Annotated in this window: 56 protein-coding genes (1 of these 56 only partly in view); 30 read left to right on the top strand and 26 right to left on the bottom strand. The window is 67.5% G+C overall.

Annotation, left to right across the window (positions count from 1 at the left end; genetic code table 11):
* A protein-coding gene (gene argB / locus ACESLR_RS03335; protein ID WP_373023690.1) for an acetylglutamate kinase crosses the window boundary here: on the bottom strand, positions 1–142 show its beginning. Its footprint begins 737 nt before the window's first position; the window shows 142 of its 879 coding nt (coding positions 1–142); it begins with the start codon at positions 140–142; its stop codon lies off the left edge, out of view.
* A gap of 158 nt (positions 143–300) precedes the next feature.
* On the opposite strand from argB, the gene hmpA reads away from it, so the two are divergent.
* Positions 301–1482 (top strand): NO-inducible flavohemoprotein, encoded by a 1182-nt coding sequence (gene hmpA / locus ACESLR_RS03330; RefSeq protein ID WP_373023688.1) that lies wholly within the window; start codon positions 301–303, stop codon positions 1480–1482.
* 25 nt (positions 1483–1507) lie between these two features.
* On the opposite strand, the gene dut is transcribed toward hmpA, so the two are convergent.
* The 3 genes from dut to ACESLR_RS03315 all read right to left on the bottom strand — a co-directional run bounded on the left by dut (position 1508) and on the right by ACESLR_RS03315 (position 4127).
* Positions 1508–1969, bottom strand: a complete 462-nt coding sequence (gene dut, locus ACESLR_RS03325) for a dUTP diphosphatase (protein ID WP_373023687.1) — start codon at positions 1967–1969, stop codon at positions 1508–1510.
* Between the two features lie 20 nt (positions 1970–1989).
* Positions 1990–3216 carry a bifunctional phosphopantothenoylcysteine decarboxylase/phosphopantothenate--cysteine ligase CoaBC gene (gene coaBC / locus ACESLR_RS03320; RefSeq protein WP_373023686.1) on the bottom strand — a complete coding sequence of 409 codons (1227 nt, stop codon included), beginning with the start codon at positions 3214–3216 and terminating at the stop codon, positions 1990–1992.
* Between the two features lie 314 nt (positions 3217–3530).
* Entirely contained in the window at positions 3531–4127 is a 597-nt protein-coding gene (locus tag ACESLR_RS03315; protein ID WP_373023685.1) for a DUF502 domain-containing protein, read from the bottom strand.
* Positions 4128–4332: 205 nt separating this feature from the next.
* On the opposite strand from ACESLR_RS03315, the gene ACESLR_RS03310 reads away from it, so the two are divergent.
* A complete protein-coding gene (locus ACESLR_RS03310; RefSeq protein ID WP_373023748.1) occupies positions 4333–5262 on the top strand; it encodes an MBL fold metallo-hydrolase in 930 nt (309 codons plus the stop codon).
* A gap of 10 nt (positions 5263–5272) precedes the next feature.
* On the opposite strand, the gene ACESLR_RS03305 is transcribed toward ACESLR_RS03310, so the two are convergent.
* Positions 5273–6265 (bottom strand): lipid A deacylase LpxR family protein, encoded by a 993-nt coding sequence (locus ACESLR_RS03305; protein ID WP_373023747.1) that lies wholly within the window; start codon positions 6263–6265, stop codon positions 5273–5275.
* A gap of 55 nt (positions 6266–6320) precedes the next feature.
* On the opposite strand from ACESLR_RS03305, the gene ACESLR_RS03300 reads away from it, so the two are divergent.
* Positions 6321–8042 (top strand): potassium/proton antiporter, encoded by a 1722-nt coding sequence (locus tag ACESLR_RS03300; RefSeq protein ID WP_373023684.1) that lies wholly within the window; start codon positions 6321–6323, stop codon positions 8040–8042.
* Between the two features lie 16 nt (positions 8043–8058).
* Here the strand turns inward: ACESLR_RS03300 and ACESLR_RS03295 are convergent, their stop codons facing one another.
* The gene (locus tag ACESLR_RS03295) at positions 8059–10110 is read right to left on the bottom strand and encodes a UvrD-helicase domain-containing protein (RefSeq protein ID WP_373023683.1); all 2052 of its coding nucleotides are present in this window, start codon (positions 10108–10110) and stop codon (positions 8059–8061) included.
* Positions 10111–10253: 143 nt separating this feature from the next.
* Here ACESLR_RS03295 and ACESLR_RS03290 point away from each other — a divergent pair, with 143 nt between their 5' ends.
* From ACESLR_RS03290 to ACESLR_RS03280, 3 genes are read left to right on the top strand one after another with little or no spacing between them, the layout of a single operon-like run.
* On the top strand, positions 10254–10580 hold the full coding sequence (locus ACESLR_RS03290; RefSeq protein ID WP_373023746.1) for a thioredoxin family protein: 327 nt from the start codon (positions 10254–10256) through the stop codon (positions 10578–10580).
* Positions 10577–11140 carry a 1,6-anhydro-N-acetylmuramyl-L-alanine amidase AmpD gene (ampD, locus tag ACESLR_RS03285; protein ID WP_373023682.1) on the top strand — a complete coding sequence of 188 codons (564 nt, stop codon included), beginning with the start codon at positions 10577–10579 and terminating at the stop codon, positions 11138–11140. Before ACESLR_RS03290 ends, ampD begins: the two co-directional genes overlap by 4 nt.
* Complete coding sequence (locus ACESLR_RS03280; protein ID WP_373023681.1) at positions 11137–11721, top strand: histidine phosphatase family protein; 585 nt, start codon at positions 11137–11139, stop codon at positions 11719–11721. Before ampD ends, ACESLR_RS03280 begins: the two co-directional genes overlap by 4 nt.
* Before the next feature lie 7 nt (positions 11722–11728).
* Here ACESLR_RS03280 and ACESLR_RS03275 read toward each other — a convergent pair whose 3' ends face one another.
* On the bottom strand, positions 11729–12046 hold the full coding sequence (locus ACESLR_RS03275) for a DUF2322 family protein (RefSeq protein WP_373023680.1): 318 nt from the start codon (positions 12044–12046) through the stop codon (positions 11729–11731).
* A gap of 160 nt (positions 12047–12206) precedes the next feature.
* Between ACESLR_RS03275 and ACESLR_RS03270 the strand changes: the two genes are divergently transcribed.
* Positions 12207–12968 (top strand): inositol monophosphatase family protein, encoded by a 762-nt coding sequence (locus ACESLR_RS03270; RefSeq protein WP_373023745.1) that lies wholly within the window; start codon positions 12207–12209, stop codon positions 12966–12968.
* Between the two features lie 250 nt (positions 12969–13218).
* Here the strand turns inward: ACESLR_RS03270 and ACESLR_RS03265 are convergent, their stop codons facing one another.
* The 16 genes from ACESLR_RS03265 to ACESLR_RS03190 form a co-directional block, all read right to left on the bottom strand.
* A complete protein-coding gene (locus ACESLR_RS03265) occupies positions 13219–13551 on the bottom strand; it encodes a helix-turn-helix domain-containing protein (RefSeq protein WP_373023679.1) in 333 nt (110 codons plus the stop codon).
* Positions 13548–14540, bottom strand: a complete 993-nt coding sequence (dusB, locus tag ACESLR_RS03260; protein ID WP_373023678.1) for a tRNA dihydrouridine synthase DusB — start codon at positions 14538–14540, stop codon at positions 13548–13550. Before dusB ends, ACESLR_RS03265 begins: the two co-directional genes overlap by 4 nt.
* Positions 14541–14628: 88 nt before the next feature.
* Positions 14629–15348, bottom strand: a complete 720-nt coding sequence (locus ACESLR_RS03255; RefSeq protein WP_373054168.1) for a DUF3426 domain-containing protein — start codon at positions 15346–15348, stop codon at positions 14629–14631.
* An 84-nt stretch (positions 15349–15432) separates the two neighbouring features.
* Positions 15433–16314: a 50S ribosomal protein L11 methyltransferase gene (gene prmA / locus ACESLR_RS03250; RefSeq protein ID WP_373023676.1), complete on the bottom strand. Its 882-nt coding sequence runs from the start codon at positions 16312–16314 to the stop codon at positions 15433–15435.
* A 31-nt stretch (positions 16315–16345) separates the two neighbouring features.
* Complete coding sequence (gene accC, locus ACESLR_RS03245) at positions 16346–17692, bottom strand: acetyl-CoA carboxylase biotin carboxylase subunit (RefSeq protein WP_373023675.1); 1347 nt, start codon at positions 17690–17692, stop codon at positions 16346–16348.
* Between the two features lie 29 nt (positions 17693–17721).
* On the bottom strand, positions 17722–18183 hold the full coding sequence (gene accB / locus ACESLR_RS03240) for an acetyl-CoA carboxylase biotin carboxyl carrier protein (protein WP_373023674.1): 462 nt from the start codon (positions 18181–18183) through the stop codon (positions 17722–17724).
* Between the two features lie 9 nt (positions 18184–18192).
* Positions 18193–18633 carry a type II 3-dehydroquinate dehydratase gene (gene aroQ / locus ACESLR_RS03235; protein WP_373023673.1) on the bottom strand — a complete coding sequence of 147 codons (441 nt, stop codon included), beginning with the start codon at positions 18631–18633 and terminating at the stop codon, positions 18193–18195.
* Positions 18634–18811: 178 nt separating this feature from the next.
* The gene (locus ACESLR_RS03230; protein ID WP_373023672.1) at positions 18812–19474 is read right to left on the bottom strand and encodes an OmpA family protein; all 663 of its coding nucleotides are present in this window, start codon (positions 19472–19474) and stop codon (positions 18812–18814) included.
* Between the two features lie 105 nt (positions 19475–19579).
* Entirely contained in the window at positions 19580–20428 is an 849-nt protein-coding gene (gene aroE, locus ACESLR_RS03225; protein ID WP_373023671.1) for a shikimate dehydrogenase, read from the bottom strand.
* Positions 20428–21441: a porphobilinogen synthase gene (gene hemB, locus ACESLR_RS03220; protein ID WP_373023670.1), complete on the bottom strand. Its 1014-nt coding sequence runs from the start codon at positions 21439–21441 to the stop codon at positions 20428–20430. The genes aroE and hemB overlap by 1 nt, the downstream gene beginning before the upstream one ends.
* A gap of 23 nt (positions 21442–21464) precedes the next feature.
* Positions 21465–22394, bottom strand: a complete 930-nt coding sequence (gene hemF / locus ACESLR_RS03215) for an oxygen-dependent coproporphyrinogen oxidase (protein WP_373023669.1) — start codon at positions 22392–22394, stop codon at positions 21465–21467.
* A gap of 16 nt (positions 22395–22410) precedes the next feature.
* A complete protein-coding gene (locus ACESLR_RS03210) occupies positions 22411–23016 on the bottom strand; it encodes an L-threonylcarbamoyladenylate synthase (RefSeq protein WP_373066640.1) in 606 nt (201 codons plus the stop codon).
* The gene (locus ACESLR_RS03205) at positions 23003–25558 is read right to left on the bottom strand and encodes a DNA topoisomerase I (protein WP_373023667.1); all 2556 of its coding nucleotides are present in this window, start codon (positions 25556–25558) and stop codon (positions 23003–23005) included. Before ACESLR_RS03205 ends, ACESLR_RS03210 begins: the two co-directional genes overlap by 14 nt.
* Before the next feature lie 141 nt (positions 25559–25699).
* Positions 25700–26185, bottom strand: a complete 486-nt coding sequence (locus ACESLR_RS03200; RefSeq protein WP_373023666.1) for a DUF494 family protein — start codon at positions 26183–26185, stop codon at positions 25700–25702.
* Positions 26182–27321, bottom strand: a complete 1140-nt coding sequence (gene dprA / locus ACESLR_RS03195) for a DNA-processing protein DprA (RefSeq protein WP_373023665.1) — start codon at positions 27319–27321, stop codon at positions 26182–26184. The genes ACESLR_RS03200 and dprA overlap by 4 nt, the downstream gene beginning before the upstream one ends.
* Positions 27322–27641: 320 nt before the next feature.
* Positions 27642–28796 (bottom strand): LysM peptidoglycan-binding domain-containing protein, encoded by a 1155-nt coding sequence (locus ACESLR_RS03190; protein WP_373023664.1) that lies wholly within the window; start codon positions 28794–28796, stop codon positions 27642–27644.
* A gap of 142 nt (positions 28797–28938) precedes the next feature.
* Here ACESLR_RS03190 and def point away from each other — a divergent pair, with 142 nt between their 5' ends.
* The 13 genes from def (at position 28939) to msrA (ending at position 43227) form a co-directional block, all read left to right on the top strand.
* Complete coding sequence (gene def / locus ACESLR_RS03185; protein ID WP_373023663.1) at positions 28939–29472, top strand: peptide deformylase; 534 nt, start codon at positions 28939–28941, stop codon at positions 29470–29472.
* The gene (gene fmt / locus ACESLR_RS03180; RefSeq protein WP_373023662.1) at positions 29472–30437 is read left to right on the top strand and encodes a methionyl-tRNA formyltransferase; all 966 of its coding nucleotides are present in this window, start codon (positions 29472–29474) and stop codon (positions 30435–30437) included. Before def ends, fmt begins: the two co-directional genes overlap by 1 nt.
* The gene (gene rsmB / locus ACESLR_RS03175; protein WP_373023661.1) at positions 30437–31795 is read left to right on the top strand and encodes a 16S rRNA (cytosine(967)-C(5))-methyltransferase RsmB; all 1359 of its coding nucleotides are present in this window, start codon (positions 30437–30439) and stop codon (positions 31793–31795) included. Before fmt ends, rsmB begins: the two co-directional genes overlap by 1 nt.
* Positions 31795–32373: a DUF4390 domain-containing protein gene (locus tag ACESLR_RS03170; protein ID WP_373023660.1), complete on the top strand. Its 579-nt coding sequence runs from the start codon at positions 31795–31797 to the stop codon at positions 32371–32373. Before rsmB ends, ACESLR_RS03170 begins: the two co-directional genes overlap by 1 nt.
* Positions 32374–32653: 280 nt before the next feature.
* Entirely contained in the window at positions 32654–34858 is a 2205-nt protein-coding gene (locus ACESLR_RS03165; RefSeq protein ID WP_373023659.1) for an ATP-binding protein, read from the top strand.
* A complete protein-coding gene (locus ACESLR_RS03160; protein ID WP_373023658.1) occupies positions 34855–36234 on the top strand; it encodes a sigma-54-dependent transcriptional regulator in 1380 nt (459 codons plus the stop codon). Before ACESLR_RS03165 ends, ACESLR_RS03160 begins: the two co-directional genes overlap by 4 nt.
* 23 nt (positions 36235–36257) lie before the next feature.
* Entirely contained in the window at positions 36258–37637 is a 1380-nt protein-coding gene (gene trkA, locus ACESLR_RS03155; RefSeq protein ID WP_373023657.1) for a Trk system potassium transporter TrkA, read from the top strand.
* Between the two features lie 13 nt (positions 37638–37650).
* On the top strand, positions 37651–39105 hold the full coding sequence (locus ACESLR_RS03150; RefSeq protein ID WP_373023656.1) for a TrkH family potassium uptake protein: 1455 nt from the start codon (positions 37651–37653) through the stop codon (positions 39103–39105).
* Positions 39106–39147: 42 nt separating this feature from the next.
* Complete coding sequence (locus tag ACESLR_RS03145; protein ID WP_373023655.1) at positions 39148–39507, top strand: tetratricopeptide repeat protein; 360 nt, start codon at positions 39148–39150, stop codon at positions 39505–39507.
* Entirely contained in the window at positions 39504–40481 is a 978-nt protein-coding gene (locus ACESLR_RS03140; RefSeq protein WP_373023654.1) for a lipid A biosynthesis acyltransferase, read from the top strand. Before ACESLR_RS03145 ends, ACESLR_RS03140 begins: the two co-directional genes overlap by 4 nt.
* A gap of 9 nt (positions 40482–40490) precedes the next feature.
* Positions 40491–41312 carry a DNA-formamidopyrimidine glycosylase family protein gene (locus ACESLR_RS03135; RefSeq protein ID WP_373023653.1) on the top strand — a complete coding sequence of 274 codons (822 nt, stop codon included), beginning with the start codon at positions 40491–40493 and terminating at the stop codon, positions 41310–41312.
* A gap of 110 nt (positions 41313–41422) precedes the next feature.
* Complete coding sequence (locus ACESLR_RS03130) at positions 41423–42583, top strand: PQQ-dependent sugar dehydrogenase (protein ID WP_373023652.1); 1161 nt, start codon at positions 41423–41425, stop codon at positions 42581–42583.
* 11 nt (positions 42584–42594) lie between these two features.
* Complete coding sequence (gene msrA, locus ACESLR_RS03125; RefSeq protein WP_373023651.1) at positions 42595–43227, top strand: peptide-methionine (S)-S-oxide reductase MsrA; 633 nt, start codon at positions 42595–42597, stop codon at positions 43225–43227.
* Between the two features lie 223 nt (positions 43228–43450).
* On the opposite strand, the gene ACESLR_RS03120 is transcribed toward msrA, so the two are convergent.
* Together ACESLR_RS03120 and ACESLR_RS03115 are read right to left on the bottom strand one after the other, a co-directional pair.
* Positions 43451–44281 (bottom strand): gamma-glutamyl-gamma-aminobutyrate hydrolase family protein, encoded by an 831-nt coding sequence (locus ACESLR_RS03120; protein ID WP_373025801.1) that lies wholly within the window; start codon positions 44279–44281, stop codon positions 43451–43453.
* Positions 44268–45260 (bottom strand): amidoligase family protein, encoded by a 993-nt coding sequence (locus ACESLR_RS03115; protein WP_373025799.1) that lies wholly within the window; start codon positions 45258–45260, stop codon positions 44268–44270. Before ACESLR_RS03115 ends, ACESLR_RS03120 begins: the two co-directional genes overlap by 14 nt.
* Before the next feature lie 105 nt (positions 45261–45365).
* On the opposite strand from ACESLR_RS03115, the gene folB reads away from it, so the two are divergent.
* The 6 genes from folB (at position 45366) to ACESLR_RS03085 (ending at position 50326) form a co-directional block, all read left to right on the top strand.
* On the top strand, positions 45366–45725 hold the full coding sequence (gene folB / locus ACESLR_RS03110; RefSeq protein ID WP_373054783.1) for a dihydroneopterin aldolase: 360 nt from the start codon (positions 45366–45368) through the stop codon (positions 45723–45725).
* 416 nt (positions 45726–46141) lie between these two features.
* Positions 46142–46882 carry a TorF family putative porin gene (locus ACESLR_RS03105; RefSeq protein WP_373025795.1) on the top strand — a complete coding sequence of 247 codons (741 nt, stop codon included), beginning with the start codon at positions 46142–46144 and terminating at the stop codon, positions 46880–46882.
* A 68-nt stretch (positions 46883–46950) separates the two neighbouring features.
* Positions 46951–47289, top strand: a complete 339-nt coding sequence (locus ACESLR_RS03100) for a P-II family nitrogen regulator (RefSeq protein ID WP_024325935.1) — start codon at positions 46951–46953, stop codon at positions 47287–47289.
* Between the two features lie 34 nt (positions 47290–47323).
* On the top strand, positions 47324–48577 hold the full coding sequence (locus ACESLR_RS03095) for an ammonium transporter (RefSeq protein ID WP_373025793.1): 1254 nt from the start codon (positions 47324–47326) through the stop codon (positions 48575–48577).
* Between the two features lie 331 nt (positions 48578–48908).
* Positions 48909–49529: an ATP-binding cassette domain-containing protein gene (locus ACESLR_RS03090; protein WP_373025792.1), complete on the top strand. Its 621-nt coding sequence runs from the start codon at positions 48909–48911 to the stop codon at positions 49527–49529.
* A complete protein-coding gene (locus ACESLR_RS03085) occupies positions 49520–50326 on the top strand; it encodes an ABC transporter permease (protein WP_373025790.1) in 807 nt (268 codons plus the stop codon). Before ACESLR_RS03090 ends, ACESLR_RS03085 begins: the two co-directional genes overlap by 10 nt.
* Positions 50327–50482: 156 nt before the next feature.
* Here ACESLR_RS03085 and speE read toward each other — a convergent pair whose 3' ends face one another.
* Entirely contained in the window at positions 50483–51334 is an 852-nt protein-coding gene (gene speE / locus ACESLR_RS03080; RefSeq protein ID WP_373025789.1) for a polyamine aminopropyltransferase, read from the bottom strand.
* Between the two features lie 130 nt (positions 51335–51464).
* On the opposite strand from speE, the gene speA reads away from it, so the two are divergent.
* The 4 genes from speA to ACESLR_RS03060 all read left to right on the top strand — a co-directional run bounded on the left by speA (position 51465) and on the right by ACESLR_RS03060 (position 54761).
* The gene (speA, locus tag ACESLR_RS03075) at positions 51465–53369 is read left to right on the top strand and encodes a biosynthetic arginine decarboxylase (protein WP_373025787.1); all 1905 of its coding nucleotides are present in this window, start codon (positions 51465–51467) and stop codon (positions 53367–53369) included.
* A 3-nt stretch (positions 53370–53372) separates the two neighbouring features.
* Positions 53373–53621: a YcgL domain-containing protein gene (locus ACESLR_RS03070; RefSeq protein WP_373025786.1), complete on the top strand. Its 249-nt coding sequence runs from the start codon at positions 53373–53375 to the stop codon at positions 53619–53621.
* A gap of 580 nt (positions 53622–54201) precedes the next feature.
* Positions 54202–54441, top strand: a complete 240-nt coding sequence (locus ACESLR_RS03065) for a hypothetical protein (RefSeq protein WP_373025784.1) — start codon at positions 54202–54204, stop codon at positions 54439–54441.
* Complete coding sequence (locus tag ACESLR_RS03060) at positions 54435–54761, top strand: type II toxin-antitoxin system PemK/MazF family toxin (RefSeq protein ID WP_373025783.1); 327 nt, start codon at positions 54435–54437, stop codon at positions 54759–54761. The genes ACESLR_RS03065 and ACESLR_RS03060 overlap by 7 nt, the downstream gene beginning before the upstream one ends.
* Positions 54762–54979 lie beyond the last annotated feature (218 nt).

The raw sequence follows: 54979 nt of genomic DNA, 5'->3' as shown, positions 1-54979 counted from the left end.
GCGCGAACGAGGCCTTCAGGTGGTCCTCGGTCATGGCGTTGCCACCGTACTTGATCACGATGGTCTTGCCCGCGAAGCGCTGGATATAGGGCAGCGCCTCGATCAGTACATGGGCAACGGAGTGGGCCGTCTGGGTATCCATGGCGGGTCCGGTCGTCAGGTTTCGCAGCCGCGCAGTTTAGCACCCCACCCGGCGGGCGCGCCCCCCGTTTTTCGGTGCAAGCAGGACGCATCATTTGACTCGTCTCCCCTCAGGCCCTTATAAAGCTGCATAACAAATCAATCAATAAGGGATGCAAGATGCTTTCAAGCGAACAAAAGGCCGTCATCCAGCAAACCGTGCCGCTGCTGGAGTCCGGTGGCGAAGCCCTCACTCGCCACTTCTACGAGATCATGTTGCGCGACTACCCGGAGGTGCAGCCGCTGTTCAATCAGGCGCACCAGGCCAGTGGCGAACAGGCACGGGCACTTGCGAATGCGGTCCTGAACTACGCACGGCACATCGACCAACTGGAGGCCCTGGGCCCGCTGGTGGGTCAGATTGTCAACAAGCACGTCTCGTTCCAGGTGCAGCCCGAGCATTACCCGATTGTCGGCACCTGCCTGTTGCAGGCCATGCGCGAGGTGCTGGGCGAGGACGTCGCGACCGACGCGGTCCTGGAGGCCTGGGGCGCGGCCTACCAGCAGTTGGCGGATATCCTGATCGAGGCGGAAGAGGGGGTGTATGCGGCGCACGAACAGCAGCCCGGTGGCTGGCGGGGTGCGCGTCCGTTCCGCGTTCAGTGCAAGGTTCCGGAGAGCGAGGAGATTACCTCGTTCTACCTGAAGCCGGTGGACGGGCAGCCGCTGCCGCAGCACCAGCCGGGGCAGTATCTCGGCCTGCGCCTGATCATCGACGGCAAGGAGGTGCGGCGGAACTATTCGTTGTCCGCTGCCGCGAACGGCGAGACCCTGCGCATCAGCGTCAAGTGCGAGTCGGGCGGTGTCGCCTCGACGTTCCTGCATGATCGAGTGGATGAGGGCGACACCCTTGATGTGTTCCCGCCCGCTGGAGATTTCGTGCTGCGGCCCGCGGATCGTCCGGTGGCTTTCGTGACCGCGGGGGTGGGTATTACCCCGGCGGTTGCGATGACCGAGGCGGCGCTGGCGGACGGGCGCAAAGTGCACTTTGTCCACTGTGCGCGACACGGTGGCGTGCACGCGTTCCACGACTGGGTGGAGGGGCAGGCGGAGCGCTCGCCGGGCCTGACCCGGCGCTATTGCTACAGCGAACCGCGTGCCGGCGACCAGCCGCATGCGGAAGGCTTCCTGACCCGTCAGCAGCTCGCCGACTGGCTGCCCGACAGCCGCGAGGTGGATGTCTATTTCCTCGGGCCGAAGCCCTTCATGCAGCAGGTGCGCGGCCACCTGCGCGGTCTGGGCATCCCGGACGACCGGGTGAACTACGAGTTCTTCGGGCCCGCCTCCGCGCTGGAGACCTGATGAGATTCGGGGGCCGGGCCGGAAGTCAGCCCCGGCCCGAAGACCCGAAGCCGCCTGTGCCTCGGGCGGTTTCCTCGAAGTCCTCGACGACGCGGAACTTCGGCTGGACGACCGGGACGATGACGAGCTGCGCCAGGCGCTCGCCGATCTCGAGCGTGTAGGCGCTCGCGCCCCGGTTCCAGCAGGAGACCATCAGCGGGCCCTGGTAGTCGGCGTCGATCAGGCCCACGAGATTCCCCAGCACCAGGCCGTGCTTGTGCCCGAGCCCGGAGCGCGGAAGGATCATCCCGGCATAGCCCGGGTCCTCGATGTGGATCGACAGCCCGGTCGGGATCAGCTCGGCCGCGCCCGGCTCCAGTGTCAGCGGGGACTCGATCATGGCGCGCAGGTCCACGCCGGCGGAGCCATCGGTGGCCGGGGCGGGCAGCGGGAAGTCCGTGCCCATGCGCGGGTCGAGGATCTTCAGGTCAATCTCGGGGACGGGCATTCATTCTTCCTTGGCATTGATCAATGTTTCCCTCGGGGTTCGTGATCCGCCAGGCGCTCGATGATCAGGTCGATCAGCGCCCGGGCCAGCTGCGCCTTGGGCTGGTTCGGCAGGCTCCGTTCGCCATCCTCCCACAGGCACAGCAGTTCGTTGTCGGCGGTGCCGAAGGCCAGGCCCTCGCCGACGCGATTGGCCGCGATCAGGTCAATACCCTTCGCGCGACGTTTTGCGTCGGCATGTTCGTGCAGGTGTTCGGTCTCGGCGGCGAAGCCGACCAGGAACGGACGCCGGGGGAGCGTAGCCGCCTGGCCTGCGGCGTCCGCGAGGATGTCCTCGGTGCGTTCCAGGGCCAGATTCATCGTTGGGTCGGATTTCTTGATCTTCTGGGCGTGTGGTGCGGCCGGGCGGTAGTCGGCCACGGCCGCCGCTGCGATCAGGATGTCGGTCGCGGGGAACCGTTCCATCACCGCCGAATGCATGGCGGCGGCGGTTTCGGTGGCAACGCCCTCGACGCCGGCGGGCACGGCCTGTGCGGAGGGGCCGTGCACCAGCGTCACCCGGGCGCCGGCGTCGCGCGCCGCCGCGGCCAGGGCGAAGCCCATGCGCCCGGAGCTGCGGTTGCCGATGAAGCGCACGGGGTCGATGGGTTCGAACGTGGGGCCGGCCGTGATCAGCACGTGGCGGCTGGCCAGCGGGCCGTCGGCCGGCTGCAGCAGCTCGTGTGCGATCGCGGCCGGCTCGCGCAGGCGGCCTTCGCCCTGCTCGCCGCAGGCCTGCTCCCCGCTGTCGGGTCCGATCAGGGTGACGCCGCGTTCGACCAGGGTCGCAATGTTCGCCTGCGTGGCCGGATGCGCCCACATGCGATGGTTCATCGCTGGCGCCAGGGTGACCGGCGCGCTGGTGGCCAGCAGCAGGGTGCTCAGCAGGTCGTCCGCCAGGCCCTGGGCATAGCGGGCGACCAGATTGGCGCTCGCGGGGGCGACCACGATGCGCTCGGCCCAGCGCGCCAGGGCGATATGGTCCATGCCGGATTCGGCCTCGGCATCCAGCAGTTCGGTGCGCACCGGCGCGCCGGACAGGGCCTGGAAGGTCAGCGGGGTCACGAAGGCGCGGGCGCCCGCGGTCATCACCACACGCACCTCGCAGCCGGCGCGCTTGAGCTCGCGCACCAGCTCGCAGGCCTTGTAGGCGGCGATGCCGCCGCTGACACCGACCAGTATCCGGGGCTGGTTGTCGTGATCCGTCATGCGCCGGATTCTACCCCTTAAGGAGACGCTGATTAATTCGCACGTTCGCGCTCGAGTCGATTTTGCTCGATGACAAGGCGCGGTGAACGACGTGTAGCCGCGCTACATAAGTGAGCCGCAATGCGGTCAGCGGGCCCATTTTTGTCAAGTACGGGCGGCCGAGCCCCTTCGGGGTTGGGCCCCCTTTCCTCGATCCTGCGTTGCGCCCCGATGATCGACACGGGACCGTAGAGTGACTACGGCACTGCGCACCGCGCCATGTCTCGGGAAAAAATGGGGCACCAACGCGGACGTGCGAATGGATCAGCATCTCCTTACCCCTTGTCCTGGCGCGCGGAGACGCCGGCGGTCAGGGCGTAGCGCATCGCATCCTCCAGCGGCAGGTCCAGCGGCTCGACCCGCTCGCGTGGCAGCATCAGGGTGTAGCCGCCAATCTGGTAGCTCATGGGCATGTAGACCGCGAGCGTCTCCGGCCCGCCCAGGTTGTCCGGCAGACCCTCGAAATCCTCGCGGGTGACAAAGCCGACCAGTTTGAAATCGGTTCCGGGGAACGTGACGAGCACGGCCTTCCCGAAGCGCTGATGGATGTCGCCGGAGAGCAGGTTGGTGACGTCGCGCACGGTGCCGTGGATCGTCTTGATCACGGGGATGCGCTGCATCAGGCCCTCCAGCCAGTCGAACAGCCAGCGCACGACATAGGCCTGAAGCAACACCCCGAGGCCGAAGATCAGGCCGATACCGGCCAGGATCCCCATGCCCGGGAAGTACAGGAGATCCGGCAGGATGGCCTGCAGCAGTCCCCCGAGGACCTGTTCGGCGGTGCTGCCCAGCCACCACAGCAGGGCCAGTGTGATCGCGGCCGGCAGGATCGCGGCCAGGCCGGTCAGAAAGGTGCGGGAGATTTGGCGCACAGCAGGCTCCGTGCAGGGGGTATGCTCTGGATGCTAACGCATTCGGGTCATACGCACGGCGCGTCGGTGCAAGGATTGGGGCCGGCCTGGCACTTCGGGGAACCGGGCCAGTCTATGGATCGAGACAGGCGGCGATATGGCTGGCCAAATGGAGTACATGATGAAGAGATGGACGGGAGCGGGCCTGTGGGCCCTGGTGTTTGCCATGATCGTGTTGCCACAGGCGGCGCCGGCGGAGCCATCCAGCGCCGCCGCGCCGGCGGACTACGCGATGACGCCGGAGGAAGTCGCGCCGGGCGTCTATGCGGTAATGACGCCGGCACGGGATTTTCCCAGCCGCGAAAACCTCGGCTGGAACGCCAACATGGCGTTCGTGGTGACCGACGACGGGGTACTGGTATTCGACACGGGCGCGTCCGAGGCCATGGGCATGGCGCTGCGCGAGGCGATTGGCGAGGTTACCGACCAGCCAGTGCGCTGGATCGTCAACAGCCACGGCCATGGCGACCACTGGCTGGGCAACCGTGCCTTCGCGGGCTCCGATCCGGAGATCGTGGCCGGTTCCGACGCGCTCGCGCGCATGGAGGCAGAGGGGGAAGGCTGGGTCGAGAACTTCCGCGAGATGACCGAGGGCGCGACTGGCGACACCACGCCGCTGCTTCCAAATGGTGCCGTGGATGAGCGCACCACCCGTGACCTCGGCGGCACCGAGGTCGTGATCTTCCCCTCCGCGGGCGCGCATTCGCCGGGCGATCTGAGCGTCTGGTTGCCGCAGACGCGGGTCCTGCTGGCCGGCGACGTGGTCTACAGCGATCGTGCGCCGTCGGTCTGGGATGGCGATGTCGCGCAATGGATCGATCTGCTGGACGAGCTCATTGCGCTGGAGCCGGCGGTGGTCGTACCCGGCCACGGCCGGCTGGAGGATGCGCAGACGCTGGATCGGCTGCAGCGTTATCTGGTCACCCTGTGGGAGGGGATCGAGGAAGGCGTGGAACAGGGGCTGGCCGATTTCGAGACGGTGCCCCTGGTGCGCGAGCGCATGGGTGACCTGATCGAGGATTATCCGGGCTTCGAGGACAAGATCGACCGCTCGGTGGCCACCACCTACCCGGATGTCGAGGCCGCGATCTTCTGAATGTCCGCACTCAGAACTGCCAGGTCGCGTGCAGCGAGCCAAACTCGGCCGCGCCCTTGGCCTGCCCGCTGAACTCGCGGGAGCGCCAGACGTGGGTGTAGCCCAGGCGCACCCCGCCGACGTGGAACACGAAGCCGGCGGTCAACTCGCCCACCACGGGGTGCTTGTCCACCGAGGGCCCGTCGCGAAAGACCGGGCCGTCCAGGAACAGGTCGTAGAGCATCAGTCGCGTGTCGATGCCTGCAAACGCATAGCCGCCGGCCGGAGCGCGGGCCTCGAACGTGTGGGAGCCGGACAGGGCCGGTCGGATCCGAGGCGGACCGTAATCGCCGGGCAGGTGGCGACCCGCCCGCAGGATTGCCCCGGCATTCGCGAATGTGAAGGGCGTCCCGGCTGCCGCGCCCCAGTGCGGGGTCAAATCCCAGCCCCATCCGTCAGTGGCGCGCTGCGCATAACCGCGTAGCTGACGCTCGTATGCCACCATCAGCGTGGGTTCATTGCCAATCTGGTGATCCCACCCCTGCGGTTGCGCCGTGCTGGACCAGCTGTGAACCTCCCGCTGCGTACGGTCCGCGAGGGAGGCCGGCCCGACCGCGCCGAGGCTGACCTGCAGTCGGTCCAGGCGGTCGTCGTGTTCCTCGGCCATGCTGAAATTCAGGTACAGCCAGCCGGCGTAGGGGCGGTCGTCCGGGTCCGGCGTCGCTCGCTCGATGTCCTCCGGGGTATACATGTTCTGCCCAAGATGGACGGCGGCCTTCAGGCGCCCAGGCTCTTCCCGGTCCACGAAAAGGGGGAGGAAATCCGCCACGTCTCGCAGCCAGGACGGGACTCGCTCGTCGCTGCGGGTCCAGCCGATACGGAAGCCGTTGGTGTAGTGGCGGTCCTCGCCGGCAAACAGGTCGTTCTCGAACTCGAAGTGTAGGGCATCGACACCGGGCTCGGCTGCAACGTTCGGGCTCGCGGCCGCCACGCAGAGGGCCGTCCCGGCCAGCAACGCCTGCATGGCGCGGTGGGGCCACCGTCCGCGGGGCGCGGGGGCGTTCCGGTATGATGGGCGCATGGACCTCTCCAACCAGATCATCTTCCTGGGCGCGATCGTGTTGCTGGGGAGCATCCTTTCGAGCGTGATCACCTCGCGACTGGGAGTGCCCCTGTTGCTGGTGTTCCTGGTCATCGGGATGCTGCTGGGCCCGGAAGGTCCGGGCGGTCTGGTGTTCGAGAATATCACCCTAGCCTACCTGATCGGCTCGGCGGCGCTGGCGATCATCCTGTTCGACGGCGGGATGCGAACACCGGCGCGTAATTTCCGCATCGGGCTGAAGCCGGCGCTGGGGCTTGCGACCATCGGGGTCCTCGTGACCTCCGGGCTGACCGGTGTCTTTGCCGTCTGGTGGCTCGAGTTATCCTGGCTGGAGGGGTTGCTGCTGGGGGCCATCGTCGGCTCCACCGACGCCGCCGCCGTGTTCTCGCTGTTGCGCTCGCGCGGGCTGGAGCTGAAAAGCCGTGTGGGTGCGACCCTGGAGATCGAATCCGGGTCCAACGATCCGATGGCGATCTTCCTCACCATCGTGCTGATCGAGCTGCTGCTGGTGCCCGATCAGCAGTTCGGCCTGGTGGTGCTGGTCGAATTCATCCAGCAGATGGGCCTGGGTGCCGTTCTCGGGGTTGGCGGTGGCCTGGCATTGCTGGCGCTGATCAACCGGGTGCCCATGGCCGCGGGCCTTTATCCGTTGTTTGCGATGGCGGGGGCGCTGGCGATTTTCGGGCTGACCGGTCTGGTCGGCGGTTCCGGGTTCCTGGCGGTGTATCTGGCCGGGCTGCTGCTGGGCAACCGGCCGCTGGAGGCCTCGCAGAATATCAAGCGCTTCCACGACGGCATCGCCTCGCTGGCGCAGATCGGCATGTTCCTGATGCTCGGCATGCTGGTGGCGCCCTCCGGGCTGCCACCGGTGGCGCTGGACGCGGGACTGGTCGCCGCCGTGCTGATCCTGTTCGCGCGGCCGCTGGCCGTCTGGATCTGCCTGTATCCGTTCCGCTTCCCCTGGCGCGAGCAGGTGTTCATCGCCTGGGTGGGCCTGCGCGGGGCGGTGCCGATCATCCTGGCATTATTCCCGCTGCTGGCCGGGCTGGAGCTGGCCGGCCACTTCTTCCACGTGGTGTTCTTCGTGGTGCTGATCTCGCTGCTGGTACAGGGATGGACGGTTGCGCCCTCGGCACGCTGGCTGGGGCTGGAGCTGCCCCCCACCACCGCGCGCGTACAGCGCACCGAGCTGGACATCCCGGGGCAGCAGGAGATGGAACTGGTCGGCTATCGTCTGGCCGAGACCACGCCGGTGGTGCGCGAGGCCTGGTCGAATTTCCGCTTGCCGGGGAGCGCGCGGGTGGTGGCCCACCTGCGCGGCGGCAAGCTGCTGGAGACACTGGAGCTACTGGACCTGCACGCCGGTGATCACCTCTACATCATGGTCACGCCCGCGGATCTGCATGACCTCGACCGCCTGTTCGTGCCCAAGGACGAGGTGCCTGAACGGCTCACCGAGCGCAGCGTGTTCGGCGAATTTGCCCTCAATGGCGATGCCCAGCTGGGCGCGGTTGGCATGGCCTACGGCGCTCCGGTCCCGCCGGAGCGCCAGGGCGAGACCCTCGAAATCTACCTGCGTCGCGAGCTCCAGGCCGAACCGGTCGTCGGTGACGCCGTCGATCTCGGCCCCATGCGCCTGGTCATCCGGGAAATGGAAGGTCCCCGAATCACCCGGGTTGGCCTGAAGCTCGTGAAATGACCCCCGGCCGGTGAGTCTACTTCTCGAGCATGGCCTTGAGGCCGGCCAGGTGGGCGCGGGCGGTGAGCTGCTGGGTCTCGGGGTCTGGCGGCTTGGCGTCCGGCCAGTCGAGGTGATCCCCGGGGAGTTCGTCGAGAAAGCGGGATGGCTCGCAGTCGATGGTCTCGCCGTAGCGGCTGCGTTGCTGGGCGTAGGTGATCAGCAGGGTCTGCTGGGCGCGGGTCAGGCCGACATAGGCCAGCCGGCGCTCCTCCTCGATGGAGTCGTCCTCGACGCTGACCCGGTGCGGCAGCAGCTCCTCCTCGAAGCCGACCAGGCAGACATGCGGGAACTCCAGGCCCTTGGCCGTGTGCAGGGTGAGTAGCTGCACGGCTTCCTCGCCTTCCTGGGACTCGCGGTTGCGGTCGAGGATGTCCATCAGGCTGATGCGGTTGACGATGTCGGCCAGCCCCATGCCCCGGTCATCCTCGGCCTCCTCGTCGCCGTATTCGGCGGTGGTGTTGCCCCCGCCCATGCGGCCGACCCAGTCGATGAACTCGCGCACGTTGTCCATGCGCCGGGTGGCGGCACGCGGGTTGGGGCTGTTCTCGAGCAGCCAGGATTCGTAGTCGATGTCCTCGACCAGGGCCTGCAACAGTGCGTTGGGGTCCTCCTCCGCGCCGTGGCGCTGGAAGCCGTCGACCCAGTCGGTAAAGCGTTCCAGCCGTGCCTGCGCGCGGGCATCCATGTATTCGGACAGGCCGGCGCCGCGCGCGGCCTGCAACAGGGAAGCCCCGCGCTGGTTGGCGTAGTGGCCGAGCTTTTCCAGGGTCGCCGGCCCGATTTCGCGGCGCGGCACGTTGACCACGCGCAGGAAGGCGGTGTTGTCGTCCGGGTTGGCGAGCAGGCGCAGGTAGGCGACCAGGTCCTTGATCTCGGCCTTCTCGAAGAACGACTGCCCGCCGCTCAGGCGATAGGGGATGCCCTGCTCGCGCAGTAACTTCTCGAACAGTCGGGACTGGTGGTTGCTGCGGTAGAGGATCGCGAAGTCGCCCCAGCCGGCATTGAAGCGGAAACGCCGGCGCATCAGCTCGGAGACCACCCGCGCGGCCTCGGTGTCGGCGTCGGAGCAGCCGATCACCTCGATCTTCTCGCCCTCGCCGAGCGCACTCCACAGCCGCTTCTCGAACACGTGGGGGTTGTTGCCGATCAGGGCGTTCGCGGTGTGCAGGATGCGGTTGGTGGAGCGGTAATTCTGCTCCAGCTTGATCACCTCCATGCGCGGGAAGTCCTGCTGCAGACGCGCGAGGTTCTCCGGGCGCGCACCGCGCCAGGCGTAGATCGACTGGTCGTCGTCCCCGACCACGGTGAGGCCGCCGCTTACGCCGACCAGCAGGCGCACGAGCTGGTACTGGGCAGAGTTGGTGTCCTGGTATTCGTCCACCAGCAGGTGGCGGATGCGGTCCTGCCAGCGGTTGCGCAGCTCCGGGTCGTCGCGCAGGCAGTCCACCGGGCGCTTGATCAGGTCGTCGAAGTCCACCGCGTTGTAGGCGCGCAGGGCGTCCTGGTAGCGCGGGTACAGGTTGGCCGCGGCGATCGCCTCCGGCGAATCGCTCATCTGGCCCGCCTCGTGCAGCGCTTCATCCGGCGTCCTCAGGTCATTTTTCCAGCGGCTGATGTGCCCGATCAGGGCGTCCACCTCGGAGCCGGTGTCGTCGCGGTAGGTGATCTCGCGCAGCAGCTGTCGGCAATCGCCGGGGTCGAGGATGGAGAAGCCGGGGCGCAGCCCGGCCGCCTGCAATTCCCGACGCAGGAAATTGAGCCCGAAGGTGTGGAAGGTGGAGACGTTCAGCCCGCGGGCCTGTTCGCGCGACAGGCGGCCCTGGACGCGTTCGCGCATCTCGCGCGCGGCCTTGTTGGTGAAGGTGATCGCGACGATCTGGCGCGCGGCCAGGCCGCGTTGCTCGATCAGGTACGCGATCTTCTCCGTGATCACCCGCGTCTTGCCCGAACCGGCTCCGGCCAGGACCAGCAGGGGGCGGTCCGTGGTGGTCACGGCAGCTTGTTGTTGGGGATTGAGTTCGGACACCGGGGCGGTCGATTCCTTCGCAGCGGGGCGCGTAAACTAACCCACGATCCAGGATTCATAAAGACAACAGCGGTGAGGATAAGCCATTGACCCAGGCCCCGGGTGCCCCCACGTCGGCCGCGGCGGATGTGCCGCTCGCGCGTCTGACCCAGTTCGATTTCCACCAGCGCCTGATGGATGTGCCGGGGGCAGCGGTGATCCTGTTCACGCGCCGTGGCTGCGGGGCCTGCAAGGTGATGGGACGCGTGCTGGCGGACTGGCAGGCGGAGCCGGGTGCGCCGGCGTTGTTCGTGGTGGATGCGGAGACGGATACCGCCCTGGTGCGGGAGTTCGAGGTGTTCCATCTCCCGGCGTTGTTCGTGTTCCAGTCGGGCAGCTACCACGGCCGACTGGAGGCCCCGCCCCGCCTGCCCCTGCTGCGCGAGGCCCTCGCGGCCTGCCTGGCGCGCCCACCCGAGGAGGCCCCATGACCGCGCGTGACAACGACCGCGACTGGTGGCCGCCGGCGCGAATGGTGCAGAGTCCGAATCAGGACGACCGCCCGCCAGGCGAGGCCCCGGAACTGCTAGTGGTGCATGCCATCAGCCTGCCCCCGGGAGAGTTCGGTGGCGGGCATGTGGCCGATCTCTTCCAGAACCGGCTGGACCCGAAGGGACACCCCTATTTCGCCGGGATCGCGGACTTGCGCGTCTCGGCCCATGTGCTGATCGACCGCGAGGGCCATGCCACCCAGTTCGTTCCGTTCTCCCGGCGTGCCTGGCATGCCGGGCCCTCCCGGTGGCAGGGACGCGAGCGCTGTAACGATTTCTCCATCGGGATCGAGCTGGAGGGAACCGACGAGGACCCCTTCACCCCGGTGCAGTACGCCGAGTTGGCACGCTTGATTGGCTGGCTCCGGGAACGCTGGCCGGGTATCGCGCCGGATGCGCTCGCCGGCCACAGTGATATCGCCCCCGGGCGCAAGACGGATCCCGGCCCCTGTTTTGACTGGGCGCGCCTGCAGCGGGAACTGCACGAGGCCATGGCATGATCGTGGATCTGCTGCGTCATGGCGAGCCGGAGGGCGGCCAGCGCTATCGCGGCCACGGCTGCGACGACCCGCTGAGCGCGCGTGGCTGGACCCAGATGGAGCGGGCGGTGCAGGGAGAGGACGGCTGGCAGTACGTGGTCAGCTCGCCGATGCAGCGCTGCCGCGCCTTCGCCGAGCGTTTCGGGTCCGAGCGGGGGCTTCCGGTGACGCTGGCGCCGGACCTGCGCGAGGTCGGTTTCGGTGACTGGGAGGGTCGCACCCGGGTCGAACTGCAGCGGGAACGGCCGGAGGAATACCGTGCCTTCTATGCCGACCCGGTGCATGCACGGCCGGCGGGGGCCGAGCCGCTGGCGGTCTTCCGGCGCCGGGTCGAGGCCGGCTTCGATGCGGCGTTACAGCCGTTGGAGGCGGAACGGGTGCTGATGGTGGTGCACGCCGGCGTCATCCGGGCCCTGGTGGGCTGGGTGATGGGCGTGCCGGACGATCGGCTGTTCCAGCTCGAATGCGAGTACGCCAGTCGCACCCGCCTGCACCGGCATCCAACCCGGGACTGGCGCCTGATCCACGCCAACCGGGTCTGAGCCGGACTCAACCGGCCTTGCTGTCGCGCTTCGGGACGGCCTTGACCGACAGGTAGTAGTCGTTATTGAGCACGTCGATCAGGCGGTCGATGTTCGGGTGCTTGCCCGGATTGGCGCGGGCGTCATCGGCGTGGCTGCCGTACAGTAGTAGCCCCGAATTGGCTGCCTTGGGGCCGATCCCGCCGTAATCCAGCGCCAGCTGATAGTAGATCTGCAGCGACAGGTTCTGGCCGTCCACGTTTTCGATGGTGGCGGTGGGGTTGTAGTCCTCGCCAAACAACTCCAGGCGTTCGATATTGCTGACGTCGGGCAGCTTCTTGGACATGTCGGGCTCCTCGAAATGATCGCGGCATTATCGGGGCACGACCCGGTCGCGACAACCAAACCGCGAAGGCCGCAGGGTCGAGCCAGAACGGCGGCCGGGGCCTTGCATGCTAAGATACCGCCTTTTGCCGAAGGGAGAGAGCATGTCGCGAAGCGCGTTCATGGAGGCCGCCCAGGCCGCTGCCGATGCCGCCGAGAAGGTGATCCGCCATTACTACGAGGCGGGCGTCGATGTCGAAACCAAACCCGACGATACCCCGGTCACCCGGGCCGACGTGGAGAGCGAACAGGCCATCCGTCAGGTGATCCGCGAGCACTTCCCGGACCACGGTTTCTATGGCGAGGAGACCGGGCAGTCGGACATGGATTCCGACTACGTCTGGCTGATCGATCCGATCGACGGCACCAAGAGCTTCGTGCGCCGCTATCCGTTCTTCTCCACCCAGATCGCGCTGATGCACAAGGGTGAACTGATCCTGGGCCTGTCCAACGGTATTCAGTTCGGCGAGCGGGCCTGGGCCGAGAAGGGCCAGGGCGCCTTCCTGAACGGCGATCCGATCGCGGTCGAGAAGACCACCGATCTGGGGCGTGCGTCCCTGTCCACCGGCAACCTCAAGTCCCTGGCACAGAGCCCCGAGGGCTGGACAGCGCTGGGCGGCATCATGGCCGAGGTGAACCGCACCCGCGGCTATGGTGATTTCTACCACTATCACCTGTTGGCGCGCGGCAGCATCGACCTGATCGTCGAGTCCGACGTGAACATCCTCGACATCGCCGCCCTGGCGGTGATCGTGCGCGAGGCGGGAGGCGTGTTCACCAACCTCTCCGGTGGCGAGCTGGACCTGAAGACGGCGGACGTCCTGGCCGCGGCTACCCCGGAACTGCACCGGACGGCCCTGAACCGCCTCGCCTGGAAGGGCTGACCGCTTTTCCGGGCCACCGAGGCGCCAGCGGTCCCGGAGAAGGCTGGTCTACAGGAAGACGGGAAGATTGGAAGGGGGATGCAGTGGGCGGCTGCAGGATGGCGAGTGATGCCGTGCATGTCGGAGCGGTCATCGGCCAGGCCCTGCACCAAGAACCTATTGGTTTTCCAACTGGCTGGAAATGGCATCCGGCTCAGAGACCGAGGTAATTCTTCTCACCTTCCGGTCTTCCTGTGACCAGAGCTGAGCCTCAGGTCGCGGCGCCGTTGCCGTTTCCGTTGGCGCCCACCAACCCGTGGGTGCGCAGCTTCTTGCGCAGGGTGGCGCGGTTGAGCCCGAGCAGGGCGGCCGCGCGGCTCTGGTTGCCTCCGCAGCGCTCCAGCACGCTGGCCAGGAGGGGGCGCTCCACCTCGTTCATCACCAGCGCGTAGAGGTCGTGGCTGCTCTGTCCGTCGAGGGTCTCGAAATACTGGTCCAGCGCCCGCCGGACGGAGTTTGCCAGCACGCAGTCGGATGGAAGCGTGCCCGCAACCTGGACTTCGTGGACGTCCGTGTCCTGTTCGAGTGGCATGTTCGTGCTCATGCAGCCTCGCTTGCGGTTCCCGTCAGATGGGCGCTAAGGCGCCGCAGTTGCTCGCTGGCCGTGGGGGCGGCGAGAAGGTCAGCCCGGGCCGCCCGGCTGTGGGTCTCGTCGAGACCCAGGCCCTGAAGATACCAGCCCAGGTGCTTGCGCGCGATACGCACGCCCTGTGGCTCGCCGTACTGGGCATGCAAACCGGCAATGTGCTCCTTGATGAGCGCGAGACGCGTGACCGGGTCGGGTGGTGGCGGGACCGGTTCGCCGGCCAGCGCGGCCCGGATCTGTCCCGGAAGCCATGGCTGCCCCTGGGCCGCACGACCGATCATCACGCCCGTCGCCCCGGTGGTATCGAGTACCTGCAGGGCCTTGTCGGGCCCGGTGATATCGCCATTGGCGAGCACCGGAATGGAAACGGACCGCACGATCCGCGCGACGGCGGCATGGTCCGCCTGCCCGCGATAGGCGTCGGCCCGCGTGCGGCCGTGCACGGTCAGCATCGCGATGCCGCAGTCCTCGGCGATGGCCGCGATGGTCTCGCCGTTCATCCGCTCGCGGTCCAGCCCCAGGCGCATCTTCAGGGTGACCGGAACCGTAACCGCCTCGGTAAGTGCCTGCAGCAGTTCGCGCACCTGCTCCGGTTCGCCCAGCAGGGCCGAGCCCGCGGCCTTGCGGCAGACCTTCTTGGCCGGGCAGCCCAGGTTCAGGTCGATCACGTCGGCGCCCCGGCGCACGTTCTCGCGTGCCGCCTCGGCCAGCGCGCCGGGTTCGTTGCCCAGCAACTGGACGATGCGCGGGTGCGGCTCTTGTCGGTGGTCCAGCCGGTGACGGCTCTTGTCGCTGGACCACAGACGGGTATCCGAGGTCACCATCTCGGATACGGCCGCGCTGGCACCCAGGCGGCGGGCCAGCAACCGGAACGGACGGTCGCTCACCCCGGCCATGGGGGCCAGGAACACGACGGGGTCCGGGAAATGGTGGCTTCCGAGTTGCATCCGGGGCGGGCTAACGAGCGGCGAAAGGGCCTGCGAGTCTAGCAGTTAAGCCGGGTACCTGCCGGCGGCGTACCCGGAGGGTGACGAATCAGCGGGGATGGATCTGGACGCCGGTGATATGGGTGTGGGGGCTCGCGAGCACCAGGCGCACGGTCACGGGTTTGTGGGGATTCATCGGCGTGTCCGTGTCGGCGTAGTCGTTCGGGGTCAGGCGCAGTGTGCCATGGTGCGTGTCCAGCTGGTCGCTCAGGTGGATGTCGAGGACCGGCCAGGCTTGCCGGATCGGACTTTCCAGCCGGAACTCGAGATGCAGCGTGCCATCGGCGCCGGTGAAGAAGTCGGGTGTCGACACCCGGATGCGTTCGGGCGCGCGCGGCGGGTTCCAGGCCGGGCAGGGGATGGCCGCACACAGCTGGGCGCGCGCCTGATCCAGGTGGGTGCTCTGGCCCGGCGTCACGGGCGGGAACACCAGAGCCTGCGCGCCCAGCAAGACTACCAGGGCGGCGGCCAGGGTGATCCCCGGCCAGCCGCGCCGACGGGTGGGGCCTGCCAGCCCCCGGGGGGGCGGGTGATACTCGATGTCGACGGCGATCGCGGTGACCGGCGCGCTCTGGATGGCGGGAGTGTGCACGGGCTGCGCGGGGAGGAGGCCCGCGCCCAGCACCCGTTCGCCGGCGCCGCCGATCTCGAGGGACGGGAACAGGTCGAATTCGGCACCGCAATTGCTGCAGTGGACTCGCCGCTGGCGCAACTTGTCCCCGCGGGCGAGGGCGTGGGTAACGCCGCATTGGGGACAGCGGGCCAGCACGTCAGCGTCCCAACGGCAGCGGTCGCGCCCGGTTGCGGCCGGGAGGCGGAGCCGGCGCGAACCTGCCCATGGGTCCGGCTTTCCTTATCGCCGGCGCCCGCCGAGCAGGGCCCAGCCTTCGCGGCAGTCCTCGACCCCGATCTCGAAGGCGTCGGAATAGGCGGCGATGACCTCGTCCGCCTGGCGTTCCAGCAGGCCGGCCAGCAGGATGCGGGCGCCGGGTTTCGCGGCCCGCGCGAGCTCTGGCGCCAGATCGATCAACGGCTTGGCGAGGATGTTCGCCAGCACCAGGTCGTACCCGGCCGTCGGCACGGGGTGGTCGGTCAGGCCGGTTTCCAGGCGCGCGGACGGGATGGCGTTGGCGTCGGCATTGCTGCGCGTGGCCTGCACGGCCTGCTCGTCGATGTCGATACCCAGCGCATGGCGGGCCCCGAGCTTCAGGGCCGCGATGGCGAGGATGCCGGAGCCGCAGCCGTAGTCCAGCACCGCCTGGTCACGCGGTGGCTGCTGGGCCAGTGCGGCCAGGCACATGGCCGTGGTCGGGTGGTTGCCGGTGCCGAAGGCGAGCCCGGGGTCCAGGCGTACGAACGTGCCCTCTTCGATCGCCGGCTCGTCCTCCCAGGAGGGCACGATCCACAACGAGCCGCCGCAGTGGATAGCGCCGAGGCCGTCGAGGCCGGCGCGCACCCAGTCCTGGTCCTCGATGGGCTGAACCTGGATCGACTCCGGCGCCTGCGCCTGGCGTTCCAGCGCGGCGGCGGCGAGGCCGGCCTGGGTGGTGTCCGGAAACACCGCCTTCAGGCGCACGGTGGACCAGAGGGGGTGGGTGCCCAGCGGTGGTTCGAACAGCGGCTCGTCGGCCCCGTCGAACAGCTCGACACTGACCGCCCCCAGTTCAAAGAGCGTGTCTTCCAGCGGCTCGGCCTGTTCCGGGCTGATCTGGCATTCGAGTTCGGCAAGGCTCATGGCGTCGGGCTCCGGTTGTCGCGGAAAGGGCTCAGGCCTGTGCCTTTAGCTTCTTCTCGAGGTAGTGGATGTCAGTCTCGCCGCGCTGGAAGTTCGCGTCGATCATCAGGTCGTGGTGCAGTGCGACGTTGGTCTGAATGCCGTCTATGACAATCTCGCCCAGGGCGCCGCGCATGCGTCCCAGGGCGATCTCGCGGCTGTTCCCGTGGGCAATCAGCTTGCCGATCATCGAGTCGTAGTACGGCGGTACCGTGTAGCCATTGTAGATGTGGGTGTCCATGCGGATGCCCGGCCCACCTGGCGCGTGGTACTGCTGGATGGTGCCGGGGCTGGGCATGAATGTGCCGGGGTCCTCGGCGTTGATGCGGCACTCGATGGCGTGACCGCTGATGCGCACGTCGTTCTGGGTGTAGCCCAGGGGCTCGCCGGCGGCGATGCGGATCTGCTCGCGCACCAGGTCGATGCCCGTCACCTGCTCGGTAACGGTGTGCTCGACCTGCAACCGGGTGTTCATCTCGATGAAGTAGAACGCCCCGTTCTCGTACAGGAACTCGAAGGTGCCGGCGCCGCGGTAACCAATGTCCTGGCAGGCGCGGACCAGACGTTCGGCCATGGCCTGGCGCTGTTCGTCCGTGATGCCGGGCGCCGGCGCCTCCTCGATGATCTTCTGGTGGCGTCGCTGCATGGAGCAGTCGCGCTCGCCCAGGCAGACGGCGTTGCCGTGGCTGTCGGCGAGGACCTGGAACTCCACGTGGCGCGGGGTCTCCAGGTATTTTTCCATGTACAGGGTGTCATTGCCGAAGCCTTGCTGTGCCTCGTTGCGGGTCAACGAAATGGCGTGCAGCAGCGCGCCTTCGGTATGCACCACGCGCATGCCGCGCCCGCCACCCCCGGCCGCGGCCTTGATGATGACCGGGTAGCCGATCTCGCGTGCCAGGGCCAGGTTGGTGTCCGAGTCGTCGCCCAGGGCCCCGCCGGAGCCGGGCACGCAGGGCACGTTGGCCTCCAGCATGGCCTGCTTGGCGGAAACCTTGTCGCCCATCAGTCGGATGGTTTCGGCGCGCGGGCCGATGAAGGCGAAGCCGGAGGATTCCACGCGTTCGGCGAAATCGGCGTTTTCCGACAGGAAGCCGTAGCCGGGGTGGATCGCGCCGGCATCGGTCACCTCGGCGGCCGCGATCAGCGCCGGAATGTTCAGGTAGCTCTCGCCGGAGGCCGCGGGGCCGATGCACACAGACTCGTCCGCCAGGCGGACGTGCTTGAGGTCGCGGTCGGCGCTGGAGTGCGCGGCGACGGTGGCGATACCCATCTCGCGGCAGGCGCGCAGGACCCGCAGGGCAATCTCGCCGCGGTTGGCGATCAGAATCTTTTCAAACATGCTCGGACCTGTTGGCAGGGGATCGGGGATCAGCCGATGATGAACAGGGGCTGGCCGTATTCCACCGGATTGCCGTTTTCGACCAGGATGTCGCGGATGGTCCCCGCCTGGTCGGCCTCGATCGGGTTGAGCATCTTCATCGCCTCGATGATGCACAGGGTCTCGCCGACCTCCACCGTCTGGCCGACCTCGACGAACGGCTTCGAGCCCGGGCTGGGGGCGCGGTAGAAGGTGCCGACCATCGGCGCGGTGACGCGGTGACCGTCCATCTCCGGGGCCGACTCGGCCTCGCCGTCCGGGGTGGCGGCGGGCGGCGCGGCGGCCGCCGCAGGCGCCGCAGCGGGCAGGGGTGCCGGCGCCGGGGCGGCGACGGCGGTTCCACCCGCCGAGCGGGTGATGCGGACCGACTCCTCGCCTTCGTGGATCTCGATCTCGTGGATGCCGCTCTCGTCGAGCAGGTCGATTAGTTTCTTGACCTTGCGTATGTCCATGGAAGCCTCTTATTCCTTGATAGCTGCAAGCGCCGCATCCAGCGCCAGCCGGTAGCCAATGGCTCCGAAGCCACTGACCAGGCCGGCGGCGACATCGCTCAGACGCGAGGTCTGGCGGAAGGGCTCGCGGGCGTGGATGTTGCTGATATGAATCTCGTAGAACGGGATGGCGACGCCCAGCAGGGCATCGCGCAGACTGACGCTGGTGTGGGTCAGGCCGCCCGGATTGATCAGGATGCGTCGCACGCCTTCGCCGGGCGCGGCATGGATTCGGTCGATCAGGTCGCCTTCGTGGTTGCTCTGGAAGCTGTCGAAGGAGACATCGGCCTGTTCCGCCCGGGCCCTGAGGTCGGTCTCGATATCCGCCAGGCTCTGGGCGCCGTAGCGCTCCGGCTCCCGCTGTCCCAGCAGGTTCAGGTTGGGGCCGTTAAGCAGCAGTATGGATGCCATGGCAGGGGGAATCGGTAGCGATCCTGTCGTGAATGGACGCGATTGCACCGAAAAATGATGGTGCGACGAATGATCGGGATTCTGCCGCAGGAAGGGTGGGAGTGTCCAGCACGAGGCGCTGGAGACGACGCGAGGACAAGACCGGCCCGGCGTTGGGCGTCGGGCTGGAACGTGCGGGTTAGTCGGCGGTGAGCGGGAACAGGGTGAGTTCGACGCGACGGTTCTGTTCACGGCCAGCATCGGTGTCGTTGGTCGCGACCGGCTGATGCGGCCCGAGACCGATGGTGTGTACGCGAACCGGCTGTACGCCACGGCGGATCAGCGCCTGACCCACGCTCTCGGCACGGCGCTCGGAGAGGTCCATATTGTATTCCACCCGGCCGGTGCTGTCGGTGTGCCCGGCGACCTCGATACCCGTCTTGTCGAACTCCTCCAGGACCAGTGTGACCGAGTCGAGGACGTCACGAAATTGTGGCTTGATCTCGCTGCGATCGAAATCGAAGGTGATGTTGCTCGGCATGTTGAGGATGATGTTGTCGCCGTCGCGGGTCACGCTGACGTCGGTCCCGCGCAGCTGTTCGCGCAGCGCATCCTCCTGGCGGTCCATGTAGTTGCCAATGGCGCCGCCGGCCAGGGCCCCGATACCGGCGCCGATCATGGCGCGCTGGGTGCGGTTGCGACTGCTGGTGACGCTGCCGAGCACCGCGCCGGTGGCGGCCCCGATGCCGGCCCCGATGGTGGTTCGGGAGACGCGTTCTTCCCCAGTGTAAGGGTCGGTGGTGGTGCAGCCCACCACCAGTACCAGGGCGCTGGTGGCGGCCAGGGCGAGAATGCGTTGCATGATGAATCTCCCGGTGTTCGCTGGCCCCGTGCGGATGGAGGGAGCCTCGCGTTCAAGCTTGCGCCGTGGCGCGTGAACCGTCCATGAACCCGGGCGGCGGGTGGGCTATTTACCGGTCATTTCGTGACGCAGTTGACGCAGGACGGGATCCGTCTCCGGGTGCATCCCGCGCCAGATGGAAAAGGCCTCGGCCGCCTGTTCCACCAGCATGCCGAGGCCGTCGCTGCCCTTCGCGCAGCCCGCGCCGGCGGCCCAGTCCAGAAAGCGCTTGGCGCCGACGCCGTAGACCAGGTCGTAGGCCAGGCTGTGCGGGTGGACGAGATGACCGGGGAGATCCAGTGCGTCGTCGCCGAGACCGGTGGCGGTGGCATTCACCACGAGGTCGAAGGGGCCCTGCGGCAGGGCGTCCAGGCCGCAGGCGGAGAGCCGGGTGGCCGGGGCGATATCGCGGAAGGCGTCCACCAGGCCCTCGCCGCGGGCCACGGTGCGGTTGGCGACGATCAGCGTCTCCGGCGCGCCTTCCAGCAGGGGCTGCAGCAGCCCGCGGGTGGCGCCTCCGGCCCCCAGGATCAGGATCCGGCGGTCGCGCACGGAGAAGCCGAGGCGGTCGAGGTCGCGGCAGAAGCCGACACCGTCGGTATTGTCGCCATGGATCCGGTGGTCGCCATCGCGCCACAGGGTGTTGACCGCCCCGGCATGGCGCGCACGGTCGGTCAGGGATCGGGCCAGGGCGAAGGCTTCCTCCTTGAACGGCACGGTCACGTTGAGGCCCTTGAATCCCTCGGAGAACCAGGCGTTGACCTCCTCGGCGAACTGGCCCGGGGTCCCCAGGCGGGCCTCGTACACGAGATGCTGACCGGTCTGTTCGGCGAACAGGGTGTGGATGCGCGGGGATAGCGAGTGGTGGACGGGGTTGCCCACCACCGCGTACCGGTCCGGGCGCGCCTCGCTCATCACGCCGCGTCCTCCGCCAGCCATTCGGCCACGGCGCGCGCGTAGTAGGTGAGGATGCCGTCGGCCCCGGCGCGCTTCATGCCGGTCAGGGCTTCCAGGACGCAGGCCCGCTCGTCCAGCCAGCCGCGCTCGGCGGCGGCCTTGAGCATCGCGTATTCGCCGGAGACGTGGTAGACGAAGGTCGGGCGCCGGAATTCGTCGCGGATGCGGCGCACCACGTCGAGGTACGGCATTCCCGGCTTGACCATCACCATGTCGGCCCCTTCGGCGAGATCCAGCGCGACCTCGTGCAGGGCCTCGTCGCCGTTGGCCGGGTCCATCTGGTAGGTTTCCTTGCCGCCCTTGCCGAGGTTGCCGGCCGAGCCCACCGCGTCGCGGAACGGGCCGTAGAAGGCGGAGGCGTATTTCGCGGAGTAGGCGAGGATACGCGTGTGCACGTGCCCGCCGTCCTCTAGGGCACCGCGGATCGCGCCGATGCGACCGTCCATCATGTCGGAGGGGGCGACCACGTCGGCGCCGGCGGCGGCATGCGACAGCGCCTGCTTCACCAGCGCCTCGACGGTGATGTCGTTCACCACGTAGCCGTCGTCGTCGATGATGCCGTCCTGGCCGTGGGTGGTGAACGGATCCAGGGCGACGTCGGTGATCACGCCCAGTCCCGGGTGGTCCGCCTTCAGTGCGCGCACCGCGCGCTGGGCGAGCCCCTCGGGGTTCCACGCCTCGGCCGCATCCAGGCTCTTCTTTTCGCCTGGCACCACCGGAAACAGCGCCAGCGCCGGGATGCCCAGGCGCACGGCGGCAGCCGCCTCTTCCAGCAGCTGGTCGATGGAGACACGTTCCACGCCGGGCATCGACGGCACCGCCTCGCGCACGCCCTCGCCCTCGGTGACGAACACCGGCTGGATCAGGTCGTCCGCGCGGAGGTGGTGCTCGCGCATCAGGCGGCGGGAAAAGTCGTCGCGGCGCATGCGCCGCGGCCGTCCGGCGGGGTAGGGGGCAATCGGTGCGGTCATGCCAGGTCCTTGCGTGTTTGGAGTCAGCCGGCCGTCTCGGCGAGCCAGTCGCGCGGCTTGAGATAGCGTTCGTACAGTTCGGCCTCGGGCGTGCCGGGCGTCGGCTGGTAGTTGTACTCCCAGCGTACCAGCGGCGGCAGTGACATCAGGATCGACTCGGTGCGCCCGCCCGACTGCAGGCCAAACAGGGTACCGCGGTCGTAAACCAGGTTGAACTCGACATAGCGCCCGCGGCGGTAGAGCTGGAACTGGCGCTCGCGCTCGCCGAAGTCGGTGGCGTGGCGGCGTTCGACGATCGGGGCGTAGGCGTCGAGGTAGGCGTTGCCCACGCTCTGCATGTAGCCGAAGGCGTGCTCGAACCCGCCCTCGCTGAAGTCGTCGAAGAACAGTCCGCCCACACCGCGCGGCTCGTCGCGGTGCTTGAGGTGGAAGTATTCGTCGCACCAGCTCTTGTGCGCCGGGTAGAGGTGCTCGCCGAACGGGCGGCAGGCGGCCTCGGCGGTACGGTGCCAGTGGATGCAGTCCTCGTCGAAGCCGTAGTAGGGCGTCAGGTCGAAGCCGCCGCCGAACCACCAGATCGGGTCCTCGCCGGGCTTCTCGGCGATGAAGAAGCGCACGTTGGCGTGCGAGGTCGGAACAAAGGGGTTGTGCGGGTGGATCACAAGGGACACGCCGGTGGCCTGGAACGAGCGCCCGGCCATCTCGGGTCGGTGGGCGGTGGCCGAGCCCGGGAGGTTGTCGCCCATTACGTGGGAGAAATTCACTCCGGCCTGCTCGAAGACGGCGCCCTGGCGCAGCACGCGGGTTCGCCCGCCCCCACCGGCCGGCCGCTCCCAGGCGTCCTCCTCGAAGCGGGCCTGGCCGTCCAGGCCCTCGAGGCCCTGGCAGATGCGGTCCTGCAGGCCCTGCAGGTAGTCGATTACGCGTTCGATGGAGACGTTGTCCTGGCTCATGCTGCGTCCCGGTTGCTCAGTGTTCGGTGTTTGCGTCGGGTCCCGGCGCGCCCCGGAGCCAGGCCCCGGTGCGGGCGTCGCGGATCGCGCTAGGGGCGTCGCGCCCGCCACATTCTGCCTGCAGGATCGCATCGATGCCCGCCCCGAGTTGTGAGGCAACGCAATCCCAGTTGCGGCAGGGTTCCGCGCCCGCGCGGTTCGCGCTGGTGGAGACCAGGGCGCTGCCGGCAGCCGCGCACAGGGCGCGGGTCGCGGGATGGGCGGTGACGCGCACCGCGAGGCTGTCATGGTCGCCGCGCAGCAGGGGCGGGCATTCGGCGGTGACGGGCAGCAGCCACGTCGTCGGCCCGGGCCAGCTTGCCTCGATCGCGGGGCGGTGTGCGTCCGGCAGCGGGGCGAGCCAGTCGCCGAGGCGCTCGAGCGTATCCGTCACCACGATCATTCCCTTGGCGGCCGGGCGGCCCTTGATCTCGAGGATGCGTTCGATCGCCTCGGGGGCGTCCGGGCGGCAGCCGAGGCCGAAGACCGCCTCGGTGGGGTAGGCGATCACGCCTCCATCGCGCACTGCCTGCGCGACGGGGTCGATCTCGGGGGTCAGTAGCGGGGCCTTATTCCGATCCACGGTCGCCGGAGGGCTGGGCGCTCAGGCGGCTGTCGCCGGCATTGCCATCGTCGCCGGATTTCGCGCCCCCCGATTTCTTCGCCGGCGACTTCTTCGCGGCAGTCTTCTTCGGGCCCGCCTTGCTGGCGGCCTTTTTCGTGGTTGTCTTCTTCGTGCCGGACGACTTCGACTTGGCGGCGGTCTTGCCAGTGGCTTTGGTGGCCGTCTTCCCGGAGCCCTTTGCGGTCGACTTGGCTGCGCCCTTGCGTCCGCGGCCCTTGCGTTCCGGAGCGGCTGCGATCAGCTCCTGGCATTGCTCCAGTGTCAGGGACTTGGGGTCGGTCTCCTTCGGAATCTTGGCGTTCTTGTTGCCGTCAGTCACATACGGGCCGTAGCGCCCGTTCAGGACCTGGATGCCCTCGTCATCGAAGCTCTTGATGAAGCGCTCGGCATCCTTCTTCTTTTTCTCGGCGACGATCTCCAGTGCGCGCGGCAGATCGATGGTCCAGACATCGTCGTCCGGGCCCAGGGAGGCGTACTTGGAGCCGTACTTCACGTAGGGCCCGAAGCGGCCGATGTTCACCATCACCGGCTCGCCCTCGGGCGTCTCGCCGAGATCGCGCGGCAGCTTGAAAAGCTCCAGCGCCTCGTCGAGGGTGATTTTGTCCATCTTCTGACCGGGTAGCAGCCCGGCGAAGCGCGGCTTCTCCTCGTCATCCTTGGTGCCGATCTGCACGATCGGCCCGAAGCGCCCGAGGCGTACGGAGACGGGGCGCCCGCTCTTGGGGTCCGGGCCCAGTTCGCGCGACTGCACAGCTTCGGCGCGGGTGACATTCTCTTCCTTTTCCTTCACCCGGTCACGGAAATCGCCCCAGAATTCCTCCAGCACCGGGACCCAGTCCTTTTCCCCGCGCGAGATGGCGTCGAGCTCGTCTTCCAGCTTCGCGGTAAAGTCGTAGTCGACGTAGCGGTCGAAGTGCTGGGTCAGGAAGCTGTTCACGATCCGGCCGGTGTCGGTCGGGATGAAGCGCTTGCCGTCCATCTCCACGTACTCGCGCGACTGCAGGGTGGAGATGATGCTGGCATAGGTCGAGGGACGGCCGATGCCGTATTCCTCCAGCGTCTTCACCAGGCTGGCCTCGGTGTACCGCGGGGGCGGCTCGGTGAAGTGCTGGTCGGCGGTGACTTCGTTCAGCTTCACCGTGTCGCCCTCGGCCATCTCGGGCAGACGCTTGTCCTCGTCGTCTTCGGACGCGTCGTCACGGCCTTCCTGGTACACGGCAATGAAACCGGGGTCGACCAGGGTGGAGCCGGTGGCGCGGAAGCGGTGTTCGGTGTCGCCGGGGACCAGATCGGCGGCGACGGTGTCGAAGGTCGCGTGGGTCATCTGGCAGGCGACGGTGCGCTTCCAGATCAGGTCGTACAGGCGCGCCTGGTCGCTGCTGAGACGCTCGCGCACCTCGTTCGGCAGGCGGCGCACGGAGGTCGGGCGGATGGCCTCGTGGGCCTCCTGCGCGTTTTTCGACTTGGTCTTGTACTGGCGCGGGCTGTCGGGGACGTTGTTGGCGCCGTAGCGCTCCTCGATCAGGCCGCGCATCTCGGCGATCGCCTCGCCGGCCAGGGCCACCGAGTCGGTCCGCATGTAGGTGATCAGGCCGATCGCGCCGGAGCCGAGGTCGATCCCCTCGTAGAGCTGCTGCGCGGTGCGCATGGTGCGGCTGGCGGTGAAGCCGAGCTTGCGCGAGGCCTCCTGCTGCAGGGTCGAAGTGGTGAACGGCGCGGCCGGATTGCGGCGGCGCTGCTTCTTCTCGACCTTGGCGACTTTCAGTTCGCCGTTGGCGGCGTCGGTCAGGCGCTTTTGGGCATCGTGCGCGAGATTGGCGCTGTTGAGGTCGAACTGGTCCAGCTTGTTGCCATCGAGGTGGGTCAGGCGCGCGGTGAAGGCCTGGCCCTGGCGTTCGCTCAGGGCATCCAGGGTCCAGTACTCGCGCGCGACGAAGGCCTCGATCTCGTCCTCTCGCTCGCAGATCATGCGCAGCGCCGGGCTCTGTACGCGCCCGGCGGACAGGCCGCGCTTGATCTTGCGCCACAGCAGTGGCGAGAGGTTGAAGCCGACCAGGTAGTCCAGCGCGCGCCGCGCCTGCTGGGCATCGATCAGCGGCTGGGCCAGGTCGCGCGGCTCCTCGATCGCCTCCTGGATCGCCTTCTTGGTGATCTCGTGGAACACCACGCGGTGTACGCCGCGGTCCTCCAGCAGGCCGCGTTCGCGCAGGACCTCGTAGAGATGCCAGGAGATCGCCTCGCCTTCACGGTCGGGGTCAGTCGCGAGGATCAGGTCGTCGGCCTTCTTGAGCGCCTTGGCGATCGCCTCGATCTGCTTCTCGCTGCGCTCGATGATGTCGTACTTCATCCGGAAGCCGTCTTCCGGATCCACCGCGCCCTCCTTGGGGACCAGGTCGCGCACATGGCCGTACGAGGCGAGAACCTGGTAGTCGGGCCCCAGGTATTTCTCGATGGTCTTGCCCTTGGCAGGGGACTCTACAATGACGAGGTGCTTGCTCATGTCGCTCGGGACCGTCTCCGTGGCAGCGGGTTCCGTGTCGGGGCGGTGGCGGTTGCAGGCGTGCAACCGGGTTCACGGGCGCTAAAGACTAGTTGACGAAAACGCCCGTGGCTACCGCGTGACCATCGAAAGACGGGGAAGTCAGTGCAGATAATCCACGGCCGACGGCCCCGAATCGTCGCGCATGACCTCTTCCAGGCGGGAGTAGGCGATCGCGTCGTCCGGCTGGTTGAACAGTACCATCAGGACTACCCACCGCAGCTGGTCGAGGTCGATTTCCTCGGCATCCAGCTCCATCACGCGGTCCAGTACCAGCTCGCGGGTTCCGGCGGTCAGTAGCCCGTTTTGTTCCAGGTGCAGCAGGAAGCCGTGGGCCTCGGTGTCCAGGCGCTTGCGCTCCTCGGGGGCGTAGATCCGATGGGCGGCGCCATCGCCGCCGCGGCCGGCCAGCGGGGCCTCGCTCATCAGGCGATCCAGCCAGCCGAGGGCGCGATCGATCTCGCGCCGGGCGAAACCGGCCTCCACCAGGTGGCGTTCCAGTTCCGAGCGGTCCGGCTCCTCGTCGGATTCCTCGTCGATGGTGTGCTCGAAGAGATACATGAGCACATCCAGCACGTTCTCGTTCATGATTCGGGGGATCCTGCGTCGAGGCGCTGGTAGCGCCCATGGTCGAGGGCGGCCACGCGGCCATGGAGTTCAAGCAAAACCAGCATGGATGAAAGCTGCTCGATGGTCAATTTGGTGCGTTCGCGCAGGGTTTCCAGCGGTACCGGGTCGAACCCCATCGCGTTCAGCACGCGTTCCTGCTCCGGGTCCAGTGGTTCGCGCGCAGGCTCGGTCTGGGTTTCGGCTGTATCGGGTGTTACCCCCATCCAGTCCGCGAGATCGTCCAGGATCTCCTCGGCCGACTCCACCAGTTGGGCACCGTCCCGGATCAGCCGGTGGCACCCGCGGCTGGCGGGACTGAGGACCGATCCAGGGACCGCATAGACCTGACGACCCTGCTCGGCCGCCAGGCGTGCGGTGATCAGCGACCCGCTTTGCAGGGCCGCCTCGACGACCAGGGTGGCTAGCGACAGGCCGCTGATGACCCGGTTGCGCTGTGGGAAATTCCGCGCCAGCGGCCGGGTATCGGTGGGCCACAGCGAGACCACCAGGCCATGGTCCGCGATGCGGTGGGCGAGGCGTCGATGCTGGGCCGGGTAGATGCGGTCGGGGCCGGTGGCGACCACCGCGATGGTACGCCCGCCGGGCGCGGCCAGGGCGCCTTCGTGGGCCGCGCCGTCGATGCCGCGCGCCAGGCCACTGGTAATCGTGAGCCCGGCCGAGGCCAGTTCGCGCGCGAATTCGCTGGCCAGGCGTTCGCCCTGCGGGGTGGCGTCGCGACTCCCGACGATCCCGACCTGCGGGGCGCGGAGCAGTTCCGGGTTGCCGTTGAGGTACAGCACCGGTGGCGGATCGGGGAGCTCGTCCAGCAGGGGCGGATAGGCCGGGTCGTCCAGGCACAGCAGGGAATGCCGGGGGTCGGCATCCAGCCAGGCCCGGTCGGCCTCGGCTCCTGTGTCGCGGGCCTGGCGTGCGGCGTCGTCCAGCTGGAGGTCGATGCCCGCCCGCTGCCATTCGGCAGCGGGAGCGGCGAGGGCATGCCCCGGGGTGCCGAAGGCCTTGACCAGTTGCAGCAGGCGCCGCGGACCGAGACCGGGGGTGTTGATCAGGTGCAGCCAGTCCTCGTGCGGCGCGGCCGCGGCGCCCGCATCACCCATGGATCCGGATCACTAGGGAAACACTGATTAATGTACGCACTCGCGCTCGAGTCGCTTTGGCGTGCGAACAAGGCGCGGTGACCGCCGTGCAGTCATTCTGCACAAGGGAACCGCAACGCTGTGCGCGCGCCCGTTTTCGTCCACAACGGGCGGCCGAGCCCCTGCATTCAATCGCTTGTGGGGTTGGCAGCCCAGGTTCCCCGATCCTGCGTTGCGCCGCTTGCGGGCAGAACCACTACCCGCTGCACGACGCGCATCGTCTCGGAAAACCTGGGGTACCAACGCGACTGCGTACATTAATCAGTGTTTCCCTAGCCCGATCAGGGAGTGCGAACCTTGTCGCCCTCGCGGAGGGTGCGTTCGGCTTCGGTCACCAGCACGTAGGAGACCTTCTCGAAGGTCTGGAAGACCATCACGGTGCCGACTTCCTCTTCCGGCAGGGTGACTACGTCGTTGGCGCGATCGCTGATCGGGTCGCGGACCTCGCGCCCGGCGGTGAAGGCGGCAAAGACCTGGCCGTTCTCGATGCCGTCGCGTTCGCCGCGGTTGATGATGGCGGCCTGGAGCTGGCCGACCTGGCTGATCGCGTCGAACAGCGAGATGATCGTGCCCTCGGTGCCGTCCGGCGCGCGGCCGATGTCGAACAGCATGTCCTGCTCTTCGGCATAGGGCACCAGGCGGTCGCCGCGGATGGCCTCGCGCTCGCCCTTGCGGATGTCGGCCCGGGCGACGTTGCCCGGTTCGACGATCTCCGCCTCGCCCACCGGCAGGGTGGCGACACCCAGTTCCTCCCCGGTATCCGGGTCGGTCAGCATGCCGTCGTCGCGGACGATGTGGTAGAGCTCGTACTGTTCGGTGTCCTCGGCGTTGCGTACGTAGACCCGGTCACCCGGGCCGAAGATCACGCGCTCGTCCTGCGAGGCGAGGATGTACGGGGCGTCCTCGAGGGTTTCCTCGTCCAGCACCTGCGGGCGGAACATGAACGACTGGAGGGTGGAGATGGGGGAGACGTCCTCGTCGCGTTCCACCACCCGGGCCTCGGGCGACAGGCGGTGGGTCGGGCGCACGCGCGGGCCGCCGTCGACCATGATGCGCGGCTGGCCGTCCACGTAATGGATGCTCAGGACGTCACCCGGATAGATCAGGTGGGGGTTCTCGATCTCGGGGTTGACCAGCCAGATCTCCGGCCAGTACCAAGGATCCTGCAGGAACATCGCCGAGATGTCCCAGAGGGTGTCGCCCTTCTTCACGACGTAGCGTTCCGGCGCGGATTCGCGGATCTCCGGCTCCGCCTCGGCGCGGTCTTCCTGGGCGTCGCGCGCCGGGCGGGCTTCGGCCTGTGTTTCGCCGGAATCGGACGTGGCCGTTTCGGCGTCGCCGTTCTCCGGGGTGGCCGCGCAGGCGCCCAGCAACAGCGTTACACTAAACAGAATCCCCGGCAGAACGAAGGTCGTGGTGGCCCTGGTCTTGTACATTTTGATGTCCCCTGTCAGGTCCGCGCGCTCCCCGAGCCTTCCTGTGGCCCGGCCCCAATCGGATGACGCAATTCCGCGGATATTGCGGTCCAACGTTAGCAGAATTGCGACGTCTGTACAGTACAAAGTTTGAGGTTTTTTCATGGCCAAGCGTGAAATCCTGCACTTCCCCGATCCCCGGCTGCGCCTGAAGGCCGAGCCGGTGGCCGAGGTGGACGACGAGATCCGTACCCTGGTCGACGACATGTTCGAGACCATGTATGCGGCCCCCGGCATCGGCCTGGCCGCCACGCAGATCAATGTGCAAAAGCGCGTGCTGGTGGCGGATGTCTCCGAGGACCAGAGTGAGCCGCACGCCCTGATCAATCCCGAGATCCTGGACACCTCGGGCGAGGAGGAGATGGACGAGGGCTGCCTGTCCGTGCCCGGTTTCTACGAAAAGGTGCAGCGCGCTGACCGCATCCGCGTGCGTGCCCTGGGGCGCGACGGCCAGCCCTTCGAGCTGGAAATCGACGGCCTGCTCGCGGTGTGCATCCAGCACGAGATCGACCACCTCGACGGCAAGCTGTTCGTCGATTACCTGTCCAGCCTGAAGCGCAGCCGCATCCGCAAGAAGCTGGAGAAGCAGGGCGCCCGGGCGGGGGCGGGTGACAAGGCCGCGGTCCCCGCGGTCTGATGGGGGTGGCGGACACGGACGTCGAGTCCCTGCGTATCGTCTATGCCGGGACGCCGGATTTTGCGGTCCCGGCGCTGGAGGCCCTGATCGAGAGCGGGCATGCGCCGGTCGCGGTCTACACCCAGCCGGATCGCCCGGCGGGGCGCGGGCGCAAGCGGCGCCCGGGTCCGGTGAAGCAGGTCGCCGAGGGCGCGGGGCTGCCGGTGGTGCAGCCGGAGAGTCTCAAGGGGGCCGAGGCACAGGCCGAGCTCGCGGCCTGGCGCCCGGATATCCTGATCGTGGCCGCCTACGGGCTGATCCTGCCACGCGCTGTCCTCGCCCTACCGCCGCTGGGGGGGCTCAATATCCATGCCTCGCTGCTGCCGCGCTGGCGTGGCGCGGCGCCGATTCATCGCGCCATCCTCGCGGGGGATGCCGAGACCGGGGTCTGCCTGATGCAGATGGCCCCGGGGCTGGATACCGGCCCGGTACATGCCTGTCGGCGCACCCCGATCACGCCGGAGACCACCACCGGCAGCCTGCACGACACCCTGGCCCGCCAGGGTGCGCAGTTGCTGGTGGAGCAGCTCCCGGCGATTGCCGCGGGCGAGTCTGCCCCCTGGCCACAGGACGACGCGCAGGCTACCTACGCCCGCAAGTTGGAGAAACAGGAGGCCTGGGTGGACTGGTCGCAGTCGTCCCCCGCCCTGGACCGCCAGGTGCGTGCGTTCAACCCCTGGCCGGTGGCCCAGACCGGCTGGCAGGGACAGGTCGTGCGGGTGCATGCCGCGAGCCCCATCGCCGTTGCCGCTGATGCGGCGCCGGGCACCATTCTGGAGGCCGGGCCGGAAGGCGTGGACGTGGCCACCGGGGATGGCGTCCTGCGGCTGCAAACGGTGCAACTGCCCGGGCGTCGCGCGGTCGCGGCGTCCGACTGGGCTCGTAATGCCGATCTGGTTGGCCAGACCCTGACGGGGGCGGTCTGATGGCAGGCAAGCAAAAGCGCGTGGCGCCCTCGCGGGTGGATTCGCGTTCGCCGCGCCAGCGAGCACTGGAGGCGATCGAGCGCGTGGTGCTGCAGGGGCAGTCGCTGACCCGGGCGGTGGACCTGGCGACCGAGGGGCTCGCGTCGCGCGATGCCGCCTGGGTGCAGGCGCTCGCCTACACCACACTGCGCTGGTATCCGCAGCTGCAGGGGCTGGTCGACGGCTTTCTCGACCGGCCGCTGCGCAAGAAGGATGCCGTGATCGGCGTGCTGTTGGCGCAGGGCCTGGCCGAGGTGCTGCATTTTGGTACGCGGGATCACGCCGCAGTGCGCGAGACCGCCGAGCTGGCGCGCGAGATCCATCGCCCCGGCGCGGTAGGGCTGATCAATGCGGTGCTGCGCCGTGCCCTGCGCGAGCAGGACACATTGGCCACCGGGATCGAGGCGGACCCGGTGCTGCGCTATGCGGTTCCGGCGTGGCTGCTGGAGGCGATTCGCGACGCCTGGCCCGAGGACTGGCAGGCGTTGCTCGAGGCCTCGACGCTGCCGGCGCCGATGACCCTGCGGGTGAACCTGCAGCGCGGCAGCCGCGAGGCGGCGCTGGAGGCCCTGTCCGCCGCCGGCACCCCGGCGCGGCCACACCCGGCGCTCTCCAGCGCACTGACGCTGGAAGAACCGGTCGACGTGGCCGCGCTTCCGGGGTTCTCCGACGGGGCGCTGTCGGTCCAGGATGCCTCGGCACAATGGGCCGGCCAGTTGCTGGACCCCCGGCCGGGCGAGCGCGTGCTGGATGCCTGCGCGGCGCCGGGCGGGAAGACCGGGCACCTGCTGGAGCGCGCCGGTGGGGAACTGGATCTGACCGCGCTCGACAACGATCCCGAGCGCCTGGAGCAGGTGCGGGAGAACCTCGACCGGCTGGGCTTTGACGCGCACCGGGTCGCGGCCGACCTGGAAGCCACCGACGACTGGTGGGACGGCGAGGCCTTCGACGCGATCCTGCTGGACGTGCCCTGCTCCGCCACCGGCGTGATCCGGCGTCACCCGGATATCAAGACCCTGCGCCGCGCCGAGGACATTCCGCGCCTGGCCGCGGAGCAGGCCCGGCTCCTGGCCGGTGCCTGGCGCCTGCTGCGCCCCGGCGGCCGGTTGCTGTACGCCACCTGCTCGCTGCTGTCGCCGGAGAACGAGGCGGTGGTGGCCCCGTTCGTCGCGGCGACCGCGAATGCACGGGCCCTGCCGCTGGCGAACGCAAAGGGTATTCCCGGCAGCAAGGCCCGTCCGGTCGGTGTGTCGCTGCCGCTGGGTCTGGAAGGCGGGGACGGCTTCTATTACGCGCTGCTGGAGAAGCAGGCCCCCTGATGCCGGAACACGTATCTGCGAGGCGCGGGCCCCTGGCGGCGCTGTGCGGGCTGCTGGTGCTGCTGGCGTTGTCCGCACCGGCGAATGCGGTGGAGATCCGTGACGCGAACCATATGTGGCTGGACGACGCCACCGTGCTGGTGCGCCTGGACATCGAAATGCACCTGCCCGCGGTGCTGGAGGATGCGCTGGCCAACGGCGTGACCCTGGAGTTCGAGGCGGAGGCCCGCCTGGAGCAGGGGTGGCGGGTCGGGCGCGATACCCTGGGCAGCGAGACACGACGGGTCCAGCTGCAATACTTTGCGCTGAACCGGCACTATCTGGTAACCGCGGTGACCGACGAACGCATGGACCTGAAACCAACCCTCGGGGATGCCCTCGACCTGGTCGCCCGGCGGCTGGGGCGGCTGCCTCTCGACGAGGTGCCGGAGGCGGTCCGCGCAAACCCCGGCGAGTTCGATCTGGCGGCGCGGCTGATGCTGGTGTATTCCGCGCTACCCCTGCCGCTTCAACTCGATGCCGGCTTGCGCGGTGATCTGACGACGCGACAGGAGTGGTGGCGATGGTCGCTGGATTAGGGAAACGCTGGTCAACGTACACGCTCGCGGCTTCGTCGCTTTTGCGTGCGAGCAAGGCGCGGCGACTGCCGTGCAGTCATTCTGCACAAGGGAGCCGCAACGCCGTGCGCCGGCCCGTTTTTGATCACAACGGGCGGCCGAGCCTCTGCTTTCAATGGTTCGTGGGGTTGGTCACCCAGGTTCCCCGATCCGGCGTTGCGGCCCTTGCCGGTAGAATGGCTACCGGCTGCGGACCGTGCCTTGTTTCGGAAAACCTGGGTGACCAACGCGAGGGTGTACGTTGATCAGCGTTTCCCCAAGGGGCTTCCCGTGGGGGTTCCTCGGCATCGGGCTCCTGTTCGCGCTGCTGCTGACCTCGCTGGTGGTGATGGGCGATGCCGCCCAGAACCAGGCGCGCTTCGAGCAGCTGTTCCTGTGGCTGCTCGTGTTCCATGTCGCCGTGCTGGTGGCACTGGGTGGCTTGATTATCTACCAGTTGGTGCGCATGGCGATCCAGTATCGCCGCGGGCTGCCCGGCAGCCGGCTGACGCTGCGCCTGGTCGCGGTATTCATGCTGGTGGCGGTGCTGCCGGTGTCGGTCGTTTATTACTTCTCCTTCAAGTTCCTGAACGAGGGCGTGGACGCCTGGTTCGACGTGCGCGTGGAGTCGGCGCTGGAGGACGCGCTGGAGTTGTCGCGCTCGTCGCTGGACCTGCGGGTGCGCCAGCTGGCGACCGAGACACAGGAGCTGATGAGCGATCTCGAGGGGGTCTCGGAGGGTCTGGTCCCCCTGGCCCTCAACGACTACCGCCGTCAGGTCGAAGCGCAGGAGCTGACCCTCGTCGGTTCCAATAACCGTATCATCGCCTCCAGCACTGACAGCCCGATCCGCAGGCTCCCGACCCCGCCAGGCTCCGATATCCTGATGCGCGTCCGCCCGGAGCAGCCGTATTCGCGCCTGGAGCCGCAGTCCGACGGCTCACTGATCATCCGCGTGGTGGCGACGACCAGCAGCCGCCGGCCGGGGTCGGAGAACCGCATCCTGCAGGGCATCTACCCGGTGGACCCGCGCATGAGCGCCCTGTCACTGCGGGTGCAGGATGCCTTTGCCGACTACCGCGAATTCGCCTACCTGCGCGGACCGATGATCCAGGGCTTCGTGTTCACGCTGTCGCTGGCCCTGGCGATCTCGCTGATGGCGGCGCTGTGGGCCGGGTTGCTGGTGGCGCGGCGCATGGTGCGCCCGATTTCGGACCTGGTGCAGGGCACCCGCATGGTGGCCCAGGGCGACTACAGCACCCGCCTGGCGGTGCAGCGCGCCGACGAGCTGGGTTTCCTGGTGCAGTCGTTCAACACCATGACCCGCACACTGAACGAGGCGCGCGACGAGGCCGAGCGCAACCGCCGCCTCCTGGATGCCGAACGCGCCTACCTGGAGAGCGTGCTGCAGCACTTGCGCTCCGGCGTGCTGGCGCTGGATGGCAGCCTGCGCCTGCGTACCGCGAATGCCGCGGCCAGCGAGATCCTGGAATGCGACCTGCAGGGGGCGCGGACCCGGGTGATGTCGGAGGTGGGCGACGAGTGCCCGCTGGTGGCCCAGTTCTTCGAGGCGATCAGCGATGCCCTGGTACGCCAGGAGGCAGAATGGTCGCGCCAGGTGGTGGTGTTCACCCGCAGCGGGCGCAAGGTGCTGATGACCCGCGCGGTTTGGCTGCCGACCTCCGGCTCCAGCCGGGGGCTGCACGCGATCGTGTTCGACGACATGACCGAGTTCCTCAAGGCCCAGCGTGACGCCGCCTGGGGCGAGGTCGCCCGGCGCCTCGCGCACGAGATCAAGAACCCGCTGACGCCGATCCAGCTGTCCGCCGAGCGCCTGTCCAGGCGCCTGGGCAAGGTGCTGGAGGGGGCGGATCGCGAGGTGCTGGACCGGGCAACCGGGACCATCGTGCAGCAGGTGGAGGCGATGAAGACGCTGGTCAACGCCTTCCGCGACTATGCCCAGGCCCCGCAGCTGGAGCGCGCATCGGTGGACCTGAACCAGCTGATCCGGGATGTCTGCGAGTTGTACCTGGACCACGAAGGGCGTTCGCGCGTCGATGTCACGCTGGATGCGTCCCTGCCGCGGATCCATGGCGATGCCGGCCGTCTGCGCCAGTTGCTGCACAACCTGATCAAGAACTCCCTGGAGGCAGGCGAGGGCCACGAGGACATGGAGGTGCATGTCGCAACCGCGTACCTCGACGACCCCGCCGGGCCGCACATCGAGCTGCGGGTGACCGACACCGGTCCTGGCATCAAGCCGGAGTTCCTCGAGCGCATCTTCGAGCCCTACACCACCGACAAGCCGCGGGGCACAGGTCTCGGTCTGGCCGTCGCGCAGAAGATCGTGGAAGAACATGGCGGCATGATTGAGTGCCATAATGCGGAGTCCAGGCAGGGGGGCGCGGTGTTCCGCATCCGCATCCCGGTGGAGCATGGTCCGGTGGTTCACGAGGAGCCCGAATGAGCGAAGCCTACATACTCGTGGTCGACGACGAGCCGGACATCCGCATGCTGTTGCAGGATGTGCTGGAGGACGAGGGCTACCAGGTGGCGCTGGCCGGCTCCGTGGCCGAGGCCAAGGCGCAGCGCCGTAGCCGTCGCCCCGACCTGATCCTGCTGGATGTCTGGATGCCGGACGGCGACGGCATCTCGCTCTTGAAGGAATGGAGCGACGACGAGGGCCTGCCGTGCCCGGTGGTGATGATCTCCGGGCACGGCAATGTCGAGACCGCCGTCGATGCCACGCGGCTCGGGGCCTACGACTTCATCGAGAAGCCGCTGTCCATCGACAAGCTGCTGATCACCCTGAACAATGCCCTGGAGGCCGCGCGCCTGCAGCGCGAGAACGTGGGCCTGAAGCGCCACGCCGGAACGGTCCAGGACCCCGTGGGCGAGAGCGCTACCATGGTGAACCTGCGCGACCAGGTGCAGCGCATGGCGCAGCACGACACCTGGGTGCTGATCACCGGCGAGCCGGGGGTTGGCAAACAGACCTTCGCCCGGCTGCTGCATGCGCGCAGCGCGCGTCGCGAGAGCCCGTTCATCGTGGTCTCGGTGGGGTCGCTCTCGGGCGACGAGGCGATCGCCGAACTGTTCGGCAGCGAGCAGGGCGAGCACGTGCGCTACGGCCTGCTGGAGCAGGCGGCGGGCGGCGTGCTGTTCCTGGACGAGGTCGCGGAGATGGACCTGCAGACCCAGGGGCGCCTGCTGCATGCCCTGGACACCCAGCGCATCACGCGAATTGGCGGCAGTCAGCCGATCAGCGTGAATGTGCGTGTGATCGCGGCCAGCCATTACGACCTGGCCGAGGCGGTGGAGCAGGGCCACTTCCGCGAGGACCTGTACTACCGGTTGAACGTCCTGCCGCTGGCGATCCCGCCGCTGCGCGAGCACCCGGAGGACATCCCCGAGCTACTGGAATGTCACATGCGGCACCTGCACCAGCAGGAGGGGCTGCCGGTGCGGGACTTCCAGCGCCCGGCGATGGAGCGGTTGCAGCAGTACCACTGGCCAGGCAACGTGCGCGAGCTTCGCAACCTGGTGCAGCGTCTGATGATCCTGGGTTCCGGCGACGAGATCACTCGCGACGAGGTGGAGCGCACCCTGAGCGGGCAGCCGCAGCGTGCCGAGGAGGCCGCGGAGGGGGGTGTCGCCATCCCCGATCTCCCGTTGCGCGAGGCACGCGAGCAGTTCGAACGCGAATACCTGCAACAGCAGCTGGAGCGCTCCGAGGGCAACATGACGCGCCTGGCCGAGCGGGTGGGGCTGGAGCGCACGCACCTGTACCGCAAGTTCAAGGCGCTGGGGATCGACCCCAAGCGCGTGAAATCCGATAGCTGAATCCGCTCCGGGACGGGAGACGCATGAAGCACATCATCATCCTCGGCGCCGGCCAGGTCGGCCAGTCGCTGGCCGAGGCGCTGAGCGCCGACGGAATGGACATCACGGTGGTCGACTACCGTGCGGAGATGCTGGCGGAGCTGGAGGATCGCTTCGACATCAAGACCGTGCACGGCTTTGCCGCCCACCCCTCGGTGTTGGAGGCGGCCGGGGCGCAGGACGCGTCCATGCTGATCGCGGTCACCAACTCGGACGAGACCAACATGGTGGCCTGTCAGGTGGCCTCCACGCTGTTCAACATCGAGACCAAGATCGCCCGGGTGCGAGCCCGCGACTACCACGACACGCCGGCGCTATTCGCCCAGGACGCGATGCCGGTGGACATGCTGATCTCGCCCGAGGCGATCGTGACCAGCCACATCCAGCGACTGATCGAACACCCCGGTTCGCTGCAGGTGCTGGAGTTCGCCGAGGGGCGGGTGTCGCTGGTGGGCGTGCGGGCCTACTACGGCGGTCCGCTGGTCGGGCACGAGCTGAAGAACCTGCAAAGCGACATGCCCGGTATCCATACCCGGGTCGCCGCGATCTTCCGCAAGGACCGGCCGATCCAGCCGGACGGCTCGACGGTGATCGAGGCGGACGACGAAGTCTTCTTCGTCGCCGCGAAGAAGAACATCCGCGCGGTGACTTCGGAGCTCCGCAAGCTGGAGAAACCCTACAAGCGAATCATGATCGCGGGCGGCGGGAACATCGGCGAGCGCCTCGCGGAGACCCTCAGCAAGCGCTACCGGGTCAAGGTGGTCGAGCGCGACTCGGATCGCGCGGACCACCTGGCGCGCACCCTGCCCAGCAATGTGCTGGTGCTGCACGGAGACAGCTCGGATGACCGCTTCCTCGAATCGATCAACGTCGAGCACAGCGACGTCTTCTGCGCGGTCACCAACGACGACCAGGCGAACATCTTCGCCGGCATGCTGGCCAAGCGCTGGGGCGTGCGCAAGGTGATGTCGCTGATCAATCGCCCGAGCTACGTCGATCTGCTGCAAAGCGGCACCATCGACGTCGCGATCTCGCCGCAACAGGCCACCATCGGGGCGCTGCTGGCCCGTGTACGCGAGGGCGGCACCGCCACGGTGCATACCCTGCGGCGCGGCGCGGCCGAGGCCATCGAGACGGTGGTCAATGGCGATGCCCGCACCTCGCAGGTGGTCAGTCGCCGGATCGACGAGATCGACTTTCCCGAGGGCACCAGTTTGGGCGCCGTGGTGCGCGAGGAGGAGGTCATCATTCCGCACCGGGATACCGTCATCGAGGCCGGCGACCACGTGATCCTGTTCGTGACCGACCGGCGCAAGGTGAAGCAGGTACAGCGCCTGTTCCAGCCCACGGCGCTGTTCTTCTAGGCGGAGCTCGCGGATGCTCCATCTCGCCTCCACGGCCCGGCTGCTGGGTGTCCTGCTGACGCTGTTCAGTCTGGCGATGCTGCCGCCGGCGGCCATTGGCTTCCTGTATGGGGAGTCCACCGCGTTCGTGTTCCTGCAGGCCTTCGCCCTGCTGTTGCTGATGGGGGGTGTGCTGTGGGCGCCGTTGTACCGCATGCGCCAGGAGCTGCAGGCGCGCGACGGCTTCATCCTGGTGGTCCTGTTCTGGCTCGGACTGGGGATCGCCGGGGCGACACCCCTGTTCCTGGATCCGAGCCTGCAGGTGTCCTTCACCGACGCGGCGTTCGAATCGATGTCCGGCCTGACCACGACCGGGGCCACCGTGCTGACCGGGCTGGACGATCTGCCGCGGGCGCTGCTGTGGTATCGCCAGCAACTGCAGTGGATGGGCGGCATGGGGATCATCGTGCTGGCGGTGGCCATCCTGCCGCTTCTGGGCGTGGGCGGCATGCAGTTGTTCAAGGCCGAGACCCCGGGGCCGATCCGCGACAACAAACTCACCCCGCGCATCGCCGAGACCGCGCGCAACCTCTGGTACATCTACCTGGGCCTGACCGCGGCCTGCGCGGTGGCCTACTGGGTCGCCGGCATGGACGCCTTCGATGCCGTCGCGCACTCCTTCACCACGGTGGCGATTGGCGGCTTCTCGACCTATGACGCCAGCATCGGCCACTTCGACTCCGTGGCGATCGAGATGGTCGCCATCGCGTTCATGGTCCTGGGCGGGATGAACTTCGCGCTCCACTTTCTGGTGCTGCACCGCGCGACCTGGAAGCCGTACCGGCGGGACGAGGAGTTACGCGCGTACCTGCTGGTACTCGGTTCGGCGACCGTGCTGGTGGTCGGCTTCATGCTCTGGAGCGGGTTTGCCGATCAGTTCGGGGATGCATTGCGCCGCGGGGTTTTCCATGTCGTGTCGATTGCGACCACGACGGGTTATGCGACCGACGCCTTCTACCTGTGGCCCGGTTTCCTGCCCGTATTGTTGATCTTCCTGTCGTTCATCGGTGGCTGTACCGGTTCCACCGGCGGTGGCATGAAGGTGGTCCGCGTGCTGTTGCTGATGAAACAGGGACTGCGCGAGATCAAGCGCCTGATCCACCCGCATGCGCGGATCACCGTGAAGGTCAACGGCAAGGAGGCCCCGGATCGGGTGGTCCAGGCGGTGTGGGGTTTCCTGGCGGCCTACGTGATGGTGTTCGTGGTGATGATGCTGGCGCTGATGGCATCCGGTCTGGATCAGGTGACCGCGTTCTCGGCGGTGGCGGCCACGCTGAACAACCTCGGCCCCGGACTGGGCGAGGTCGGGCCCAACTTTCAGTCGATCAACGACTTCAGCAAGTGGGTCCTGGTGTTCGCCATGCTGATGGGCCGCCTGGAAATCTTTACCGTGCTGGTGCTTCTGTCGCCCGCCTTCTGGCGGCGTTAGCCTGAAAAGGTAGTTTGGCCGGCGGCGCGCGGGAGGTGCCCCATGAGCGACATGATCGAACGCTTCCAGAATATGCTCGATGGCGGGCAGGACTCCGCCATGCTGCGTTTCTCGCTGGGCAATGCCCTGGCGACCGATGGCCAGCTCGAGGCTGCGGTCCCGCACCTGGAGCGGGCGTTGGAACTGGACGGGGGCTACTCGGCCGCCTGGAAGCTGCTGGCGAAGACGCTGGTGCAGCTGGAGCGCCCCGAGGCGGCGCTGTCCACCTGCGAACGGGGCATTCGCGTGGCCACCGAGAAGGGCGACCTGCAGGCCGCGAAGGAAATGGAGGTCTTCGCCAAGCGCGCCCGCAAGCAACAGGCCGCCATGGATGGACCTGGCGACGGCTCCGGGGGCGCATGAGCGCAGCAGACGACGACCGAAGCCGGGACCAGGACGCGGGCGCCTACCAGGCCCCGCTGACCGCCGCGCACTTCGCCCCGCGTTACTGGGGCAGCTGGTTGCTGCTGGCCCTGGCCTGGGTCCTGCAGGAGCTCCCGCGTCCGGCCGTGCGCGGTCTGGCGCGCGGCCTGGGCCCGCTGATCCGTCGCTTCGCCGGGCGCAGCCGGTGGGTGGCCGAACGCAATCTGGAGCTGTGCTTTCCGCACCTGAGCGCCGCCGAGCGCGCGCAGCGTCTGGAGGCCTATTACCGCTACCAGGCACAGACCGTCCTGGATTACGGCCTGCTGTGGTTCGGCAAGCCGGGTCAGCATGCCACCCGGATCCGCATCGAGGGTGTGGAGCACTACGAGCGCCTGCGCTCCGCCGGCACGCCGGTGATCATCCTCGCCCCGCACTCCCTGGCGCTGGACTACGGCGGCGTTCGCATGAGCCAGATGTTCGACGGCGTGTCCTTTGCCAAGCCGATGAAGAACCCGGTGCTCGAGTGGATCAACCATCGCAGCCGCACCCGCTACTCCGGCGACATCTTCGCCCGCGACCAGGGCCTGCGCCCGGCGATCCGCCAGCTCAAGCGCGGGCGCTTCTTCTACTACCTTCCGGACGAGGACCTGGGCGCCGAGGGTGCGGTGTTCGTGGATTTTTTCGGCGTGAAGAAGGCTACGCTGACCGCGCTGGCGCGCCTGGCGCGCATGTCGAAGGCCGCGGTACTGCCCAGCTTCGCCTGGTACGACACGGCGGCGGACCAGTACGTGATGCGCCTGTGGCCTCCCATGGACGGGTATCCCACCGGCGATGACGAGGCCGACGCCCGGCAGATGAACGCGGCCGTGGAGCGCGGCATCGAACAGGCTCCGCCGCAGTATCTGTGGTCCATGCGCCTGTTCCGCACCCGCCCCGAAGGCGAGCCGCGCTTCTACCCCGACCGCAAGCGCTGATCCCGACCCATGCCCGAGGGCGATACGATCCACAAGCTGGCGGCGGCGCTGCGCCCGGTGCTGGAGGGGACGGCATTGTGCCGGGTCGCGACCCGTGCGGCCCGGGGTGACCCGCTGCGCGAGCATGGCGCGATGACCGCCGAAGGCGTGCAGGCCCGGGGCAAGCACCTGTTGCTGGATCTCGAGGCCGCGGATGGCCGGCCCTGGCAGTTGCGTAGCCATCTCGGTATGTACGGCACCTGGCACCAGTACGCGCCCGGTTCCGCCTGGCACAAGCCGGCCTCCGCCGCGTGGGCGGTGCTGACGCTGCCGGATCGCGTCCTGGTCTGCTTTCATCCGCGCGAGCTGCAGTGGTGCCCGCGCACGGCCGGCGCTCGGGATGTCCCCCGGCTGGATGCCCGCGTCGGCCCCGATCTCCTGGACCCGGCCCTCGATCTGGACGCGGTCGTCGCCCGGGTGGGCGCCCGTGCCGATCCGGGGCGACCGATCCTGGACGTGCTGCTGGACCAGTCGCTGGCGGCGGGCATCGGCAACATCTACAAGTCGGAAGTGCTGTTCCTGCAGGGATGCCACCCGCTGCGGCCCGCTGGAGAGGTGACGGAGGCAATGCTGGCGGGACTCTACCGCGAGGCGGAACGTCTGTTGCGGCGCAATGTAAAGCCGGGTCCGCGGATTACCCGCGAGCGGGCGGAGGAGGAGGCCTTCCTGTACGTCTACGGCCGCCGGGGCGAGCCGTGCCACCGGTGTGGTGCGCCGATCGAATTTGCCCGGCTGGGCGAGCACCTTCGTTCGACCTACTGGTGCCCGTCCTGCCAGGCCGGGAACCCCTAGGCCGGTTGGGTGTACCAACAGAATACGACTCGCTCAAGGCGCTGTGCCGATTCACCGAGCATCCGCGCTGGACCGGCAGGCCAGGGGCGGATTTCCCAAGGAGGAAAATCATGCATACGCGCACGATGAAGACGGGACGCATGACCCTGGTACCCGTGCTGGCGGGGTTGGTGATGGCCTGTACCGGGTCCTCCGGCGTCTCGGCCCAGGGTCTGGAGGCCGGGGGGCAGGACCTGCAAGTCAGCGTGCTGAACGAGGAGCTCGATCACCCCTGGGCCATTGCCTTCCTGCCGGAGGGCGGGGCGCTGATCAGCGAACGCCCGGGCAGTCTGCGCTGGTTCGAGGACGCCGAATCCTTCGACGGCCGGGGCGTGCTCGTCCCCGGGCTGCCGGACGCCATGGAGGCGCAGAACCAGGGCGGGTTGCTGGACCTCGCGCTGCACCCCGATTTCGTCGACAACCGCTGGCTGTACTTCACCTATTCCGCCAGCGTGGACGGCGGGCTGACCACGCGTCTGGCACGCGGGCGCTTCCAGGAGGGCGAGCTGCGGGACGTGGAGACCCTGTTCACCGCCGAACCGGGGGTGCGTGGCGGGCGCCATTTCGGCGGCCGGATCGTCTTCGACGATGCGGATCACGTGTACATCAGTGTGGGGGACCGCGGTAATCGCGATCATGCCCAGGACACCGCCACGCATATCGGCAGCATCATCCGGCTGCACGACGACGGGTCGGTGCCGGACGACAACCCGCTGGTGGACGACCCCGACGCCCGTCCGGAGATCTGGGCCTGGGGCGTGCGCAACCCGCAGGGCATGGTGATCGACCCGGAAACCGGGACCTTCTGGGAGAACGAGCATGGTCCCCGCGGCGGCGACGAGGTGAACATCATCGAGCCCGGGCTGAACTACGGCTGGCCGGTGATCACCCACGGGCGCGAGTATGCCGGCGGCCAGGTCGGCGAGGGGATTACCGAGAAGGAGGGCATGGAGTCGCCCCTGCATCACTGGACGCCATCCATCGCGCCGTCGGGCATGGCGATCCTGCGCGATCCTGCCTTTGCCGACTGGGACGGCGACCTGCTCGTTGGCGGGCTGGCCCACCAGACCCTGCGCCGGTTGACCTTCGACGGGCGCGAGCTGGTCAACGAGAGCGAGGTGCTGCCGGACCTGGATCGCCGCGTGCGTGACGTGCGTGTCCATGACGGGGCGATCTACGTGCTTACCGACCACGATCCGGGGGAGCTGATCCGGCTCGCCCCCGCCGACTGACGGAGTTGCCGATGTTTGCATTTTCCGAGCCGCGCATGCCGCCCCCCGAACAGGCCCTGCCGGGGCGCGAGGAGCCGATGCCGGTGCCCGAGCGCCATAGGGTCCTGGGGACGCCGCTGGCGCCGCCGTACCCCGGGGGTATGCAGGTGATCCACTTCGGCATGGGCTGCTTCTGGGGCGCCGAGCGCCTGTTCTGGCAGCAGGATGGCGTGTATTCCACCAGCGTGGGCTACGGCGGTGGCTACACCCCGAACCCGACCTACCGGGAGGTCTGCAGTGGCCAGACCGGACACACCGAACTGGTCCGGGTGGTGTTCGATCCGACGCGGATCGGGTTGGATACGTTGCTGCGCACCTTCTGGGAAGGGCACGACCCGACCCAGGGCATGCGCCAGGGCAACGATGTCGGAACCCAGTACCGTTCGGCGATCTACACCACCGCTCCCGAGCACACCACGGCTGCCGAGGCCAGCCGTGAGCGTTTCCAGGCCGCGCTGGAGGCTGCCGGGCGCGGGGTAATCACCACGGAGATTTCAGAGGGCCGGCCGTACTACTTTGCCGAGGACTACCACCAGCAATACCTGGCCAAGGTCCCCAACGGCTACTGCGGCCTCGGCGGCCTGGCCGTGCCGTACCCAGCGTGAGCACCCACCCGGCTCTTGGCCATCACGGCGAAAAGCGATTCACAGGAAGACGTGAAGGTGGGAAGAGGGATGATGGCGCCCGCTCGTGTGTGTGCTGTGGTTCTGTAACGATCAGCGTATACCGCCCTACCAAAAAACCTTCCTGTCTTCCAAACTTCCTGTGAATCGCTTTTGACCTGGCCTTTCTTCGTGCCTTCGTGTGCTTCGTGGTGAACAAGGGTTTTCAGTCCCTTTGGGTGGCGGCCTGGACAAGGGCGTGGAACAGGCGCTGGTGGCGGCGCTTCTGCGGGAGGTATTCCGGGTGCCACTGCACGCCGATGCACCAGCCGTGTTCGGCCTCGATCGCCTGAACCACGCCGGTGGCCTCGCGGCCAGCGACCATCAGGTCCCGTCCGAGGTCATTGACGGCGTGGCTGTGGAGGGCATTCACGTGCAGCGTCGTGTTCCCCAGGATGTCGGCCAGATGGCTGCGAGGGTCCAGTTGTACCGACTTGACCGGAAGCAGGCTGCGGGCCTGCGGGGTTTCCACGTAGAACTCGGCCAGGTCGCGATGTAGCGTGCCGCCGCGCACCACGTTCACCAGCTGCATCCCGCGGCAGATGCCCAGGACCGGGCGATGATCGTCCAGCGCCCGGTGGATCAGGGACTTCTCCAGACGGTCGCGATCGGTGTCCAGCACGCCGCCGTGGGACTGGAACAGTCGGCGCAGCAGCCACAGGGCCGGATAGAACAGATAACCGATCAGGCGCTGCGAAAGGCGCTTCTCCGCCTGGCGGATGGCGGCGGCATCCGGTCCCTCGGGGAGGGTTTCGCCATAGAGCTCGGGGTCCACGTCCGCCCCCCCGCCGACGATCAGGCCATCGAAACGCCGATGACTGCGCGGCTTGCCCGGGCGCAGCCGCAGGGGGCGGCCCCCGGCACGCCACACCGCGAGTGCCGTGAACAGCCAGGCGGGGCCTCCGCCCTGATCGGGCCCGGTGATGGCGATCACCGGGCGGCGCGGGTGCGGTGTCGGGGTGCCGGCGATCGCCGGGCCGGGCTCAGAACCAGTCACGGAGGCGCTGGTTCCAGTCGTCGGCCCAGCGGCCGAGGGCCTGGCCGGGGCGTTCCAGGTACTCCCGCGACAGGCGCTCCAGACGTTCCGGGTCGGCCGCCAGGCGTTCAACCTCCACCCAGCCGTTGAACGGGCGCGCCAGGCTCCACTCCGGGTTGTCGATCTCGCAGTTGGGCAGGCGATAATGGAAAGCCGGGCGTGGCTTGATCAGTTCGTGCTCCACCGGCGCGGCGGCGACGCGGTCCGGGTCCAGGTGGGCAAATAGCGGCAGCAGGTCCAGCGGGCGGTTTCGGGTCGGGCTGTGCGCCAGGTAGGTGTCGATCAGGCCGGCCTGATCGGGCTGGAAGTCCGGGTCCAGTACGTAGCGCACGAAGGACCCGGGAAAGGCCCGGATGTAGGGGGATAGTCGCCGTGCGAGATCGATCGTGCCCGCGGCGGCCAGGACCTCGACCATCAGCAGGAAGCTGCGGAGGATCGCGAGGAGCCACTCGGCGTCGGTGCGGTGGACCTCGATATTGATCTGCAGCCCGAAGGCGTACAGCACCGAGCGTTCCGTGCCCAGCGCGCCGGCCTGCTGCAGGGTCGCCCGCACCCGATCCAGGCGAGGCAGCGCGGCAACCGGGATCGGGGGCGCCACGATCTCGTGCGGCACCAACCGTCCCGCCGCGTCGGCCAGCCAGCGATCCAGCGCCGCCTCGTCCGAATCGTCCAGTTCGATGCCCAGGCGGGTGAGGTGCTCGCGATAGGCGCGGTCCTTTAATACCCGTGCGTCCAGCTCCAGCTGGAAGTCGCCGACATCCGTATCGCGGACATGGAAGACGAATGCGCTGTCCGACTCGACGTGGCCGCCGAACTCGGCCTGCACCGCTTCGGCCATAGTCTCGAGCGATACCCCGGCCATCTCGATCTCGACCCCAATACGCCGGGGTTCGCCCTCCGGGTTGGCAGGCCAGGGGAGTTCGTGAAAGGGCTCGCTCATGCGTCTCTCGAAGCCGCTCAAGGGCTCTCCATGATAGCGGCTCGGTGTACGTCGTGCGGTCCGGGCAGTAGGATAGGCGCCGACCGACAGGAGCCCGCCGACCCCATGGATCGAATCTATCTGCGCGACCTCGAGATTGACGCCGTCGTGGGCGTCTACGACTGGGAACAGCGAATCCAGCGCCGCCTGCGATTCGACATCGAACTCGCGGCGGATACCCGCATCGCCGCCCATTCCGGCGAGATCGGCGATACCGTCGATTACGAGGCAGTCGCCAACGCCGTGCGCGCCATCGTGACGCGCGAGCCCCACACCCTGCTGGAATCCCTGGCCGAGGAGATCGCCGAGGCCCTGATGGCCCAGTTTGGCACCCCCTGGGTGCGCATCAAGCTGGGCAAGCCCGGGGCCGTTCCCGGTGTGCGCGAGGTCGGCATCGAGACCGAGCGCGGCAGCCTCTCCTCGTAGACTGCCTCCGGCACGGGCACCCTGCCTGGGGGATCCCGCTGATCCCCGTGCCCGGGCGCCCGTACCATGGCCGGACGGACCGGGGCGCGCCGATATCCAGCGTACGGCGCGGCTTGCCGCGCGTACCCCCGTCATGACAACCCCCTTCCCCTCCCGTCGCCCTGTCGATCCCGCCGACTGCCAGGGGTTCTGAACCGTCCGGCACTGCGGATCCGGTTCACCTCCCGAAGAACGCGCACGCTTTTGGTGCGTGTGCACTTTTAGTGCGCACCAATTCAAGGCAAAAGGCCGTGGTTGGGCCGCAACACGTGTTGTGAAAAGCGGATTTTGCTCCCTTTTGGTACTTGGCACAGCCCGTGCAAGGACCGGGTGTCGACTACGCGACACTCGATTGACCAATCTGGGAGATGACCAACATGAAGAAATTCACCCGTTCCGCGCTGGCCGCTGCTGTCCTCACGGTAGGTTCCACCGGTGGCGTCGCCTTTACCTCCACTGCGAGCGCCGAGCTGTCCATGAATATTGGCGCCGTTTCCAACTACTACTTCCGTGGCGTCACTCAGACCGATGATGCCGCTGCCATCCAGGGTGGTGTGGATTTTGAACACGAGTCTGGATTCTACGCCGGTACCTGGGCGTCTACGGTTGATTTCGGAGACGGCGAAGCAAAGTACGAGCTCGACCTCTATGCCGGGTTCGCAGGCGAGCTTGGAAATGGACTTGGCTATGACGTCGGTTATGTCTATTACGCCTATCCTGATAGCCCCGTCGATATCGACTTCGGCGAGGTTTACGGTGAGCTTTCGTACGAAGGGTTCTATGGCGGTCTTGCCGCGACGGCGAACAGCGATCAGTCAAGTGGGCAGGCGTTCGATTCGGGTGATGTCTATTACTACCTTGGCTATGACATCGCGCTGCCGAATGACTTTGGTCTCGACCTGACTGCCGGCTATTACACCTTTGATGCCGATGGGTCCGCGGATCAGGAAGATCTGGATTACCTGCATTACGCCGCGTCCATGTACCGCGATGTGGGTGACTTTGGCGACGTCTCGTTCACCCTGGAGTACGCCGACATCAAGGATGACGATCGCTCCGAACTCGCGGGATCTAACGAAGACATGAAGGTTTGGGTGGGCTGGTCCAAGACGTTCTGAACCCGGCTATTACCTCTTAATGCAAAGGCGGGTCCGTGGATCGGCGGGCCCGCCCACAGGAGTCTGACATGAAGATGATTACCGCCGTGATCAAGCCATTCAAGCTTGATGATGTTCGCGAGGCGATCTCGGAGATCGGCGTGCAGGGCATGACCATGACCGAAGTCAAGGGCTTTGGTCGCCAGCGCGGTCATACCGAGTTGTATCGCGGTGCCGAGTACGTGGTCGACTTCCTGCCCAAGGTGAAGCTTGAAGTAGCCGTTGACGAAAACCTGGTCGACCAGGTTGTCGAGGCCATTTCAAAGTCCGCCAGTACGGGCAAGATCGGCGATGGCAAGATCTTTATTACGCCGGTGGAGCAGGTCGTGCGTATCCGCACGGGCGAGTCCGGACCGGAAGCGCTCTAATCCACTGCCTTCCATCGAATGAGGAATTTCAATCATGGAAATTGAACAGCAAGTAGTCGAACTCGCCTACGCCATGGACACCTTTTATTTCCTGGTGGCCGGTGCGCTGGTGATGTGGATGGCCGCGGGCTTTACCATGCTCGAGGCCGGAATGGTGCGCACCAAGAGTGTCGCCGAAATCGCAACCAAGAATATCGCCCTGTATTCGATCGCCAGCATCATGTACATGCTCGTCGGCTACAACATCATGTACGGTGATGGTCTCAGCTCCGTTATCCCGGGGCTGGGGTTCCTGCTCGGCGGCGACAATGCGGTCGCGGACGTAATGGGTAGTGGTGGCGACATCTACTACTCCGATCGTGCCGACTTCTTCTTCCAGGTCGTGTTCGTGGCCACCGCGATGTCCATCGTCTCGGGCGCCGTGGCCGAGCGCATGAAGCTGTGGGCCTTCCTGACCTTCGCGGTCGTCCTGACCGGCTTCATCTACCCGATGCAGGGTTTCTGGAGCTGGGGTGGCGGTATGCTCGATCAGATCGGCTACCTGGACTACGCCGGGTCCGGCATCGTCCACTTTACGGGTGCCGCGGCGGCACTGGCCGGCGTGCTGCTCCTCGGGGCACGCAAGGGCAAGTACACCAAGGATGGCAAGATCAACGCCATCCCGGGCTCCAACATGCCGCTGGCCACCCTGGGTGTGCTGATCCTGTGGCTGGGGTGGTTCGGCTTTAACGGCGGCTCCGAGCTGAAGGTCTCCGACATCGAATCCGCCAATGCCGTGGCCGCGGTGTTCACCAATACCAACCTGGCTGCGGCCGGGGGTGTAGTGGCCGCCCTGATCACGACGCGCCTGGTGTTCGGCAAGGCCGACCTGACCATGGCCCTGAACGGCGCGGTCGCGGGCCTGGTGTCCATCACGGCGGAACCGCTGATGCCCAGCCCGTTCCTGGCGATGGTCATCGGTGCCATCGGTGGCGTGCTCGTGGTGTTCTCGATCGTGGCGCTGGACAAGCTGAAGATCGACGACCCGGTGGGTGCGATCTCCGCGCACGGTACCGCCGGCATCTGGGGCGTGATGGCAGTCCTGCTGACCAACCCGGATGCGACCTTCTTTGGCCAGATTGCGGGCCTGCTTGCCATCTTCGTGTTCGTCTTCGTGGCCAGCCTGATTGTCTGGGCGATCCTGAAGGCGGTGATGGGCATTCGCCTGAACGAAGAGGACGAGGAAATGGGCGCCGACATCGCCGAGTGCGGTCTCGAGGCTTATCCGGAGTTTACCGGCAAGAACTGATCCCTCGTTTACCTGAAACCAGGATCGGGCCGCGCGGCGGCTCGATCCTCAACAAGTCTCCTCCGACGCCGACAAGACAGTCTCCCGGGACTCGGATGTTGGCCTTTGGGCGCCCCTTCCCCGGGCGCCCTTTTTTTGTTCGGCACACCCTGTGGGACCGGGCTTGCCCGCGAAGCCCCCGCCCGCGGCGGTTGTTGCGACTGATGCCCGCGGGCTACTAACACCCCGGCCGGCTCTCTTCCCAGCAAGCAGGGTCTCCCGGTCGGGCCATTCATCCCGGCGCCCCGGCTTCGGTTACGATCCCGCTTTTGCCGCACCGGAAGCCTGTCGCATGGATCGCCTGCTGGACGTTTGCCAACTCAAAACGGCACACCTTGGCCCGCTGGACCTGGCGGTTCAGCCCGGCGAGCTGGTACAGGTCACGGGCGCCTCGGGTTCCGGCAAGTCCCTGCTGCTGCGGGCCCTGGCGGACCTCGACCCCAACACCGGTGAGGTGACACTGAACGGCGAGCCCCGCGATGCCATGCGGCCTGTCGAGTGGCGCCGCCGCGTGGCCTACGTGCCGGCCGAGACCGCCTGGTGGGGCGAGCGCGTGGACGAGCACCTGCCGGCCGGCTATTCGCGCGAGACAGCCCTTCACCTGCTGGAGCAGGTCGCGTTGCCGGAGGCCTCGCTGGGCTGGGAGATCGAGCGCCTCTCCAGCGGTGAGAAACAGCGCCTGGGCCTGGTGCGCGCGCTGCTGAACAAGCCGTGGGTCCTTCTGCTGGACGAGCCCACCGCCAACCTGGATCTGGAGAACACCAAGCGCATCGAACGGGCGGTGCGGGCCTATCTCGCCGAGGAACAGGCGGCGGCACTGTGGGTCAGCCACGACACGCTGCAGCGTCAACGCCTGGGCGGGCGCATCCTCACCATCCACGAAGGGCAGCTGGAGAACGCGGCATGGAGCTGATCTCGCTATCCGCGCTGGACCTGACGCTGGCGGCGCTGCTGGTCGTCGCCCTGGCGGGGCTTACCGTCTGGGCACGCATGGGGCTGGGGCGCAGCCTCCTCATCGCGGGTGCGCGCACCGTGATCCAGCTACTGCTGGTTGGTCTGGTCCTGCAGACGCTTTTCGACCATGCGCAGCTCGGTTGGGTGGCGCTGATGGCGGTCATCATGCTGGCGGTGGCGGGCTACGAGGTCATGGCCCGGCAGCAGCGGCGCTTCGCCGGCCTGTGGGGTTACGGGATCGGTACCGTCACCATGTTCGTCTCCGCGTTTGCCGTGACCGTGCTGGCATTGACGACGATGGTGGGGCCTGCGCCCTGGTGGGAGCCGCAGTACGCCATCCCGCTGCTGGGCATGTTGCTGGGCAACACCATGACCGGCATCGCGCTGGGGCTGGACCGCCTGACCCAGACCGTCTGGCGCGAGCGCCGTACCATCGAGGGACGGCTGGCACTGGGCTCGGGCTGGAGCGAGGCGGTCGCCACCATGCGCCGCGAGGCCGCCCGCTCCGGACTGATGCCGACCATCAACGCCATGGCGGCCGCCGGCATCGTCAGCCTGCCGGGCATGATGACCGGGCAAATCCTCGCCGGCGCCCCGCCGGTGGAGGCGGTCAAGTACCAGATCCTGATCATGTTCCTGATCACCGCCGGCACCGGGTTCGGTACCCTCGGCGCGGTCTGGTTCGCCTCGCGCCGCCTGTTCGACACCCGCGAACGCCTGCGTCTCGACCGCCTGAAGCCGGGCCGCCACACGTAGCCCTATCCACCACGATCGGTGCATCTCGCATTCGCTCAATGCACCCTGCGACGCGCGGCGGAGCCCCCGTAGGATGCGCTGAGCGCAGCGAACCGCATCACAGGCGTTGGCTGAAGCCCCTGGGCTGGCAAAAAACCACCGGGGCGGCTGGTCCCGTCAGGCGAACAGCTTGCGGCGGAAGAACTCGGGCGTGGCGCCGGCGGCGCGGTGGATGGCGGCGTTGTAGTAGTGGGTGGCAAACGTTGCCTCCTCGGCCGCCTCCTCGCGCACGAAGGAGACCGGGGCGTCCTTCGCGGCAATGGTGCAGGTCCACCAGCCGGAGGGGTAGGTGGGTTGCGGGAAGTGCAGCGTCAACGCATCGATGAAGCTGGCCGCGCGCAGGCTGTCGTGCATTGGGCGGATGATGCTCTCGGTATGCAACAGCGGCGATTCGCTTTGCTGCACCAGCAGACCATCCGGAGCCAGGGCCTTCACGCAGTCCTTGTAGAAGGCGGTGGAGAACAGCCCCTCGGCGGGCCCTACCGGGTCGGTGGAGTCGACGATGATCACGTCGACCGAGCCGGGTCTGGCGTCCTTCAGATACTGCACGCCATCGTCGAACCGGAGTTCGGCGCGCGGGTCGTCGTTGGCATCGCACAGCTCCGGGAAGTACTGCTCCGACAGGCGGGTGACGCGCTCGTCGATATCCACCTGCACGGCCTTCTGCACCTCGTCGTGCTTGAGCACTTCGCGCAGGGTGCCGCAGTCGCCGCCGCCGATAATGACCACGTTCTTCGGGGCGTTGTGCGAGTAGAGCACCGGGTGCGACATCATCTCGTGGTAGATGAAGTTGTCGCGCCCGGTGAGCATCACGCAGTCGTCGATCACCATCAGGTTGCCGAAGGCCTCGGTCTCGTAGATCTCGATCTTCTGGTACGGGGTCTGCTCCTCGTGCAGCTTCTGCTTGATGCGAAGGGACAGGGCCATGTTTTCGTGCGGCTCGCTGAACCAGTTGTTGTCGAGTGCCATTGGCGGCTCCCCTTGCCGGTACGGTGGACGGTATGATGCGCCGCTATGATAGTGCCCCGCACGCTGCGGGCAACTGGCGCCGCGTAATGACGGCGCCCCGGTCACACTCATGCGTTAACCCGGGATCGCCATGTCTGTCACGCCCTGGAATCTGGATGAGGCCCGCGCGACCTACGGGATCGACCACTGGAACGGTGGCTTTTTCGAGGTGAACGCCGCGGGGCACGTGGTCATGCGGCGACCGGACTGGCCGGATCACCCGGGCGTCGATCTGCACGAACTCGCCGGGCGGCTGCGCGAGGAACATGTCGGGCCGCCGGTGCTGGTGCGCTTCCAGGATGTGCTGGACGGGCGCGTGCGCCGCCTGGCGCGGGCCTTCGATGCCGCCGCGCGCGAGCTGGATTACCCGGGCGCGTTCACCGCGATCTATCCGATCAAGGTGAACCAGCAACGCAGCGTGGTGGACCAGATCCTGGCGGCGGGCGATACGCCGGATGCCGAGGGCTTTACCCCGCGGGTCGGGCTGGAGGCGGGCAGCAAGCCGGAACTGATGGCCGTGCTCGCGCAGTCGCGCCCGGGTGCCGCGATTATCTGCAACGGCTACAAGGATCGCGAATACGTGCGCCTGGCGCTGATCGGGCGCCAGCTCGGGCATCGCGTGTATATCGTCATCGAAAAGCCCTCCGAGCTGGAGGAGGTCATCCGCCAGGCCGAGAACATGGATATCGCGCCGCTTTTGGGGTTGCGTGTGCGCCTGGCGTCGATTGGCAAGGGCAAGTGGCAGAACACCGGGGGCGAGAAGGCCAAGTTCGGCCTGTCCGCGGCGGATGTACTGGGCATCCTCGAGCGCCTGCGCGGTCTCGGCTGGCTCGACCGCCTGCAGCTGCTGCACTTCCACATGGGCTCGCAGATCGCGAACATTCGCGATATCCAGAACGGCATGGGCGAGGCGGCCAGCTACTTCGCGGCGCTGACCGAGGCGGGTGCCGCGCTGCAGGTCGTGGATGTCGGCGGCGGCCTGGGTATCGACTATGAAGGCTCGCGCTCGCGCAACGAATGCTCCATCAACTACTCGGTGGAGGAGTACGCGCTGAACATCCTGCGCCCGCTCAAGCGCATCTGCGAGGCGCATGATCTCGCCATGCCCGAGGTGTTCAGCGAATCCGGGCGGGCGCTCACCGCGCACCACGCGGTGTTGATTACCAACGTGATCGACTGCGAGCCGGCCCCCGGGGATGGCGATATCCCGCCCGCGGCAGACGACGAGCTGCCCGAGATCGCCGCGATGCGCGCGCTCCTGGACGAGCGCGAGCGCCCGGCCTCCGAGATCTATCACGATGCCGCGTTCGGCCTGTCCGACCTGCAGGCGCGCTTTGCCCGCGGGATGCTCTCGCTGGCGGACCGGGCGCGCGCCGAGGCGATCTATTTCGCCCTGTGCCAGCGCCTGCTGGCGCAGCCGGAGGCGCTGCCCGCGGAGATCCGCGCCGAACTGACGGACAAGCTGGCGGACAAGGTTTTCTGCAATTTCTCCGTGTTCCAGTCGATCCCGGACACCTGGGCGATCAACCAGATCTTCCCCATCATGCCGCTGCACCGCCTGGACGAGGCCCCGATCCGGCGTGCGGTGTTGCAGGACCTGACCTGCGACTCCGACGGCCACATCGAGCAGTACGTGGAGCGCGAGGGCACGCACACCACCCTGGCGCTGCACCCGTGGAAAACGGGCGAGGCCTACTATCTCGGCATCTTTCTGGTCGGGGCCTACCAGGAGATCCTCGGCGACCTGCACAACCTGTTCGGCGACACCGACACCGTGAATGTGGGACTGACCGAGCAGGGCGGCTACCGCCTGTTGAACCCCGAGCGCGGCGACACCGTGGACGAGCTGCTCTCCTACGTGCACTTCGCCCCGGATGACCTGCGCCGCGCCTTCCGGGCCAAGATCGACGCCGTCGGCCTGCGCGGCGAGGCCGCCGGACGGCTGCTGGCGGAACTGGAACACGGCCTGACCGGCTACACCTATCTCGAGGACTGAATCATGCAGTGCTACGTCTATCGCGCGAGCAAGCGCGCCGATACCTATGTCTATCTCCCGGAGAAGGATGATTTCTCCGAGTTGCCCGAAGGCGTGATGCGCGCCCTCGGCAACCTGGAGTTCGCACTGGAGTTCGAGCTGACGCCGGAGCGCACCCTGGCCCAGGAAGACCCGCAAAAGGTCCTGGTCAACCTCGACGAGCAGGGCTTCCACCTCCAGTTCCCGCCCCCGGAAGACGAACCCAAGCCCTGATCCATCCGCATGGCGGCCCCCCGGAATGTCGTCGCCGTGAGCTTCTCTCTCCGTCATCCCGGAAACCGCGAAGCGGTTATCCGGGGTCTCGTGCACAGTGGTCTCCCCTGGCCCTGGGACATCCCCCACGCCGTAGGTCCCGGGCCTGCGCTACGGCCTAGGGAAACACTGATTAATGTACACGTTCGCGCTCGAGTCGCTTTTGCGTGCGAACAAGGCGCGGCGACTGCCGTGCAGTCATTCTGCACAAGGGAGCCGCAACGCAGTGCGCATGCAAAAGCGGCCGAGCCCCTTCATTCAATCGCTTGTGGGGTTGGTACCCCAGGTTCCCCGATCCTGCGTTGCGCCGCCTATGGGTAGAGCTACTACCCACTCCACGACGCGCCTTGTCTCGGAAAACCTGGGATGCCAACGCGAACGTGTACATTAATCAGTGTTTCCCTAGATGGCGGGGGCGGGGTGACTGCAGACGGGGCGCGCTGAGCGCAGCGAGCCAGCCTCGGGTGGTGGACTTCAATCTGGCCTCCACGGTGCCTATGATGATACATTGTTATAACTTCAGGCGGCTTGTGGAGAGGGCATGAAAACGACTTTGCGACAGATTGGAAACTCCCGCGGCGTCCTGTTACCTGCGACGCTGTTGCGCCAATGCGGGATCCGCGACGAGATCGACCTGCGGCTCGAGGGCCACCGGATCGTCATCGAGCCGATTACCGAGCCGCGCGCCGGCTGGTTCGACCACTACGACATCGATCAGGACGATGTACCCGAATGGCCCGACACGCCCTTGGCCGAGGATGCCGAGGAGTGGGAATGGTAGGGCATCGCGCACCGGTTCGCCGCGGTGACGTCTACTGGGTCAACCTGGACCCGACCGTTGGCACGGAGATCCGCAAGACCCGCCCTGCATTGGTCGTTTCCCCCGACGACATGAACGCAGCCTTGCCCCGGGTCCTGGTGGCGCCGATCACCAGCAAGGGGCAGCCGCTCGGGTGCCGGCCGGAGGTCGAGCTCGCGGGCCGCCCGGCCCGTATCCTTCTCGACCAGATCCGCAGTGTGGACAAGCGGCGTTTGGTGTCCACCCTCGGCTCGATCGAACTCGCAAGCTGGCACCCGCAACTCCTGGAGATGTTCGCCTGAGTTTTTGCGGTCCGGTCGCCTCACACGATACGCCCCGGCATTTGTGCTTCCGCTTCACTGTCCCTCCGTCATCCCGGCTCTGCGCTGTGCTTCGGCCGGGATGACGGGAGCAAGCGCGCGGAGCCTGCGCTGAAAACGTGGAAGTCGCAGCGCGGACGCTCATAAGTCTGTATAGTGTCGGCCCTTTTGCCAGTATCTAGAGTTCGTATTCCATGACC

The organism is Thioalkalivibrio sp., assembly GCF_041685615.1.
In the GTDB taxonomy this organism is placed as follows: Bacteria; Pseudomonadota; Gammaproteobacteria; order Ectothiorhodospirales; family Ectothiorhodospiraceae; genus Thioalkalivibrio.
Note: the sequence above shows the minus strand (reverse complement) of the source record. Positions and strands in the feature narration are given on the sequence as shown.

Bases quoted from the DNA above. Each gene is read 5' to 3' on its own strand.
- ACESLR_RS03100 (WP_024325935.1), top strand. From the start codon at position 46,951: ATGAAGATGATTACCGCCGTGATCAAGCCATTCAAGCTTGATGATGTT.
- hmpA (WP_373023688.1), top strand. From the start codon at position 301: ATGCTTTCAAGCGAACAAAAGGCCGTCATCCAGCAAACCGTGCCGCTG.
- ACESLR_RS03190 (WP_373023664.1), bottom strand. From the start codon at position 28,796: ATGTACAAGACCAGGGCCACCACGACCTTCGTTCTGCCGGGGATTCTG.
- accB (WP_373023674.1), bottom strand. From the start codon at position 18,183: ATGGACATACGCAAGGTCAAGAAACTAATCGACCTGCTCGACGAGAGC.
- ACESLR_RS03140 (WP_373023654.1), top strand. From the start codon at position 39,504: ATGAGCGCAGCAGACGACGACCGAAGCCGGGACCAGGACGCGGGCGCC.
- dprA (WP_373023665.1), bottom strand. From the start codon at position 27,321: ATGGGTGATGCGGGCGCCGCGGCCGCGCCGCACGAGGACTGGCTGCAC.
- aroE (WP_373023671.1), bottom strand. From the start codon at position 20,428: ATGAGCGAGGCGCGCCCGGACCGGTACGCGGTGGTGGGCAACCCCGTC.
- ACESLR_RS03115 (WP_373025799.1), bottom strand. From the start codon at position 45,260: ATGAGCGAGCCCTTTCACGAACTCCCCTGGCCTGCCAACCCGGAGGGC.
- fmt (WP_373023662.1), top strand. From the start codon at position 29,472: ATGGGGGTGGCGGACACGGACGTCGAGTCCCTGCGTATCGTCTATGCC.
- trkA (WP_373023657.1), top strand. From the start codon at position 36,258: ATGAAGCACATCATCATCCTCGGCGCCGGCCAGGTCGGCCAGTCGCTG.
- ACESLR_RS03095 (WP_373025793.1), top strand. From the start codon at position 47,324: ATGGAAATTGAACAGCAAGTAGTCGAACTCGCCTACGCCATGGACACC.
- ACESLR_RS03070 (WP_373025786.1), top strand. From the start codon at position 53,373: ATGCAGTGCTACGTCTATCGCGCGAGCAAGCGCGCCGATACCTATGTC.
- def (WP_373023663.1), top strand. From the start codon at position 28,939: ATGGCCAAGCGTGAAATCCTGCACTTCCCCGATCCCCGGCTGCGCCTG.
- hemF (WP_373023669.1), bottom strand. From the start codon at position 22,394: ATGAGCCAGGACAACGTCTCCATCGAACGCGTAATCGACTACCTGCAG.
- ACESLR_RS03130 (WP_373023652.1), top strand. From the start codon at position 41,423: ATGCATACGCGCACGATGAAGACGGGACGCATGACCCTGGTACCCGTG.
- ACESLR_RS03265 (WP_373023679.1), bottom strand. From the start codon at position 13,551: ATGAGCACGAACATGCCACTCGAACAGGACACGGACGTCCACGAAGTC.
- ACESLR_RS03200 (WP_373023666.1), bottom strand. From the start codon at position 26,185: ATGAACGAGAACGTGCTGGATGTGCTCATGTATCTCTTCGAGCACACC.
- folB (WP_373054783.1), top strand. From the start codon at position 45,366: ATGGATCGAATCTATCTGCGCGACCTCGAGATTGACGCCGTCGTGGGC.
- ACESLR_RS03160 (WP_373023658.1), top strand. From the start codon at position 34,855: ATGAGCGAAGCCTACATACTCGTGGTCGACGACGAGCCGGACATCCGC.
- ACESLR_RS03060 (WP_373025783.1), top strand. From the start codon at position 54,435: ATGGTAGGGCATCGCGCACCGGTTCGCCGCGGTGACGTCTACTGGGTC.
- ACESLR_RS03270 (WP_373023745.1), top strand. From the start codon at position 12,207: ATGGAGGCCGCCCAGGCCGCTGCCGATGCCGCCGAGAAGGTGATCCGC.
- ACESLR_RS03205 (WP_373023667.1), bottom strand. From the start codon at position 25,558: ATGAGCAAGCACCTCGTCATTGTAGAGTCCCCTGCCAAGGGCAAGACC.
- ACESLR_RS03145 (WP_373023655.1), top strand. From the start codon at position 39,148: ATGAGCGACATGATCGAACGCTTCCAGAATATGCTCGATGGCGGGCAG.
- speE (WP_373025789.1), bottom strand. From the start codon at position 51,334: ATGGCACTCGACAACAACTGGTTCAGCGAGCCGCACGAAAACATGGCC.
- ACESLR_RS03170 (WP_373023660.1), top strand. From the start codon at position 31,795: ATGCCGGAACACGTATCTGCGAGGCGCGGGCCCCTGGCGGCGCTGTGC.
- ACESLR_RS03105 (WP_373025795.1), top strand. From the start codon at position 46,142: ATGAAGAAATTCACCCGTTCCGCGCTGGCCGCTGCTGTCCTCACGGTA.
- ACESLR_RS03310 (WP_373023748.1), top strand. From the start codon at position 4,333: ATGATCGTGTTGCCACAGGCGGCGCCGGCGGAGCCATCCAGCGCCGCC.
- ACESLR_RS03135 (WP_373023653.1), top strand. From the start codon at position 40,491: ATGCCCGAGGGCGATACGATCCACAAGCTGGCGGCGGCGCTGCGCCCG.
- ACESLR_RS03300 (WP_373023684.1), top strand. From the start codon at position 6,321: ATGGACCTCTCCAACCAGATCATCTTCCTGGGCGCGATCGTGTTGCTG.
- ACESLR_RS03150 (WP_373023656.1), top strand. From the start codon at position 37,651: ATGCTCCATCTCGCCTCCACGGCCCGGCTGCTGGGTGTCCTGCTGACG.
- ACESLR_RS03305 (WP_373023747.1), bottom strand. From the start codon at position 6,265: ATGCAGGCGTTGCTGGCCGGGACGGCCCTCTGCGTGGCGGCCGCGAGC.
- accC (WP_373023675.1), bottom strand. From the start codon at position 17,692: ATGTTTGAAAAGATTCTGATCGCCAACCGCGGCGAGATTGCCCTGCGG.
- ACESLR_RS03085 (WP_373025790.1), top strand. From the start codon at position 49,520: ATGGAGCTGATCTCGCTATCCGCGCTGGACCTGACGCTGGCGGCGCTG.
- prmA (WP_373023676.1), bottom strand. From the start codon at position 16,314: ATGAGCCTTGCCGAACTCGAATGCCAGATCAGCCCGGAACAGGCCGAG.
- aroQ (WP_373023673.1), bottom strand. From the start codon at position 18,633: ATGGCATCCATACTGCTGCTTAACGGCCCCAACCTGAACCTGCTGGGA.
- dusB (WP_373023678.1), bottom strand. From the start codon at position 14,540: ATGCAACTCGGAAGCCACCATTTCCCGGACCCCGTCGTGTTCCTGGCC.
- ACESLR_RS03065 (WP_373025784.1), top strand. From the start codon at position 54,202: ATGAAAACGACTTTGCGACAGATTGGAAACTCCCGCGGCGTCCTGTTA.
- ampD (WP_373023682.1), top strand. From the start codon at position 10,577: ATGACCGCGCGTGACAACGACCGCGACTGGTGGCCGCCGGCGCGAATG.
- dut (WP_373023687.1), bottom strand. From the start codon at position 1,969: ATGCCCGTCCCCGAGATTGACCTGAAGATCCTCGACCCGCGCATGGGC.
- msrA (WP_373023651.1), top strand. From the start codon at position 42,595: ATGTTTGCATTTTCCGAGCCGCGCATGCCGCCCCCCGAACAGGCCCTG.
- ACESLR_RS03275 (WP_373023680.1), bottom strand. From the start codon at position 12,046: ATGTCCAAGAAGCTGCCCGACGTCAGCAATATCGAACGCCTGGAGTTG.
- ACESLR_RS03090 (WP_373025792.1), top strand. From the start codon at position 48,909: ATGGATCGCCTGCTGGACGTTTGCCAACTCAAAACGGCACACCTTGGC.
- rsmB (WP_373023661.1), top strand. From the start codon at position 30,437: ATGGCAGGCAAGCAAAAGCGCGTGGCGCCCTCGCGGGTGGATTCGCGT.
- ACESLR_RS03280 (WP_373023681.1), top strand. From the start codon at position 11,137: ATGATCGTGGATCTGCTGCGTCATGGCGAGCCGGAGGGCGGCCAGCGC.
- coaBC (WP_373023686.1), bottom strand. From the start codon at position 3,216: ATGACGGATCACGACAACCAGCCCCGGATACTGGTCGGTGTCAGCGGC.
- hemB (WP_373023670.1), bottom strand. From the start codon at position 21,441: ATGACCGCACCGATTGCCCCCTACCCCGCCGGACGGCCGCGGCGCATG.
- speA (WP_373025787.1), top strand. From the start codon at position 51,465: ATGTCTGTCACGCCCTGGAATCTGGATGAGGCCCGCGCGACCTACGGG.
- ACESLR_RS03230 (WP_373023672.1), bottom strand. From the start codon at position 19,474: ATGCAACGCATTCTCGCCCTGGCCGCCACCAGCGCCCTGGTACTGGTG.